The organism is Vicinamibacterales bacterium (assembly GCA_041659285.1).
GTDB lineage: Bacteria > Acidobacteriota > Vicinamibacteria > Vicinamibacterales > UBA2999 > 12-FULL-67-14b.
In genome coordinates this window covers 57,672-114,664 of sequence record JBAZYO010000014.1, presented here as the reverse complement: position 1 = coordinate 114,664, position 56,993 = coordinate 57,672, and the positions used below count along the sequence as shown (strand labels likewise).

At 66.8% G+C, this 56,993-nt stretch carries 56 protein-coding genes and 1 pseudogene (2 of these 57 cut by a window edge); 17 read left to right on the top strand and 40 right to left on the bottom strand.

Features of this window, described 5'->3' with window-relative positions:
• Positions 1-697, bottom strand: partial view of an ATPase, T2SS/T4P/T4SS family gene (locus WC815_19730; GenBank protein ID MFA5911013.1) — the start only. The gene continues 1,310 nt to the left of window position 1, outside the view; the window shows 697 of its 2,007 coding nt (coding positions 1-697); the start codon lies at positions 695-697; its stop codon lies off the left edge, out of view.
• A gap of 220 nt (positions 698-917) precedes the next feature.
• Between WC815_19730 and WC815_19725 the strand changes: the two genes are divergently transcribed.
• Complete coding sequence (locus WC815_19725; protein ID MFA5911012.1) at positions 918-2,075, top strand: diguanylate cyclase; 1,158 nt, start codon at positions 918-920, stop codon at positions 2,073-2,075.
• Position 2,076: 1 nt separating this feature from the next.
• On the opposite strand, the gene WC815_19720 is transcribed toward WC815_19725, so the two are convergent.
• From WC815_19720 to WC815_19690, 7 genes and pseudogenes are all read right to left on the bottom strand, one after another.
• Positions 2,077-2,514, bottom strand: a complete 438-nt coding sequence (locus WC815_19720; GenBank protein ID MFA5911011.1) for a DUF6526 family protein — start codon at positions 2,512-2,514, stop codon at positions 2,077-2,079.
• 93 nt (positions 2,515-2,607) lie between these two features.
• A pseudogene (locus WC815_19715) lies at positions 2,608-3,420 on the bottom strand (redoxin domain-containing protein).
• 12 nt (positions 3,421-3,432) lie between these two features.
• Positions 3,433-3,663 (bottom strand): hypothetical protein, encoded by a 231-nt coding sequence (locus tag WC815_19710; protein MFA5911010.1) that lies wholly within the window; start codon positions 3,661-3,663, stop codon positions 3,433-3,435.
• 39 nt (positions 3,664-3,702) lie between these two features.
• The gene (locus WC815_19705) at positions 3,703-4,134 is read right to left on the bottom strand and encodes a DoxX family protein (protein ID MFA5911009.1); all 432 of its coding nucleotides are present in this window, start codon (positions 4,132-4,134) and stop codon (positions 3,703-3,705) included.
• Positions 4,131-4,919 (bottom strand): DNA-binding domain-containing protein, encoded by a 789-nt coding sequence (locus WC815_19700; protein ID MFA5911008.1) that lies wholly within the window; start codon positions 4,917-4,919, stop codon positions 4,131-4,133. The genes WC815_19705 and WC815_19700 overlap by 4 nt, the downstream gene beginning before the upstream one ends.
• On the bottom strand, positions 4,903-5,778 hold the full coding sequence (locus WC815_19695; protein MFA5911007.1) for a DUF692 domain-containing protein: 876 nt from the start codon (positions 5,776-5,778) through the stop codon (positions 4,903-4,905). The genes WC815_19700 and WC815_19695 overlap by 17 nt, the downstream gene beginning before the upstream one ends.
• 24 nt (positions 5,779-5,802) lie before the next feature.
• Entirely contained in the window at positions 5,803-6,069 is a 267-nt protein-coding gene (locus tag WC815_19690; GenBank protein MFA5911006.1) for a DUF2282 domain-containing protein, read from the bottom strand.
• Between the two features lie 120 nt (positions 6,070-6,189).
• Between WC815_19690 and WC815_19685 the strand changes: the two genes are divergently transcribed.
• The 3 genes from WC815_19685 (at position 6,190) to WC815_19675 (ending at position 8,153) form a co-directional block, all read left to right on the top strand.
• Positions 6,190-6,768, top strand: coding sequence for an RNA polymerase sigma factor (locus tag WC815_19685; GenBank protein ID MFA5911005.1), 579 nt, complete (start codon positions 6,190-6,192; stop codon positions 6,766-6,768).
• A 1-nt stretch (position 6,769) separates the two neighbouring features.
• Positions 6,770-7,012, top strand: a complete 243-nt coding sequence (locus WC815_19680) for a hypothetical protein (protein ID MFA5911004.1) — start codon at positions 6,770-6,772, stop codon at positions 7,010-7,012.
• Positions 7,013-7,265: 253 nt separating this feature from the next.
• Positions 7,266-8,153: a hypothetical protein gene (locus tag WC815_19675; GenBank protein ID MFA5911003.1), complete on the top strand. Its 888-nt coding sequence runs from the start codon at positions 7,266-7,268 to the stop codon at positions 8,151-8,153.
• Here WC815_19675 and WC815_19670 read toward each other — a convergent pair.
• The 6 genes from WC815_19670 to WC815_19645 all read right to left on the bottom strand — a co-directional run bounded on the left by WC815_19670 (position 8,110) and on the right by WC815_19645 (position 15,788).
• Positions 8,110-9,117: an SUMF1/EgtB/PvdO family nonheme iron enzyme gene (locus WC815_19670; protein ID MFA5911002.1), complete on the bottom strand. Its 1,008-nt coding sequence runs from the start codon at positions 9,115-9,117 to the stop codon at positions 8,110-8,112. The genes WC815_19675 and WC815_19670 overlap by 44 nt on opposite strands.
• The gene (locus tag WC815_19665) at positions 9,114-10,865 is read right to left on the bottom strand and encodes a hypothetical protein (protein MFA5911001.1); all 1,752 of its coding nucleotides are present in this window, start codon (positions 10,863-10,865) and stop codon (positions 9,114-9,116) included. Before WC815_19665 ends, WC815_19670 begins: the two co-directional genes overlap by 4 nt.
• A gap of 117 nt (positions 10,866-10,982) precedes the next feature.
• The gene (gene acs / locus WC815_19660) at positions 10,983-12,944 is read right to left on the bottom strand and encodes an acetate--CoA ligase (GenBank protein ID MFA5911000.1); all 1,962 of its coding nucleotides are present in this window, start codon (positions 12,942-12,944) and stop codon (positions 10,983-10,985) included.
• Positions 12,945-12,959: 15 nt separating this feature from the next.
• Positions 12,960-13,847, bottom strand: a complete 888-nt coding sequence (locus tag WC815_19655; GenBank protein ID MFA5910999.1) for an AAA family ATPase — start codon at positions 13,845-13,847, stop codon at positions 12,960-12,962.
• Between the two features lie 42 nt (positions 13,848-13,889).
• Complete coding sequence (locus WC815_19650) at positions 13,890-14,438, bottom strand: DUF5518 domain-containing protein (protein ID MFA5910998.1); 549 nt, start codon at positions 14,436-14,438, stop codon at positions 13,890-13,892.
• Between the two features lie 39 nt (positions 14,439-14,477).
• On the bottom strand, positions 14,478-15,788 hold the full coding sequence (locus WC815_19645; protein ID MFA5910997.1) for an inositol-3-phosphate synthase: 1,311 nt from the start codon (positions 15,786-15,788) through the stop codon (positions 14,478-14,480).
• Positions 15,789-15,871: 83 nt separating this feature from the next.
• On the opposite strand from WC815_19645, the gene WC815_19640 reads away from it, so the two are divergent.
• Positions 15,872-16,444 (top strand): class I SAM-dependent methyltransferase, encoded by a 573-nt coding sequence (locus WC815_19640; protein MFA5910996.1) that lies wholly within the window; start codon positions 15,872-15,874, stop codon positions 16,442-16,444.
• On the opposite strand, the gene WC815_19635 is transcribed toward WC815_19640, so the two are convergent.
• Both WC815_19635 and WC815_19630 read right to left on the bottom strand, forming a co-directional pair.
• Positions 16,439-16,750, bottom strand: a complete 312-nt coding sequence (locus WC815_19635; protein MFA5910995.1) for an FHA domain-containing protein — start codon at positions 16,748-16,750, stop codon at positions 16,439-16,441. The two genes, WC815_19640 and WC815_19635, sit on opposite strands and share 6 nt — an antisense overlap.
• Before the next feature lie 8 nt (positions 16,751-16,758).
• Positions 16,759-17,697, bottom strand: coding sequence for a peptidyl-alpha-hydroxyglycine alpha-amidating lyase family protein (locus WC815_19630; GenBank protein MFA5910994.1), 939 nt, complete (start codon positions 17,695-17,697; stop codon positions 16,759-16,761).
• Positions 17,698-17,909: 212 nt separating this feature from the next.
• Here WC815_19630 and WC815_19625 point away from each other — a divergent pair, with 212 nt between their 5' ends.
• From WC815_19625 to WC815_19610, 4 genes are all read left to right on the top strand, one after another.
• Positions 17,910-19,010 (top strand): TonB family protein, encoded by a 1,101-nt coding sequence (locus tag WC815_19625; GenBank protein ID MFA5910993.1) that lies wholly within the window; start codon positions 17,910-17,912, stop codon positions 19,008-19,010.
• An 11-nt stretch (positions 19,011-19,021) separates the two neighbouring features.
• On the top strand, positions 19,022-19,873 hold the full coding sequence (locus tag WC815_19620) for a hypothetical protein (protein ID MFA5910992.1): 852 nt from the start codon (positions 19,022-19,024) through the stop codon (positions 19,871-19,873).
• A gap of 11 nt (positions 19,874-19,884) precedes the next feature.
• Entirely contained in the window at positions 19,885-20,949 is a 1,065-nt protein-coding gene (locus tag WC815_19615) for a VWA domain-containing protein (GenBank protein MFA5910991.1), read from the top strand.
• 322 nt (positions 20,950-21,271) lie between these two features.
• Positions 21,272-21,856, top strand: coding sequence for a BON domain-containing protein (locus tag WC815_19610; protein MFA5910990.1), 585 nt, complete (start codon positions 21,272-21,274; stop codon positions 21,854-21,856).
• Positions 21,857-21,910: 54 nt separating this feature from the next.
• Here the strand turns inward: WC815_19610 and WC815_19605 are convergent, their stop codons facing one another.
• A complete protein-coding gene (locus WC815_19605) occupies positions 21,911-22,630 on the bottom strand; it encodes a hypothetical protein (GenBank protein MFA5910989.1) in 720 nt (239 codons plus the stop codon).
• Positions 22,631-22,650: 20 nt separating this feature from the next.
• Between WC815_19605 and polA the strand changes: the two genes are divergently transcribed.
• On the top strand, positions 22,651-25,338 hold the full coding sequence (gene polA, locus WC815_19600) for a DNA polymerase I (protein ID MFA5910988.1): 2,688 nt from the start codon (positions 22,651-22,653) through the stop codon (positions 25,336-25,338).
• A gap of 18 nt (positions 25,339-25,356) precedes the next feature.
• Here polA and WC815_19595 read toward each other — a convergent pair whose 3' ends face one another.
• Positions 25,357-26,172 carry a hypothetical protein gene (locus WC815_19595; GenBank protein MFA5910987.1) on the bottom strand — a complete coding sequence of 272 codons (816 nt, stop codon included), beginning with the start codon at positions 26,170-26,172 and terminating at the stop codon, positions 25,357-25,359.
• A 64-nt stretch (positions 26,173-26,236) separates the two neighbouring features.
• On the opposite strand from WC815_19595, the gene WC815_19590 reads away from it, so the two are divergent.
• The 3 genes from WC815_19590 (at position 26,237) to pcnB (ending at position 29,501) form a co-directional block, all read left to right on the top strand.
• The gene (locus tag WC815_19590; GenBank protein MFA5910986.1) at positions 26,237-26,719 is read left to right on the top strand and encodes an isoprenylcysteine carboxylmethyltransferase family protein; all 483 of its coding nucleotides are present in this window, start codon (positions 26,237-26,239) and stop codon (positions 26,717-26,719) included.
• Positions 26,720-27,123: 404 nt separating this feature from the next.
• Positions 27,124-27,975, top strand: coding sequence for an OmpA family protein (locus WC815_19585; GenBank protein ID MFA5910985.1), 852 nt, complete (start codon positions 27,124-27,126; stop codon positions 27,973-27,975).
• A gap of 89 nt (positions 27,976-28,064) precedes the next feature.
• Positions 28,065-29,501, top strand: coding sequence for a polynucleotide adenylyltransferase PcnB (pcnB, locus tag WC815_19580; GenBank protein MFA5910984.1), 1,437 nt, complete (start codon positions 28,065-28,067; stop codon positions 29,499-29,501).
• On the opposite strand, the gene serC is transcribed toward pcnB, so the two are convergent.
• From serC to WC815_19555, 5 genes are all read right to left on the bottom strand, one after another.
• Positions 29,498-30,586, bottom strand: coding sequence for a 3-phosphoserine/phosphohydroxythreonine transaminase (gene serC, locus WC815_19575; protein MFA5910983.1), 1,089 nt, complete (start codon positions 30,584-30,586; stop codon positions 29,498-29,500). The genes pcnB and serC overlap by 4 nt on opposite strands.
• 9 nt (positions 30,587-30,595) lie before the next feature.
• Complete coding sequence (locus WC815_19570; protein ID MFA5910982.1) at positions 30,596-31,819, bottom strand: 3-phosphoglycerate dehydrogenase family protein; 1,224 nt, start codon at positions 31,817-31,819, stop codon at positions 30,596-30,598.
• Between the two features lie 7 nt (positions 31,820-31,826).
• The gene (locus tag WC815_19565) at positions 31,827-33,065 is read right to left on the bottom strand and encodes a DUF1015 family protein (GenBank protein ID MFA5910981.1); all 1,239 of its coding nucleotides are present in this window, start codon (positions 33,063-33,065) and stop codon (positions 31,827-31,829) included.
• A gap of 129 nt (positions 33,066-33,194) precedes the next feature.
• Entirely contained in the window at positions 33,195-34,451 is a 1,257-nt protein-coding gene (locus WC815_19560) for a M23 family metallopeptidase (GenBank protein ID MFA5910980.1), read from the bottom strand.
• A gap of 56 nt (positions 34,452-34,507) precedes the next feature.
• The gene (locus WC815_19555; GenBank protein MFA5910979.1) at positions 34,508-36,079 is read right to left on the bottom strand and encodes a PEGA domain-containing protein; all 1,572 of its coding nucleotides are present in this window, start codon (positions 36,077-36,079) and stop codon (positions 34,508-34,510) included.
• Between the two features lie 205 nt (positions 36,080-36,284).
• Between WC815_19555 and WC815_19550 the strand changes: the two genes are divergently transcribed.
• The 3 genes from WC815_19550 to WC815_19540 all read left to right on the top strand — a co-directional run bounded on the left by WC815_19550 (position 36,285) and on the right by WC815_19540 (position 39,229).
• Positions 36,285-37,499, top strand: coding sequence for a DNA recombination protein RmuC (locus WC815_19550; protein MFA5910978.1), 1,215 nt, complete (start codon positions 36,285-36,287; stop codon positions 37,497-37,499).
• Positions 37,496-38,419: a tetratricopeptide repeat protein gene (locus tag WC815_19545; protein MFA5910977.1), complete on the top strand. Its 924-nt coding sequence runs from the start codon at positions 37,496-37,498 to the stop codon at positions 38,417-38,419. The genes WC815_19550 and WC815_19545 overlap by 4 nt, the downstream gene beginning before the upstream one ends.
• Positions 38,420-38,542: 123 nt before the next feature.
• The gene (locus WC815_19540) at positions 38,543-39,229 is read left to right on the top strand and encodes a hypothetical protein (protein MFA5910976.1); all 687 of its coding nucleotides are present in this window, start codon (positions 38,543-38,545) and stop codon (positions 39,227-39,229) included.
• Here WC815_19540 and WC815_19535 read toward each other — a convergent pair.
• The 5 genes from WC815_19535 to WC815_19515 are packed head-to-tail and all read right to left on the bottom strand — an operon-like array spanning position 39,226 to position 43,399.
• Positions 39,226-40,134, bottom strand: coding sequence for a phospholipase D-like domain-containing protein (locus WC815_19535; protein MFA5910975.1), 909 nt, complete (start codon positions 40,132-40,134; stop codon positions 39,226-39,228). The genes WC815_19540 and WC815_19535 overlap by 4 nt on opposite strands.
• A 1-nt stretch (position 40,135) precedes the next feature.
• A complete protein-coding gene (locus WC815_19530) occupies positions 40,136-40,810 on the bottom strand; it encodes an MgtC/SapB family protein (protein MFA5910974.1) in 675 nt (224 codons plus the stop codon).
• A gap of 2 nt (positions 40,811-40,812) precedes the next feature.
• Positions 40,813-41,766 (bottom strand): hypothetical protein, encoded by a 954-nt coding sequence (locus WC815_19525; protein MFA5910973.1) that lies wholly within the window; start codon positions 41,764-41,766, stop codon positions 40,813-40,815.
• Positions 41,763-42,683 (bottom strand): metallophosphoesterase, encoded by a 921-nt coding sequence (locus WC815_19520; GenBank protein ID MFA5910972.1) that lies wholly within the window; start codon positions 42,681-42,683, stop codon positions 41,763-41,765. The genes WC815_19525 and WC815_19520 overlap by 4 nt, the downstream gene beginning before the upstream one ends.
• A gap of 14 nt (positions 42,684-42,697) precedes the next feature.
• On the bottom strand, positions 42,698-43,399 hold the full coding sequence (locus WC815_19515) for a hypothetical protein (protein ID MFA5910971.1): 702 nt from the start codon (positions 43,397-43,399) through the stop codon (positions 42,698-42,700).
• Between the two features lie 237 nt (positions 43,400-43,636).
• Here WC815_19515 and WC815_19510 point away from each other — a divergent pair, with 237 nt between their 5' ends.
• Positions 43,637-44,161 (top strand): dihydrofolate reductase family protein, encoded by a 525-nt coding sequence (locus tag WC815_19510; protein MFA5910970.1) that lies wholly within the window; start codon positions 43,637-43,639, stop codon positions 44,159-44,161.
• On the opposite strand, the gene WC815_19505 is transcribed toward WC815_19510, so the two are convergent.
• The 12 genes from WC815_19505 to WC815_19450 form a co-directional block, all read right to left on the bottom strand.
• Entirely contained in the window at positions 44,151-44,858 is a 708-nt protein-coding gene (locus tag WC815_19505) for a hypothetical protein (protein ID MFA5910969.1), read from the bottom strand. The two genes, WC815_19510 and WC815_19505, sit on opposite strands and share 11 nt — an antisense overlap.
• 8 nt (positions 44,859-44,866) lie before the next feature.
• Positions 44,867-47,509 carry a TonB-dependent receptor gene (locus tag WC815_19500; protein MFA5910968.1) on the bottom strand — a complete coding sequence of 881 codons (2,643 nt, stop codon included), beginning with the start codon at positions 47,507-47,509 and terminating at the stop codon, positions 44,867-44,869.
• Positions 47,510-47,580: 71 nt separating this feature from the next.
• Entirely contained in the window at positions 47,581-48,111 is a 531-nt protein-coding gene (locus tag WC815_19495) for a hypothetical protein (protein MFA5910967.1), read from the bottom strand.
• A gap of 181 nt (positions 48,112-48,292) precedes the next feature.
• Positions 48,293-49,261, bottom strand: a complete 969-nt coding sequence (locus tag WC815_19490) for an aldo/keto reductase (GenBank protein ID MFA5910966.1) — start codon at positions 49,259-49,261, stop codon at positions 48,293-48,295.
• The gene (locus tag WC815_19485; protein MFA5910965.1) at positions 49,258-50,559 is read right to left on the bottom strand and encodes an MFS transporter; all 1,302 of its coding nucleotides are present in this window, start codon (positions 50,557-50,559) and stop codon (positions 49,258-49,260) included. Before WC815_19485 ends, WC815_19490 begins: the two co-directional genes overlap by 4 nt.
• A 43-nt stretch (positions 50,560-50,602) precedes the next feature.
• Positions 50,603-50,941: a type II toxin-antitoxin system PemK/MazF family toxin gene (locus WC815_19480; GenBank protein ID MFA5910964.1), complete on the bottom strand. Its 339-nt coding sequence runs from the start codon at positions 50,939-50,941 to the stop codon at positions 50,603-50,605.
• Positions 50,928-51,182: a hypothetical protein gene (locus WC815_19475; GenBank protein MFA5910963.1), complete on the bottom strand. Its 255-nt coding sequence runs from the start codon at positions 51,180-51,182 to the stop codon at positions 50,928-50,930. Before WC815_19475 ends, WC815_19480 begins: the two co-directional genes overlap by 14 nt.
• Before the next feature lie 74 nt (positions 51,183-51,256).
• A complete protein-coding gene (locus WC815_19470) occupies positions 51,257-52,504 on the bottom strand; it encodes an ectonucleotide pyrophosphatase/phosphodiesterase (protein MFA5910962.1) in 1,248 nt (415 codons plus the stop codon).
• A gap of 44 nt (positions 52,505-52,548) precedes the next feature.
• Complete coding sequence (locus tag WC815_19465; protein MFA5910961.1) at positions 52,549-54,120, bottom strand: thioredoxin-like domain-containing protein; 1,572 nt, start codon at positions 54,118-54,120, stop codon at positions 52,549-52,551.
• A gap of 9 nt (positions 54,121-54,129) precedes the next feature.
• Positions 54,130-55,620 (bottom strand): 4-alpha-glucanotransferase, encoded by a 1,491-nt coding sequence (gene malQ / locus WC815_19460; protein MFA5910960.1) that lies wholly within the window; start codon positions 55,618-55,620, stop codon positions 54,130-54,132.
• Positions 55,617-56,792: a pyridoxal phosphate-dependent aminotransferase gene (locus WC815_19455; protein MFA5910959.1), complete on the bottom strand. Its 1,176-nt coding sequence runs from the start codon at positions 56,790-56,792 to the stop codon at positions 55,617-55,619. The genes malQ and WC815_19455 overlap by 4 nt, the downstream gene beginning before the upstream one ends.
• Positions 56,793-56,993: the 3' portion of a peptidylprolyl isomerase gene (locus WC815_19450; GenBank protein MFA5910958.1), read on the bottom strand. 1,839 nt of this gene lie beyond the right edge of the window; only the last 201 of its 2,040 coding nucleotides appear in the window; the start codon falls outside the window, past its right edge; the stop codon is at positions 56,793-56,795. It lies immediately after the preceding gene.

Here is a 56,993-nt window from a genome sequence, read left to right as displayed (position 1 = left end):
CGAGGCGGTGCCGGATCAGCACGCCTTTTTCCATCGGCTCGACGTGGACGTCGCTGGCGCCGGCCTTGATCGCGCTCTTCACGACCAGGTCGACGAGGTCGATGATCGGCGCGGCCTCGCTGCGTTCCTTCAGCCCGGCAATCGGCTCGAAGCCGTCGTCGTCGGGCCGGCGCATCAGCGACGACTCGGCGGCGGACTTGGTGTCGCGCGGGCCCTGGCGCACCAGCGGCATCTGCGCCTGCGTGGTGCTGCCGGTGGTCCGCATCAAGGCCTTGTCGGGATAGCCCGCGGCAATGGCTTCGAGAATGTCGGCGCGGGTCGCCACGACCTGCTTGATGCGATAGCCGGTCTGGAACTCCAGGTCCTGCACGAGGCTGAACAGCAGGGGGTCCGCCATGGCCACGGTCAGGAGGTTCTTGTCCAGGCGCACGGCGACGCACGAACGCTTCAGCGCCACCTCTTTCGCGATCAACGTGACGGTCGGCGTGTCGGGCGGGTTCTCGGCGAGATTGAGGTACGGGAAGCCGAGCTGATAAGCGAGGGCCTTGGCAATCTGCCGCTCGGTGGCGAGGTTCAGGCGCACGAGTACCGCGCCGAGCCTTTCGCCCGTGCGTTTGTGCTCAGAGAGCGCGGACTGCAGGTCCTCTTCGGTGATGAGGCCCGCCTGAATCAGGCACTCACCCAGTTTCTTGCGCATCTGCCCCTTGGAGCCGGCCCGGTATCGATCCGTCAGGCCAGACTCTGATCATAGGAACCGCCGGCAGGCGACGCAACCACCCCCGCCGCGCCATTTGCGGCGAGGCCGTGCAGTTCCGCGCACACGCCGACAGGCCCTGGAACATCCCCTAAGTCTTTCGGCCAAGAGAGGTTGCCGCCATAGGGGCATCTGGAGTTACCCTTTGCAACAGGCAACCCGCTTGGAAACCAACGACGACGGCACCAGCGCCAAACCGGGGATCGGCGTCGATCTCCGCCGGCACGTGGCACACCACCTCACCGACCGCCGCGACGTGATCGTCGCCGATACCGTGGCCACGTTCCCGCTGACCAGCGGGTCGCGCCGGTTGGACGCGGATTATTGCGGCCGGCTCGGCAACCTCATCGTGCGCCTGCTCTGCGAGGCGGTGACCGAAGGCCGGCTCGACGCGCGCGACTCGGGCGTCAGCGAGCTGGCGACGATCATCGACGAACGCGAGATGTCGCCCGAACAACTCTTCATGTTCGTCCACATCGCGATGGACACCGGCATTGACGAGCTGTCGCTCGACCAGCGCGTCGGCGCCAGCACCGAGCCCTGGCCGCAGGCGGCGCAGATCGTGCGGCGCGCGGCGTTCGACCTGCTCGCGGCGTGGACTACACGCACCGTCTACATGCCGCTGCGTTCGTCGATTGAGGACGCCCTGACGACGCTGCACACGCGCCCCGTGCTCGACGCCGTGCTGCCGAAGGAATGCTGCCGCGCCGAACGCTTCGAGCACTGGCTGTCGATGATGCTGATCGACGTGGACGACCTGTCGGGCATCAACCGCGCACACGGCTATGGCGTCGGCGACCGCATTCTCGAGCGGATGGGCATCCTGCTGCGCGCCTACTTCCGGCAGCACGACTGGGTCGTCCGCTATGCCGAAGACACCATTGCCGTGCTGCTGCCCGAGACGACGCCGGGCGACGCGCTGACCCTGGCCGACCGGACCCGGGTGATGGTCGAGGATCGGCTGACGTTCCGCGACTACCGCACCGACCAGCGGGCGGTGGTCACGGTCAGCGTCGCGGTGACCAGCGCGCGGGCGCTCGAAGGCGAGCCGATCGACCACGTGCGCTTCCAGGCCGAGGCCGAAGCGGCGCTCGAACGCGCCAAGGTCAGCGGCCGCAATCGCGTCGAGCAGGTGGAACTGCTGCCGCGGTTGATCTCGATCGAGGAAGCCACGGCGCGCCTCGGCACCACGCGCGAAGGCATCGAGCAGCTGGTCGCCGACGGCAAGCTCGATCCGGTGAAGGCCGGACGCCACGTGCGCCTCGAGCGCGACACCGTCGAGGCGCTGGCGCGCGCGGCGGAATCCGGCGCCAGCCGCTGAGCTAGGCGCGCAGGTAGTCGCCCTTCCAGTGCTTGATCTGCAGCTTGATGGCTTTCTGGCTGGTCAGCTTGCCGGCGAACACGTCGCGAACCAGTTCGGCAAGCTCCGCGTCACCGGCGAAGCGCAGCGCGACCAGTTGCTGCGGGGTCAGCTCGGTCATGCGCGCCACCAGATCGGCCGGGAGCAGCTCGCGCATGCGGGCATACATCTCGAATCGGATCACGCGGTCCTGGACCTTGAGCGCCATGCCGCGGGCGGTCAGGGCCAGCATCACCAGCGCGAGCGCGAGCAAGAGCGCGAATCCCGTCGATCGGTTCGGGTTGGCCCACACGTGCCGTCCCTCGTTGATCACGTGAATCAACAGCACGGGCATCACGAAGAAGTGGAACGGCGGATAGAACCGGGTGTGGTTCTTGTAGTTCTGCGCTGCTTGGGCCATGCGACTCTCCTCAGCGCGCATTCTATCCGGGTTCGCCGCGGCCAACCGTCGCGGTGACAATGGCCGCCCTGCCCCGCGCCGTTCAACCGGTTGCTAGCGCTCGCCGGGCGGCCGGCGATCCAACGGCTTCAACGCGACCGTGAAGCTGAACGGCACCCGCGCCGGGTTGAAGCACAACTTGTCATCGCACGCCTGGTAATCGAGCGAGCCGGTGATCGTCACCGATGGCAGGGCGGCCAGCTGCTTCTGCGCCGCTGGCGTGGCCAGCAGGGTCAGGTCGCGCCGCAGGCGAAACGGCTTCATGAACACTTCAACGCGCTCGTCGAGCGGCTTGAAATGATAGATCTCGGAAGCCGGGTAAACCGTGTCGTGGGTCCGCAGCCACGGCTGCGGGTCAATCGTGACCTGCACGACCCGGTAGGTGTGTTTCCCGGGCGCATACAGGTGCATGCCACGCTTCGGCGATGCGTTGACCGCGATCGACAGGCGTTCGCCCGGTGCCGCGGTGGTGTCGCTGATCGTCGCGGTCAGCGTGAGGTGCGCCGTGTCGGCCTTGACCGTGCCGCCGCCAAGACCCGCGCCGAGCGTGGTCAGGATGGTCGCGGTCGTGTAGCGCTCCTGGTAGGCGTCTTCGAAGAACCGCGACACCACCACGCCCTTGCGATCGACGATGAACGTGCCCGGATGCGGTATGCCAAACGACGTCGACTTCGGATCGACGGTTTGATTGAGCAAGCCGTACTGCTTGATGATGGCGGAGCCCGGGTCGGAGATCATCGGGAACGTGATACTGCGCGACGCCGAGAAACGCTGGTGCGTATCGGTGCTGTCGTAGCTGATCGCGATCAGGCCCAGGCCCTGCCGGGTAATGTCAGCGTAGCGGCTTTGCAGCTCCACGAGCTGCGTTTTGCAGTACGGTCACCAATCGGCGGAGCGGAAGAACACCAGCATGGCGCCCTTCGGCCCCATGGCCGCGGCCAGGCTTTGCGGCTTGCCGAACTGGTCGGTGCCGGAAAACGCCGGCACAACGGCGCCCACTTGCGGACCAATTTTCGAGGTGTCGACGGCCGGCGGTGCTTGTGCGGCAAGGCCGGCAGCAGCCAACACGATCGTGACCACGGCGATCGCGGAGCGGGTTTTCATCATCACCTAAGACGCCTCCAGACGCTGCAGGTTACACACAGGTCGTTACCAACGGTGAAAATAGCGCCGCACCCAGTGGTCAAGCGAGATGGCGCCTGGGCCTCGCGACAACAGGAACACGAGAATCGATGCCCACGTCAGGTGCTCGACCCACGCCTGGGGATACACCAAGGTCTGGATCACGGCGATCATGCCCAGGAATGGCAACGTGGCGATGCGCGTGGCGAGGCCGAGAAACAGCAGGGTCGAAAAGGTCAGCTCGTTGAAGGTCGCCATGCTGGCGGCGAGCGCGGGGTCCAGCAGGGGCACCTTGTATTCGTCGCGAAACAGCAACGCCGTCAGTTCCGGCGAGCGATACTTCAGCAGGCCCGCATTGAAGAATACGGCGCCAACGGCGACCCGCATCACGAGCTGTATCACCGCAAGCGGGATGCGCTCGAGACGCGCGACCACCGCGTCGAAAACCTTCACGATCATGATTCCGTTCCTTCCACCCTGGTCACGGCGCCGATCACCAGCGCCTGACTGAACATTGCGGCGAGCGCCACACCGGGATCGAATCGGGGATCGACCTGCCAGGCCCGTTCCGCGGCCACGCCGATCGGCCGGCCGCGCCAGATGGCGTCGCGGAAGGTCCAGTCGCCCTCGGTCAATTGGTTGAGCTGGACCTCGCCCCGCCTGCCCCGGCCCTCGATCCACACGGCCTGCTCACGCAGCGTGGTCTGCTCGGGCGCCGCGTTCCTGAGAAAGATCGCCAGCAATTCGTCGATGGGCCACGCGGCGTGCCAGTAATGCGTGCCCCCTTGCAGGACCAGCGCGGTGTCGGCAAGGTCGTCGGCATCCAGGGCCGCCAGGGTGGCGGCACCCAGGGCGGACCCATCGACCGACACCGATAGCCGGCCGAAGTGCCACTCGAGATCGGCAAATGGTTCGACATAAGTAATGCGGTCCACGACAGGTTGGGCGCCAAGGAAGGCTGGAAACGCAGCGCCGTACTCGGCAAGGCACGGCGCACTCGGCGGAACGACGCCAACAAACTTCGCCGCAGCCGCTTCAACCGGGCCGCTGCCCAGCAACCACGTGGTGGCTGGAAACCGGCCCATCAGGATCGCGACCAGGCTTGCGCGATAGTGCCTGAGGTGAATAGCCATGCGCCGCGTGGCGTCGCGCGGGCCCGCGTCGATCAGTGACGCCATCGAGCCTGCATCGCCGGCGATGATGGCGTTGCGCACACGGCGCTGCACCTCAGCAAGTGGCGGCATGACCGGCCTCACTCTGGAGCGACCGGCGCGCCACGTCGTCGGCGACCGCCGCCTCGTTCAACAGGGTGGCGAGCATCGGGATGTCGTTGTCCCACTCGATCAATGTCGGGAGCGCGCCGAAACGAGCCACGGCGTAGGCATACAGCTCCCACACCGGCGCGGCGATCGGCGAGGCATGCGTATCGACGATGACCTCGTGGCCGGGGGCGGCATCGTCGGCCTCGACCGTGAACCCGCCGAGATGCAGCTCACCGATCGCCGCGGCCGGCAACCCGTCGAGGTAGCGCCGGGCGTCGTAGCCCATGTTGTGCGCGCTCAGGTAGACGTTGCTGACGTCGCACAGCAGGCGGCATCCGGTTCGCCGGACCAATTCGTTCAGGAATTGCCCTTCGGTCATGGTCGACCCGGTGTATCCGAGGTAACAGGACGGGTTCTCGATCAGCAGTGCGCGGCCCAGGCCGTCCTGGACCTGGTCGACGTGGCGGCTGACGATGGCCAGCGTCTCGTCCGTGTAGGGCAAAGGCAACAGGTCGTTCAGGTACTCGCCCTGGTGCGTGGACCAGGCCAGGTGACCCGACACCAGGACGGGATCGATGCGATCGATGAACCCCCGCAGGCGCCGCAGGTGCGCGCGATCGACGCCGTGAGCACTGCCCACAGAGAGTCCAACCGTGTGCACCGAGATGGGATACTCCGCGGCCAGCTGCTGCAGCAGCTCGGTGGCGTGCGGATTGGCGAGAAAGTTCTCGGGATGGATCTCGAACCAGCCCGCGGACGGTCGGGTGGCCACCGCCTCTTCGATGTGCGGCAACCTCAACCCGATACCGGATCGTGTCAGGACGCGAGGACTCGAGGACATGACGATGGCCACCTGTCGATTCGCCTACTTGGCGGTTTTGCTGCCACCGACGATGCGCTCGCAGTAGCCCTCGGGCACGAAGAGCCACGCCTTGGTGTCGCCGGCGCGCTTGGACGAGCCACCGCACGAGTTGTTGCCGGTCGAGGCGCAGTCGTTGGCGCCAGCCTTGGCGATGCCGTAGCACTTCTCGGCCTTGAACGAAGGCATCTCGGCGGGTCTTTGCGCCGACAGGAAGCTGGGTGCCGCAATGGCGGCGGCGAAAGCGGCGGCGATAACGAATCGTGTCTGCATGACGTGTTGTGCTCCTTGGTGGAAGCCCGTCCGGGCACATCCCGGCGGCCCCACGTTGAAGTAAGTGCGCCGAGTGCGCCGGACATTACAGCCCTTCGTCCCGCTTGACTATGATGAGGCGTGGCCGATCTGGACGAGTCGTTGCTGGCGCGATTGCGCGCCCGGGATCCGGACGCGCTGCGGATGGTGGCCGAGGCGCATGGCCGCCGGATCTATCGCGCCGCCAGGGGCATGGGCCATTCCGCCGCCGACGCCGAAGATCTCGCGCAGGAGGTGTTCGTGGCCTTTCTCGGATCGCTGGACCGCTTCGAAGGCCGGGCCCAGATTGGCACGTGGCTCTTCGGCATCCTGCACCACAAGTCGCTCGAGCGGCGCCGCGCGGTGCGCCGCGAGGAGTTGAGCGACCCGATCGACGAGCTGTTCGAGGCGCAGTTCGATGACCGAGGGCACTGGCGGCAATCGCCATTCGCGGCCGACCACCTCGTGCACGCCGAACAGGTCGGGACCGCAATTGCCGGCTGCCTGGAAGTGCTGCCCGATCTGCAACGCGAGGTGTTTCACCTGCGCCAGGTGGAGGAGCTGCCGGCCGAGGCGGTCAGTAAGATAACCGGGCAGTCGATCACACACATTGGAGTGTTGCTGCATCGAGCGCGCGTGCGGTTGCGCGCGTGTCTTCAGGAAGAGGGCTGGGGTCGCTGACGTGATGACCTGTAAAGAGGTGTCGACACTGATCGCCAAAGGTGAGCTGGCGGAGGCATCGCTCGCGCGGCGCCTCGCGGTGCGGTTGCACTTGGCGATGTGCCGCAGGTGCCGCGCCTTCCAGCGCCAGCTCGAGGCCATCTCCCAGGCGGCGCGCTCGCGAGCGGCCCATCAAGGGCCGGGGCACGAGTTCGAGGCCAGGCTGACCCAGCGGCTGCGCGACGGCGGACCGCGCACCGACTGAGGCGGGCCCGCCGGGTTCGCCATGCGCCTGACGAATTGATGCGGAAACCGTGAGGTCAGGTGGTTGGGCCTCCCCTTGCGGCTTCCGCCCCGAAAGATTGGCCTTTGAGGGGTGCCAGGGACACGTCTTGGTCGTATGACCGAAAATCGGCCGTCCCGTGCTATAATCCTGACTCCGCTTCACTAGGGAATCCGTCTCGGCCTCCAGGAGGTTTGCACTGAACCTGTCCATCCGAAACGTCTGCATCTTCGTCATGAGCCTGGCGGTCCTGTGGTCGCAGCCGCTCGAGTCCAGCCCAGCGCCCGTCGCCATCCCCGGCATGGTCTCGCGCACGGTCGAGCTCGTGCGCCGCATCCCGGTCCGGGACACGCAGGCGCCCGTCGGCTCGGCGTTCGTCGAATCGGTGCGGCGCCTGGACCCAGTGCGGCGCGAACGCGCGGTCCTGCAGGAGATCCTCCACGGCAACGTCCCGAACTTCCTGCGGCAGCTCGTCCCCGTCACGCTGACGTACGCGCAGCGCGGGCGGATGCTCTCCGCCACCGTTTTCGTCATGCCGGACTACCTGGCCATCGGCGCCGACGACGACTTCTTGCGCATCCCGATGAACCTGGAGACGGCCACGACGATCGCGGCGCAGTTCGGCTTCGTCCTGCCGACCCGGCGCGTCGTCGATGCCATCAACGCGCAGGCCGAGCATCATCTTCAGCCGCAGCCCCTGCCGCCCGGTCCACAGATGACCTCGACCGAGTACTACCAGCGGCACAACGAGTTGATCGAGGCGCAGGCACGGACCCTCGGTGTGACGCGCGGAACGCTCGTTGCCGGTCACAAGAAGGATGTCGTCATCTCGAACCTCCTCGCGCGGACGCCAGGGCGCATCGCGATCTACGGCTGGCACCGGCCCGGCGGAGCACCGATTCAGCCGCTGAGCACGGTGCACGGCGCCTGCTACGAGGACTACAGCCACGGCATCCGGCTGATGAGCGACATGGCCTGGCAGGAGGGGACCTTCCGTCCAATTCGCGAGATTCTGCAGGATCCGGCGGCGGTGGCGGTGCTCAGCGACGAAGGGCTGATGGCCGCGACGCTGACGACGTTCACTCAAGGGTTTTGCAGCAGCGAAACCCGAGGTGATAATTAGCGTGGCTGCGCGCGTCCATCACGCGGCTGCCGTGCCAGTAGGGCGCGCGCCAGCGGCACCAGTCCTCGTGCGCGCGCACGGTGTCGAACACGAACCAGCTCCCCTTCATCTCCGTGTAGCCTAGTTCGCGGCTGCCCCGGCTCGCCATCTGCTCCGGCGCGAGCGGCAAATTCATGTGCTCGGCCGCGTTGCCGTTGAGGTCGTACACGCCGAGCGGGCTCTCGCAGGCCGGGAAGGCGCCGGCCGGGAACGTGTTCGAGCCGCACTTGTTCCACCCCTCGCCGACGCAGCCGGGGCTCTTCTGACTGGACGTACCGCAGATCCCTTTCTGGTACGCGGCGCCGTAACTCCACCGCTTCGTCGGCGCAGATGATCGGTTGTTGGCGGCGCGCATCCGGCGAATCGCCACGTCCGGCGCCACGCCGGCGGCGAGATCGAAGCGGTAGTCAGGCGGCTCGAGGCTGCCGTCGCATGCCCCCTCCCATTCGTGTGCGTCGCAGAGCCGCTTGCCCATCGCCGTGCAGATCTGGGCCGCCTCGCGCGCCTTCACCCACACGACCGGATACTCGCAGGGAATGTCCGGGAACTCGAATTGATCGATGCAGGCCTTCGCGTCCTCCGCGCGCTCGGTCGCCGGGTCGTAGAGGGGCGCCATGTACTTCGCCTGGCAGATCCGTTCGTACGCCACGCTCTCGTAACTGACGCCCTGAGCGCGCTGTGTGGCCTGACAGGCCTCGGTCGTGATCGGGTGGCGGGCCACCGCGGGATTCCCCTGGCCGATGTAACCGGACGCGGTGAAGATGCGCCGGACCTCGGCCATCTGGGCATCGGACAGTCGATGGACGTTCTGCAGGCGGCGCAGCATCGGCTCGTTCTGCTCGCGCAGGGACACGACACCGGCCATCGCGGCCGATGCCACGGCGACGAGCAAGCCGATGAGCACGCGCGCAGCCTTCACCCTCATCGGTGCCCACTTGGTCCGTCACGCCGCATGACGTAGAAGAAGTCGCGATTGTCCGGGTAGCCCACGAAGCGGACCTTCAGGCGCCCCTTGGACGCGTGCGGGGCATCCACCTCCTGCATCCCGGTCATGAGGTACTCGACGGTCACCGCGGCGCCGCCCGGCCGATACAGGGCGAGGTAGGTGTGCTCGAGCGCGTTCATGTCCAGCAGCATCGCGTGATCGCACCCGTAGGCCTGGAACACGCGCGCCATCGCGGACGGCGTCGCGGACGAGAACACGGCGTACACGAGGTACCGCTTGCCGCCCAGACGCTGGATGCCTGCACCCGACCGCATCGACCGCAGCTTGCGATCCTGCGAACCGGACCAGTTGCCTGCCCCCCATTGCGGCACGAAGCGTCCGGGAACCGGCGCCTTGAGCGCCGGGTCGAACTCGACGAGGGGCACGCCGTTCTGGCGGGCGTGCCTGATGCGCGGCAGGAGACCGGCGTCCGACTGCTGCCAGGTCTTCATCTCCACGGTCCCGTCGTCGAGCACCAGGATGGTCGAGAGCCCTGGCTGCAGGCGGCTGAAGACGATGCCATTCTCGATGAAGCCGTAGTGGCTGCTGCCATTCACGAGCGACAGCTCGCCGTAAAGGAACGCGCCGTGCGTGCGCTTGAAGCCGGCCGTGAACGTGGCCACCGTACGGCCGGTATCCTCGGGGGCGACGAGACCGGTGGAGACAAGGGGTGCCGCGTCGCTGATGCCGTCGGGCCCCGGCAGCCGCGCGTCGCGCATCTTCGCCAGCATGTGGTCGGACCAGCCGAGTGCAGGATGCACCGTGCCGCGCGCGTAGCCGAGGTCGAAGCGGGCCAGATCGAACGCAATCAAGTAGGCAAGCGACGATGACTCGACGCGGTCCAGCGGCTGCGCGGAGCGCCCTTGCCGCAGCAGCTGCGGGTCGATGAAGCGCGGCTCGATCACGCTGACGAACGTGCCCGGGACCGCCGTGGCGTACCAGCCGCCGGGCACCAGGCTACCGCCGTTGGTCGCGACCAGACTGATGCCGAGGCCGGGTGCGGTGACGAGACGATCGGCCAGCGCAGGATCGACCCGCGCAGGTGCAGGGCCGGCCTGGTTCGCACGCACGGCGGCGGCGGCGGCGGCATCCGTCGTGTCGGTCCCCATCTCGCGGTTCGCGTCCGACAGGAGCTGGTGGCCGAGCCCAATCATTGCCTCGCCTCCCCAGACACGGTCGCGGAAGAACTCGGTGGCCGCCTCGAGGCCGGTGCGGTGGCCGGCCGCTGGACTCCGGAGGTAGACACGCCCCTCGCACACCGGGCTGTAAATCAAGCGGGCCAGGCGCGCCTGCTCGAGGCTGCCTGGAACCCGGCTGCCGAAGAGATCGCACGCCACGCGCCCGGCATCGTCATCGATGAAGAGGCCGGACGGGTACTGCGGATCGAGCACCAGGCGGCGCGTATGCGGCTTCGGGTTCTCGAGGTGGTAGGCGCGCGGCGGCGAGCCGTCGTTCCAGGTGACCGTGAGCAGATACCAGCTGTTGATGCCCGGGTGCAGGTTCAGGAGGGTGGCCGAGCCTTCGCGCCCCGCACCCGAGATGATGCGGATGGTGCTGGAGCGGCGAAGCGGCTGCAGGTCGAGCACGGACAGCAGCGCGGCCTGACCCCCCGCGCTCGTTGGGGAATATCCCGCGACGTGCACAGCCGCCCCCCCCATCGCAGCAACCACGAGTAGCAGGGCGGCCATGGATGAGTGACGCCGCCTGCGTCGATTCGGCATGATCTCGTGCGCCTTCGCGGCGCACGTCCCCTTCTGCAGTAACAACCTGCAAACCGGATGCCACGGACGCACAGCGCCTGGTGACTATTCCTGCGACTCGTATTGCTCCTTGAGCCTCGCCACTACGGCCGGATCGGCCAGGGTCGTGGTGTCGCCGAGCGCCTTGCCTTCGGCGATGTCACGCAGCAGGCGGCGCATGATCTTGCCGGAGCGCGTCTTCGGCAGATCCGCCGCGAAGATGATGTCGTCGGGCCGGGCGATGGCGCCGATCTTGTGCGCCACGTGCTTCTTCAACTCGTCGGCCAGCGCCTCCGACGGGTGCGTGCCTTCCTTCACGGTGACGAAGGCCGCCATTGCCTGGCCCTTGATCTCGTGCGTGCGGCCGACGACGGCCGCCTCGGCCACCTTCGGGTGGTCCACGAGCGCCGACTCCACTTCCATGGTGCCGATGCGATGCCCCGCCACGTTGAGCACGTCGTCCACGCGGCCCAGCAGCCAGTAGTACCCTTCGTCGTCTTTTTTGGCGCCGTCGCCGGTGAAGTAGACGTCTTTCCCCCAGCGCGACCAGTACTGCGTGACGTAACGATCGTGGTCGCCGTAGATGGTCCGCAGCATCGACGGCCAGGGCTTGGTGATGGCGAGCAGGCCGCCGCCCACGTCGATGCGCTCGCCCTTGTCCTTGAGAATCTCGGCGCTGATGCCCGGAAACGCTTGCGTCGCCGAGCCCGGTTTGGTCCGGGTGATGCCCGGCAGCGGCGTGATCATGATGGCGCCGGTCTCGGTCTGCCACCAGGTATCGACGATGGGGCAACGGGAGCCGCCGATGTGGAGGTGATACCAGATCCACGCTTCGGGGTTGATCGGCTCGCCCACCGATCCCAGCAGGCGCAGCGACGACAGGTTGTGCTTCGCCGGCCAGTCGGTGCCCCACTTCATGAACGCGCGAATCGCGGTCGGGGCAGTGTAGAACACGGTCACGCCGTAGCGCTCGATGATCTGCCAGAGCCGATCCTTCTCGGGCCAGTCGGGTCCGCCTTCGTACATCACGACTGTCGCGCCGGTGGCGAGCGGACCGTAGACGACGTAGCTGTGGCCGGTGACCCAGCCGATGTCGGCCGTGCACCAATACACGTCCTCGTCCTTCAGGTCGAAGACCAGCTTGGTGGTGGCGTAGACGCCGGTGAGGTAGCCGCCGGTGGTGTGGACAATCCCTTTCGGCTTGCCGGTGGTGCCGGACGTGTAGAGGACATAGAGCATGTCCTCCGAGTCCATCGGCTCCGGCTCGCAGTCGTAGGACGCCTCCTGCATCAGGCGGTGGTACCAGTGGTCGCGGCCTTCCTTGACGTGGATTGGCAGCGGCGACCCGTGCAGGCGCTGCACGATCACCACGTGCCTGATCGACGGCGTGTCCAGGAGCGCTTCGTCGGCCATCTGCTTGAGCGGCACGATGCCGCCGCGGCGCCAGCCGCCGTCGGCGGTAACCAGCACGGTGCAGGCGGAGTCGTTGATGCGGTCGCGCAACGATTCCGCGCTGAAGCCGCCGAACACCACGGAGTGGACCGCGCCAATGCGCGTGCAGGCGAGCATGGCGATGGCCAGCTCGGGGATCAGCGGCAGGTAGAGCGCGACCCGGTCGCCCTTCTTCACGCCGAGCGACTTGAGGACGTTGGCGAACTGGCAGGTCTGGCGGTAGAGGTCGAAATAGGTCAGCGTGCGGCGATCGCCAGGCTCGCCTTCCCAGATGAACGCGGCCTTGTTGCGCCGCCACGATCGCACGTGCCGATCGAGGCAGTTGGCGCTGACGTTGATCTTGCCGTCAACGAACCACTTGGCGTCGGGCGGGTTCCAGTCGAGCACCTTGGACCACGGCTTGATCCACTCCAGTTCGTTCGCGAAGCCTTCCCAGAACGCCTCGGGATCCATCGCGGCCCGCGCATAAATCTCGGGGTCGTTCACCACCGCCTGGTCACGGAAGGCGTCAGCGGGCGGAAAGCTGCGATGTTCCTGGAGGAGGGCCTCAATCTCGGGGGAAACCGGCTCGGACATGCGCCGAGTATACGACTACCGCACCTGTGCGCCGAACCAGCGGAAGCGTTTCGGCCGGAGCCGGAGGAGCTGGAGGGACGAGGCGGCGGATTCGATCATGCCCGGCTCGATCCGGTGCGACCCCATCACCGCGCCTTCCTGCAGGGCGCGCTCGCACAGCAGGTTGACGAGGCGCGGCACCCCGCCCGACAGGCCGTAGATCACGTCCAGGGCGCGCGTGGAGAACGTGACGGCCATGCCGCCGGCAATCGCCAGGCGGTGGTGCACGTAGCGTTCGCACTCGTCGCGCTCGAGCGGCAGCAGCCGCGCCCGCGTCGCCAGCCGCTGGTCGAGGGCACGCGGCAACGGCGGGCCGCCCACCACCGACGGCTGGCCGGCGAGCACGATCTGCAGCACCTTGTCGCGATTGGATTCGAGCGCGGCCAGTGCCACGATCTGCTCGACCGTGGCGGCCGGCAGGCTGTGCGCCTCGTCGATGATCAGCACCGCGCCGTCCTGGTACGACCGCAGGCGCGCCAGGAACTGGTCGAGCATCCCTACCAACTCCGCGCGGCTGGCGCCCACCAGGCAGCCGGCCTGCACGTCCTCCCTGGCCACCGCACCCAGGTCCTGCAGCAGGAGCCGCAGCAGGTCCTCCGGCGACAACAGCGAGTTGCCCACCAGCGCCGCGCGCGTCTTGCGTTCGAGCAACTGGACGAAGGTCCGGCACAGCGTGGTCTTGCCGACGCCCAGGTCGCCCAGCAGCAACAGCAGGCTTTCGCGCCGGGCAATGCCGGCCGACAGCCCGTCGAAGGCGCGGCTGTGCGACCGGCTCCTGAAGTAGTACTTCGGGTCCGGTGTCAGGCTGAACGGCCGCTCGGCGAAGCCGAAAAACGCCTCGTAGGGCGGCTTGGACGGATCCATGGCAGAACGAGTTATCGGGCCCAGCCGGGCGCGGGAACAGGCCTAGTGACGCTCTTCGCCGGGGATGGGCGGCGCCGGGAACGAATCCGACGTGAAGCTCGGGATGTGCGGCGGCGGAGGTGGCGGCGGGGCGTTCTTGCGGAACATCAGCGCCCCGAACAGCCCGCCGATCATGCCGAACAGCGTGCTGACGCACAGCATGACGAAGAACCCGAAGATGAGGCCGAGCCCGACGGCGGGGCCCGACGACAGGCGTTCGAGGAGGGCACGCGCCTCGGGCGCCATGTCGGAGGCATTGCTCAGCGCGCGCTGCAGCATCTGGCCCTGGAACGGCGCCAGCGCGGCGCTGATCGGAATGGAGAGCACCAGCCACACGAACGTGCCGACCACGCCGGCCAGCAGCCCGACGACGGCGCCGTCGCCCACCCCGATCGGCTCGGGGTGGTTCTGCTGCATCAGGTAGGCGGCGAGCGCCCCGCCAAAGAGAATCCACGCGCAGCAGCAGTTGGCGACGTTGATGACCGGCAGTGCGGAGAGCACGCCAATCGCCAGGCCGCCTAACAGCGCCGGTTGGGTCTTTGACGGGGTCATGGTTCACGGCGCCCCTACAAGGGGCGCCCTGCGTTCGCGCTAATCGTAATCCTCAACGAGGTGCGTGACCATCTCTTCACCCTTCAGGTAACGAAGCGTGTTCTTCAGCTTCATCAGCTGAATGAAGAGGTCGTGTTCCGGGTAGAGGTCCTTGGCGTGCATCGGCGCCTTGTAGTAGAACGACAGCCATTCCTGGATGCCGCCCAGGCCGGCGCGCTTCGCCAGGTCGAGGAACAACGCCGAGTCGAGCACGATCGGCGCCGCCAGGATCGAGTCGCGGCACAGGAAGTTGATCTTGAGCTGCATCGGGTAACCGAGCCAGCCGACGATGTCGATGTTGTCCCAGCCCTCTTTGTTGTCGCCGCGCGGCGGGTAGTAGTTGATGCGGACGACGTGCGAGATGTCCTTGTAGAGGTCGGGGTAGAGGTGCGGCTGGAAGATGTAGTCGAGCGCCGACTTCTTGCTTTCTTCCTTGGTCTTGAACGACTCCGGATCGTCCAGCACCTCGCCGTCGCGGTTGCCGAGGATGTTGGTGGAGTACCAGCCCTTGACGCCGAGCAGGCGCGCCTTCAGGCCGGGCGCGATGATCGTCTTGATCAGCGTCTGCCCGGTCTTCATGTCGTTGCCGCAGATCGGCGCGCCGGTCTTCGCGGCCAGTTCCAGCATGGCGGGAATGTCGGCGGTGAGATTGGGCGCGGCGTTGGCGAACGGAATGCCTTCCTTGAGCGCGGCGTAGGCGTAGACCATGCTCGACGGGATCGTGTCGTCGCTCAGCTCGAGGCCCTTCTCGAACGAGGCCAGCGACTGGTGCACCGGGCCTTCCTTCATGAACACTTCGGTGCTGCCGCACCACACCATCACCAGGCGGGCGCAGTTGTGCTTCTCTTTGAAGCCCCGGATGTCGGCAATCAGCTGATCGGCGAGGTCCTTCTTGTTCTTGCCCTTCTTGACGTTGGGGCCCGACAGGCGCTTGACGTAGCGCTGATCGAACACCGCCGACATCGGCTTGATCGCCTCGAGCTCGGGGCGGATCGAATCCAGCAACTGGCGGTCGAGCACGCCGGCCGTGCAGGCCGCGGCGTAGCAGTCTTCTTCGAAGATGTCCCAGCCGCCGAACACGATGTCGTTGAGGTCGGCCAGCGGCACGAATTCGTTGATCTTGGGGGAGCGGCGATCGGCGCGCTTGCCGAGGCGGATCGTGCCCATTTGGGTGAGGGAGCCAATGGGCTTTGCGAGGCCCTTGCGGATGGCGATGACGCCGGCGATCGTGGTGGTGCTGACCGCGCCGAGCCCAACGAGCAGGATGCCCAGTTTGCCCTGGGCTGGAGCGATTTCTAGGGGTTGTTTCACCTTGGAAATATATCACGCCCCCTTTCGTCGGACTTTCGCCATAAAAGCGAATATCCGTGCGCAGTCACCTATCATGGAGTCACATGATCGGCATTTTTCTCCGCCTGCTCAAGGGCGGCCGGACGCGCGCGATGGATCCGCTGCAGGTGTCGATGACCGGCGTGCGCATGGGGGAACGATTCCTCCAGGTCGGCTGCAGCGATCGCGCGCTGCTCTCGGGGCTGGCCGCCAGGGTCGGCCTGAGCGGCGCCGCCGCCGTCGCCACGTTCGACGAGGCCTCCGCCCGGCGCGCGAGCGGGGTCGGCGCGAAGGTCGGGGCGCTGATTGAGGTGCGCCCCGTCGAGGGACGCGCCCTGCCCTTCGACAGCGACCACTTCGACATGATTGTCATCGACGACACCAGCGGCAGCTTTGCCGCCATCGACGAACCGGCGCGCCTCGATTACCTGCGCGACGCCTGCCGCATTGTTCGCCAGGGCGGCCGCATCGAAGTGGTGGAAGGACTGGGCGGCGGCGGGATGCTGCACGGCGCCGTGAGGCGGCCGCAGGGCTACGACCTGTTGCGCGACCTGACCGCGGCCGGCTTCAAGCCGTCGCGGCTGCTCGCCGAAAAAGACGGCTTCCGCTTTCTCGAAGGCCTCCGCCCCAACTCATAGGTGCGTCGTCGTCGGCGGGTCTTCGTTCAGCTCGATGATGAACCAGCTCTTGACGTGACCGAACTCGATTTCGTCGCCGTCGGCCAGCACGGTTGGCCCGGCGATCGGCTGGTTCTGCACCGACGTGCCGTTCTTGCTGTTGAGATCCTCGATCTGCGCCTGCGCGTCCTCGATCGTGATGCGGGCGTGCGCCCGCGACACGCTCGAATCGTTGATGCACACCGTGGATTCGGGGTCGCGGCCGATCGAGTTGGCTCCGTTCGCCAGCCCGTAACGACGATGGCCAATGCGGAGGCTCATGATCATGGCGTCGGCTATTTCACCCGGGCCAGCTTCCGGACGATGTGGCCGCCCGGCTGGCCGGTGAGCGTGGTGCCCGGAACAGTTTCACCCACGTAGATATTGCCCTCCGCATCCACCGCCACGCCCTCCGCGACCGCGTCATCCACCTTGTACTTGACCGAGCCGTCTTTGGCGCTGCCGATGAACACGCCCTTCTTGACGTTGTAGTCCACTACATAAAGGGTGTCGTCGGGGGTGATGTAGATACCGCTCGGCGTGCCGAACTGGGTCCACTGATCGATGAAGGCGCCGTCCTGATCGAAGATCTGGATGCGGTTGTTCGAGCGGTCGCCGACCAGCACGCGGCCGCGCGAGTCGATCACGAGCGTGTGCGGCAGGTTGAACTCGCCGGGCCCGCTGCCCTTCTTGCCCCAGGCCTTGATGAAGGTGCCGTCCTTGGAAAACTTCACGATGCGCGAGTTGAAGTGGCCGTCGGCGACGAAGATGTCGCCGTTCTCGGCCACCGCGACGTCACACGGCCCGCCGAACGTGTCGGGACCTTCACCCCGCACGGCCTTTGTGCCCAACGTCATCAGCAACGTGCCGTCGCGGCTGTACTTGAACACCTGCTGGCCGAGGCCGTTGCGGGCCTGTCCGTCGGTGATCCAGAGATAGCCGAATCGATCGACGCGGATGCCGTGGGGCCACGCGAACAGCTTCTCGCCCCACGTCTTCAAGATCGTGCCGTCGCGATCCAGTTCGACAATGGGCGTCTCGGCCCGATGGAAGGCGAAGATCCTGCCGCCGGCGTCGATGGCCATGCCGGGCACTTCGCCCCACGTGGCGCCGCCAGGCAGCGTGCCCCAGCCGGGGATCAGACGATAGGGCGGAGCCGCCGGCTCCTGCATCAGGAGCGACGCGGGGGAGAGCAGCCACATCGTGGCGAGCACGGCCAGGGTCGGTCGGCGCATTTCGCGGATGTTAGCGCAGGACGGAGCGGCTTGGGGCTTGAGGCTTGAGGCTTGGCTGCCTACAAGAGTAGACACCCGTCCCCAAAGCACCACAGATGGCTGGGACCGGTTCCGCAAAGATTTCGTGAAAACGGGCCGAAAAGACCGATCATGTGGCTAGCGTCTCCGGCGGCCGCAACGGCAAGGCTTTTGCCATTACACCAGTCGCAGCCATGCTTGGAATCCTTCCTGCCGACGTCTACACGGCCCGCGACATCGCGGAGGCGGCCGGGGTGTCTGAAGCCCGGGTGCGGGCACTCGTCGCCCGCGGTGAAATCCGTTCGGTGGCCGCGCAGCTCCCGATTGGCGGACAGGCAGAGCTGGCCGAGTTCGTCGCGCAGGACGAGGCTGTCCGCGCCGTCCGCGCGCTGAAGGCCGGCACCACCGTCAGCGTGGCCGGCGAGTTGGGCCTGGGCCGCGAACTGTTCGCGCAAGGCACGCGCGCGCACCGCTCGACCACCGTTCCGCTGATCGTCTCGACGAGTCTGCACGGGATCGCGGTCGCGGCCATCCTCTTCGTGGCGAGCCTCGGCTTTGCCGTCGCCGACGAGCGCACGGAACCGTTGAAGGCTCCGGAGCCAATCCGGATGGTGTTCCTCGTCTCACCCGGTCCCGGCGGCGGTGGCGGTGGCGGCGGGTTGTTGATGAAGAAGCCGGCGCCGAAGGCGGCACGCAAGGGCATCGAGCGGATCAGCAGTCCGCTGCCGGCGCGCAAGTTGCCGCCGCCCATGCGGCCCACACCGAAACCGCCTGAGCCGCCGCCGCCGCCGCTTGAAGCCAAGCAGCTGCCGCCGGTAATGGCGCCCATTGCGACCAAGGCCGCGGATGTGGAGACGCGCGAAGGCGTGCTCGCGAACGTGCCCGAGACGCCGCCGAGCCAGGGGCCCGGCGCGGGTGGTGGCGCCGGCACGGGCCGCGGCACGGGCCTTGGCCAAGGCGAGGGGAGCGGCATCGGCGATGGATCCGGTGGCGGCACCGGCGGCGGCCCCTTCCGCCCCGGCAGCGGCGTCGAGCCGCCGCGCCTGCTGCGCGAAGTGAAAGCCGACTACTCAGACGAGGCGCGGCGCGCGAACATCGAAGGCGAAGTCGAACTCGAGATCGTCGTACGGCGCGACGGCACAGTGGGTGATGTGAAGGTGCTGCGCGGGCTGCGCGGCGGCTTGAACGAGCGCGCGGTGCAGGCGGTCCGCCAGTGGCGCTTCGCGCCGGGGCGCATGAAGGGCGTGCCGGTTGATGTCGTCGTGCAAGTCGGAGTCGAGTTCCGGTTGCGATAGGCAGGCTTGCTATGGAAACAGTCCTATTGGGCATCACGATCATATCGCTGGTCGTCGCGCTCGCGATGAGCGTGACGGCGTGGCGGCTTGCGCGCGACGAGAAGCAGCGGTCCGCGGCACGCGTGGCCGCGTTGTCTATCGCTGCCTCGGCTGATGGCAGCCCCATCGGCTTCCAGGCGCGCCCGGCGGCCGTTGAACGGACCGTTGAACGACCGGCGCCGAAAGCGCCGTGGGCGCCGGCACCGCTGACCATGGAGACGCCGGCGAGATCCGCGCCCGTCGCAGTGCCCCCGGTTCCGGAAATGCCGCTCAATGTCGCGTCGGCGCCGCGAGTGCTGTCGCACTCCTCCGGCTTCCTTGGCGCGGCCACCGAGCAACCGCAGGCCGGCGGCGGACGCCAGCGTTCGCTCGCCGTGGCGGCCGCGATGTTGTTGGTGGGCCTGCTTGGCGGCCTGGCGTGGATGATGTCGGGACCGCGCGGAACCAGCGCGGCGGCAGTGGGCCCCAACAGCCCGCTCGAACTGGTGTCGCTCCGTCACGATCGGCAGAATCAGAAGCTGGCGGTGTCGGGCCTGGTCCGCAACCCGGCCACCGGCCAGCCGGTCGAGCACCTGTTGGCGGTGGTGTTCCTGTTCGATCGGCAGGGCGCGTTCGTGACCAGCGCGAAGGCCAATGTCGACTTCCTGAAGATCGGCGCCGGCGACGAGTCGCCGTTCGTGGTGACGCTGGATGCGCCGGCCACGGTGACGCGCTATCGCGTAAGCTTCCGGACAGATGAGGGCGTCGTCCCGCACATCGATCGGCGCGGCGCCACGCCGCTGGCCGCCGAAGGCGAGCAGCCCGTCAGCGTGTTGTTGAAGTGAGGGCTAGCGCTATGAAGAACCAGTCCGGACCACGCGCGTGGATGCTGGCCACCGGCCTGCTGGCGCTGGTGAGCGTGAGCGTGCTGGCCCAGCAACCTGACGGCTTCCGGTTCAAGAGCGGCGTCGAGTTGATCAACGTGACGGCCACCGTCACCGACCGGTCCGGCCGCTTCGCCGCCCGCCTGACCAAGGACGACTTCATCATCTACGAAGACAACAAGCCGGTCGAGGTCACGCACTTCAGTGCCGACCGCACGCCGGTGAGCCTCGGCATTGTCGTTGACAGCAGCGGCAGCATGGTCGGCGAGAAGTGGTCGGCGGCGGTGAGCTCGATCGATCGCTTCTTCCGGATGATGAACGACGAGCTCGACGAGTTTTTCCTGTATCGCTTCAGCGCCAACGCCGATCTCGTGCTCGACTGGACCAACGACCGCGATCGGCTGGCGACGATGCTGGGCCGCATCCATCCCAATGGCGGCACGGCGATGTACGATGCCGCGGTTGAGGCCGTGCCGATGGCGCAGAGCGGCCAGAACCGCAAGAAGGCGGTGGTCATCATCTCCGACGGCAACGACACCAGCAGCCGCACCGACATCGCCGACGTGAAACGCGTGATCCGTGAGACCGAAGTGCTGGTCTACGCCGTCGGCATCGACGGCCAGGGCCAGCCGACCTTCCAGCGCCAGACCCCGCCCATTCAGCAGCCGCGGCTGCCGATTCCGTTCCCGTTTCCCGGTGGCGGCAGGCGCATGCCCATGCCGCAGCCGCAGTATCCGCCTCCGGGCGGCGGCGGGCGCGGCGGCACCTACTCGGTTGGCGGCGGCGCCGATGATCGCGTGAACGTGATGGCGCTGCGCGAGATGACCGACGACAGCGGCGGCCGCACCGAAATCGTGCGCGACGCGCGCGATCTGGATCCCGCCGTGGCCAGCATCGCTGATGAGCTGAGCCAGCAGTACTACCTGGGCTATCCCAGCCCGGGACTCAAGGACGGCCGGTGGCATACCATTCGCGTGGAGGTCCGAGACCCTGCGCTCAAAGTGCGAGCGCGAAAGGGATACGTCGCCACGCCATAGATTCGGGAGCTTCGCCGCTCCCCGCATGTCGTGATCTCGTGATGTGTCGATGTGATGATCGATCGGTTGATCTACTGATCGGATGATCGTGTGACCGATCTGAGGATCGGTTGATGTAGACCACCGCAAATCAACACATCAACACATCAACACATCAACACATCAACACATCAACACATCAATCACCAGATCATCCGCTCACAAGATCCACCAGCTCGATCACAAAATCAACACATCAAGACGTCACAAGATTCCCTGGAAGTGGACACCCCGTGATGGCACAGGTTTCGCAGTGTCAGAAGTTGTGTGGGGAGGTTCCACTATGAAGTCACTGATCGCATCCGCATTCGTCTCACTGATCGCATCCGCATTCGTCTCACTGTTCGTTCTCGCCGGCGCGCCTGCTTTCGCGCAGGAAGCTCCGCGCGAGGATCTGCAGGTGTTCAACGACATCGCCGAGCAGGTCAATCGCTACACCCAGCTCACCATCTTCGACAGCATTTCCGCGTCGGTGAACGACGGCAAGGTGGTGCTCACCGGGTGGGTGACCATGCCGTACAAGCGCGACGATCTCGAACGGCGCGTGCGCAAGGTCGACGGCATCACGGCCCTCGACAACAAGATCGGCGTGCTGCCGGTCTCGCAGTTTGACGATGACCTGCGGTTCCGGATTGCGCGGGCCATCTACAGCCACTCGTCGTTCTGGAACTACGCCGCCATGGCCAACCCGCCCATCCGCGTGGTGGTCAACCGCGGTCACGTCACGCTGGAAGGCGTCGTCAACAGCAACGTCGAGCGCATGCTGGCGCGGTCGCTGGCGTCCGGCTTCGGGGCGTTCGAGGTGAAGAACGAGCTGAAGACCGACGCGGAGGTGCGGGCGGCGATGGAGCCGAGAAAGACGAATTGACCAACAAAGAAGATCAGGAGATTAGGAGTTAGAAGATAGATTTCTTCTGAACTCCTAAACTCCTGTCTTTCTGGTTTTCACGAACCAGATGGCCGCCGCGAACGTGACCGCGACGGCGGCCATCATCACCCCGAACAGGGCGAGGGTGCGGAACAGGATTGACTCGGGTTGCATCCGCACCGTGAGCTCGAGCGGTGTTCCCTTCTGACGCTCCGCGAGCGGCTGTTCCCACACGATGATGTTGCCGCGTTCAATCGTGCGCGAGGGTGAGTTGTGGAACTCCACCTTGCTGGGCAGGTGCACGCGGACGGCGACCAGCTCGTTGCCCTCCCACCCGACATTGCCGACGTCCTTGCCGGCCGCGGCCTGGACCGTCTGGCCGTACTCGAACAGGCCGTCTTTGTCCTGAAAGCGATACTGCGACCACGCAAACGGCGCCGCCTCGCTCAGCTTGCGGATGTCGGCGACGTTGATGCGCAAGTGGACGTAGCGCCGCCCGTCGCGCCGCGACGTGTTGACGTTGGCCACTTGCGTGACCGGTGAGCTGTAGATGTCACGAACGACCTGGCGGTCCAGGCGCGCGGCGGGGTCCACCGGCAAGGCGGCGCCCCGCAGGGCGACCAGGGCGGGTACCGAGGCGTTGACGTAGACACTGGCCGAGCCGTCAAGCGCGAGAAAGATTTCCTCCTCATACTCGTACTTCCGCGAGATCACGCTGCCGCACGCAGTTGACAGCAGCACCGACACGAGCACGAGCCCGAAAGCAATACGCACTATCGAATAATATACGGACGGTGCCTCAACCCACGCTGTTCCTGATCGACGGCAGCAACCAGATGTATCGCGCCTACCACGCGATCCGCGGGTTGACCGGGCCCGACGGCAAGTCCACCAACGCGGTCTACGGCTTCATCGCGATGCTCCGCAAGCTGATTGCGGACCACCAGCCGGAATACATCGCCGCGTCGTTCGACGTGCGCGGCCAGACCTTTCGCTCGAAGATGTCGGCCGACTACAAGGCCAACCGCGCCGCCATGCCCGACGACCTGGTCGAACAGGTGCCGTGGGTGTTCGAGGCCTGCGAGGCGCTGGGCGTGCCGATCTTCACCTCCGAAGGCTTCGAGGCAGACGATGTGATCGGCACGCTGGCGAGCAAGGCCGCCGGTCACGGCTTGCAGGCGGCCATCGTCACCGGCGACAAGGACTTTTTCCAGCTGGTCAACGACGGCGTCATCCGTGTCTACAACCCCAAGGACGAGGGCACGTGGTACGACGCCGACGGCGTGCGGCAGAAGTTCGGCGTGCCGCCCACGCAGGTGGTGGACGTGCTGGCGCTGATGGGTGACTCCAGCGACAACGTCAAGGGCGTCCCCGGCATTGGCGACAAGGGCGCGCGCGAGCTGATCACCCAGTACGGTTCGCTCGACGCGCTGCTGCAGAACGCCGGCGAGATCAAGCAGAAGAAGTATCGCGAAGGCCTGCTGGCCAACGCCGATCTGGCGCGCCAGAGCCGCGAGCTGGTCACCATTCACACCACCGTGGACGTGCCGTTCGACGCCGAAGCGTTCCGCTACCGCGGCCCCTCCCGCGAGCGCTGCTACGCGCTGTTTTCGAAGCTGGGCTTCCGCACGCTGGTCCCCGAGTTCGCGCCCACCGCGGCCTCGGTGGTCAAGGACTACGCCATCGTCGGGTCGAGTGACGAGCTGAAGGCGCTGGTCGAACAGCTGCGGGCGGCCGGCCGCTTCGCCCTGAAGGTGATCACCGACGGCACGGCGCCGGTGCGCGCCACCCTGGTCGGCATTGCGGTCTCGACCGGGCCGGCGATGGCCCGCTACATTCCGCTCGGCCACGAAGGCTTCGGCGGCGGGTTCTCGCTCGCCAAGTCCGAGGCGCTGGCCCTGCTCGCGCCGCTGCTCACCGACCCGGCCGTCGAGAAGATCGGCCACGACATCAAGGCCGACCTGATCGTGCTGGGCCGTCACGGCGTGGACATCAGGAACCCCAAGGCCTTCGACACGATGCTGGCCAGCTACCTGGTGGACTCGAATCGATCGAGCCAGGCCCTCGAGCCGATTGCGCTCGAGCAGCTCGGTTACAAGGCAATCACCGAAGACGAGGTTCGCGGCAAGGGCGCCAAGGCGTTGCCGTTCGCGCAGGTCCCCGTGGACAGCGTGCTGGACTACGCCGGCGAGCGCGCCGACCTGGTGTGGCAGCTGGCCGAGCACTTCCGGCCCATGCTCGATCGCGACGGGCTGATGCCGGTGTACCTCGACCTCGAGCTGCCGCTGGTGCCGATCCTTGCCGAGATCGAGCGGGTCGGCGTGCGCGTGGACGTCCGCGCGCTGGCGTCGCAGTCGTCGCTGGTCGATCACGAGATGAACGACCTCAGCCGGCGGATTTTCGAGCTGGCCGGCGGCGAATTCAACATCAACTCACCGAAGCAACTCGCCGAGATCCTGTTCGAGAAGCTCCAGTTGCCGGTCCTCAAGCGCACCGGGACGACGCGGACGCCGTCCACGGCGGTGGAGGTGCTCGAGGAGCTGGCGGCACAGCACGACATCTGCCAGTTGATTCTCGACTGGCGCGGGCTGGCGAAACTAAAGGGCACCTACATCGACGCGCTGCCCACGCTGGTCAACCCGGAGACCGGCCGCGTGCACACCCAGATCAGCCAGGCGGTGGCGGCCACCGGCCGGTTGAGCAGCAGCGATCCGAACCTGCAGAACATCCCGATCCGCACCGAGATCGGCCGCCAGATCCGCAAGGCCTTCGTCGCCGAACCGGGCTACCTGTTGATCTCCGCCGACTACTCACAGATCGAGTTGCGGGTGCTGGCGCACCTGTCGGGCGACGAGACCTTGATCGCCGCGTTCGAACGGGGCGACGACATTCACGACCAGACCGCCGCCAGGGTGTTCGGACCCGACAGCACGCTCGACCCGCACGAGCTCCGCCGGCGCGCGAAGATCGTCAACTACGCCCTGCTCTACGGCAAGACCGCGTTCACGCTGGCGAAAGACATCGGCGTGACGCAGCAGGCCGCCCAGCAGTTCATCGACGCCTACTTCGCGGGCTTTCCGCGGGTGCGGGAGTTCATCGACAAGACCCTCGAAGACGCGCGCGTCAGCGGCTTCGTCCAGACCATCTTCGGCCGTCGTCGTCCGGTGCCGGAGCTGACCAGCCGCAACGGTCAAATCCGCGCTGCGTCGGAGCGCGTGGCGGTGAACATGCCAATCCAGGGTACCGCCGCCGACATCCTCAAACGCGCGATGATCGACGTGCACGCGGCACTGGCGTCAAGCCACCCGCGCGCGCGGATGATCCTCACCGTCCACGACGAGTTGCTGTTCGAGGCGCCGAAAGACGAGGCGGATGCCGTCGCCGCGATCGTCAAGGCGAAGATGGCGGCCGCCGTGCCGCTGCGCGTGCCGCTCGATGTCGATGTTGGGATCGGCGAGAACTGGATGGAAGCGAAACCGTAGTACGGAGGGGTCAGACCCCTACTTCCACCGCTCCTTGACCACCGTCCACTCGGTGCGCAGGTCGGATTCGGCCTGCGCGCGCTTGTCGGGTGACAGGAGCCGCACGCGGTCCGGAATGATCCCTTCCAATACGAGCTTGTCGAGGTCGGCGCGCAAGTTGGCGGAGCGGCTGGTCGCCAGCCGCGCGCGGACCCAGCCGGCGATGGCGGCGTCCCAGGCGGCGGCGGGATCTCCCGCACCCCTGGTGGCCACCGCCACCCAATAGCCGGCAGCCGCCGAACCCGGGTTCCTCGCCAGCTCGCGCGCCATGCGGTCGCGCATGCGGCCGAACGTGGCCGCGCGCTCGTCGCGGCCAATGCCGTCGGCGTGGCGCTCCACCGCGCTGCCCCACCAGTCCAGCATCGCTTCGCCCGAGGCCGGGCCGTGCGCGATGGCGCCGTCGAGGCCGCTCTCGAACAACTGGGCCGCGGCGCCGTAGTCGTCGTCGAAGAACAGCGCCTCGCCCAGCGCCAGCAGGAAGTCGATGTTGTCGCGGGCGTCGAGGCTGGTCGCGCGAACGGTGCCCAGCGCCAGGCGGGCCGCCGAGAGATCTGCCGGGTCGGCGCGCTCGCGGTAGCGCTCGAGGTGCGCGCGGGCGAGGACGACGGTGGCGGCGTCCATGGTGGCGGGCGTCTTCTGGGCGGCGATGGCCGCTTCGATGGCGGCGTCGAACTGCCGCTGATTGTAGAGAGAGCGCGCACGGGCGAGGTCCGCCCGCGTAGCCGACACAGATGTCGTCGCGAGGAGGACGATCAGCGCCACAGACGCAGACTTGATCAGGGCCACAGATGACACAGATAGCACAGATGATAGGCTGCGACACACACCTTCGGTTATTTCTCTCTTCAAGGAGATCCCTTTGGCTCAAACCAACTCCGTCGAACAGGGGGCCCGCGTCCGGTTTCCACCGCCACTCGTCTTTCTCGGCGGCATTCTCCTGGGCTTGGCTCTTGAATACGCGGTGGTCGCGGCACCGGTTCCGGCCGGCCGGGCGGTCAGCGTCGCCGGTGGCCTTCTTGTTCTCATGGCCGGCCTGATATTCCTGATTGCAGCGCGCATCTGCTTCACGCGCACGGGTCAGAGTCCGATCCCGTGGAAGCCCTCTCCCTCCCTCATCTTGAAGGGACCCTACCGCTTCACACGGAACCCGATGTACGTCGGGATGACTCTCGTGGAATTCGGCCTCGGCCTGGCGCTGAACAATCTCTGGATATCGTTGTTCGCGGTTCCCGCTCTCTTGACAGTGCATCTCATCGCCGTGCTGCCGGAGGAGAGATACCTCTCCGACAAGTTCGGGGACAGCTACACGGCGTATCTCGCCCAGGTGAGGCGATATCTCTGAATGGCGCCGACCGACACAGCCGCATCAGATTGACGCAGATTACTGAACTAAACACAGCCGCAGATTTGACGCAGATTTCACAGACTCACGGGCCGGTCTGTCAATGGTTGCTGGAAAGTACCGGCTTACTGGCGCGTAATCCGTTTCGATGCCGTCGCCGCGGCCCGCATCCACTTCCGGGGGCACAGACATCGTTGGGCTGGAATTTGATGGAGATCTAACGACCACTCGAGTCGACTACGCGGAAGACACGCCGTGACTTTCCGCCGAACCGTGATCAAGATCTGCATAAATCTGATCGGCTGTTTCCATCTGGCAAATCTGCGGCTGTCCAATCTGCGTAAATCGGCGGCTGTCCCCTCGGACAAATCTGCGGCCTATACTGGAGGTAACGGAGGCTTCATATGATGCGCACTCCTTCGGCCGGCTTCATTGCTGCGGCCGCCTTCCTTCTCGCCTCGGCATCCCTGTTGTCCGGCGCTCCGCAAGCCAAAGAATCAGACGCCGCCGGCTGCAAGGACCATCCGCTCTTCACCCGCATGCAGAACACGCACATCGTCTCGTGCAAGGTCGCGGAATTCGAACAGTTCGTGTTCAAGACCGGCAAGGCCACCACCACGCCTGTTGAGGGCCGGAAAGTCGATGTGAGGTACCGGATCAATACCGGCAACACGGCTCCGAGCCCGCTGGCCATCATCCGCAATCATCAACAGGCCATCGCCGCAATCGGCGGCACGGTTCGCTATGAGGACCAGCGCTACACCGTCTTGAGCGTCACCAAGGACAACAAGGAGGTCTGGGCGCAGGTGGACACGGCCTGGGGCGGCGGCTACGTGTTGACCATCGTCGAGAAACAGGCGATGACCCAGGAAGTGGTGGCCAGCGCCGAGCTCTTCAAGTCCGGCCTGCAGGCCACCGGTCACGTGGAGGTCCCGGGCATCTATTTCGACACCGGCAAGTCGGTGTTGAAGCCCGAATCAGACGCCGCCGTCGGCGAGATTGCCAAGCTGCTGAAGGCCGACCCGGCCTTGAAGGTCTACGTCGTGGGACACACCGACAACGTCGCCGCGCTCGACTTGAACGCGAAGCTGTCACAGGCCCGCGCCGAGGCGGTGGTGCAGGCCCTGGCCGGCACGCACGGAATTGCCGCCGCCCGAATGATCGGCCGTGGCGTCGGACCATTGGCGCCGGTGGCCAGCAACGACTCGGAGGAGGGGCGGGCCAAAAATCGCCGCGTGGAGCTCGTGAAACAGTGAGAAAGGTGTCGGGATTCTGGGCGGTGCCGTCCGCCGTCGCGCTTGGCGCTATGGCGGACGGGTCCCGGGCGCATACAATCTAAGGCTGGATGACTGAACCGGTGATTGTCCCGCGGGCGGAGCACCCGATCTCGCGGCGGGACATCGATGCCGATGCGCTTAAAGTGCTGTACCGCCTGCACGAATCGGGCTATGCCGCCTACCTCGTGGGCGGCAGCGTCCGCGACCTCCTGCTGAGCCGACGGCCCAAGGACTTCGACATCGGCACCTCGGCGCACCCGTACCAGGTCAAAAAGCTCTTCAGGAACTGCTGGATCATCGGCCGCCGCTTCCGGCTGGCCCATGTCCGGTTCGGCCTGAAGGCCATCGAAGTGGCCACGTTCCGCAAGAACATCCCGGCCGGCAGCGAAGGCGAGCCGAGCGAGGCGCCGCCGCCCTCCGCGGGAGATGCCGCCGACCTCCTGATCAAGCACGACAACACCTTCGGCACGCCGGAAGAGGACGCCTTCCGCCGCGACTTCACCATCAACGCCCTGTTCTACGACGTCGGCACCTTCTCGATCATCGACTACGTCGGCGGCCTGCAGGACCTGAAGGACGGGCTGATTCGCAGCATCGGCGATCCCAACGATCGCTTCCAGGAAGACCCGGTCCGCATGCTGCGCGCCATCGTGATGGCGTCGCGCCTGGGCTTCCGCATGGACGAGCCGGTCGTGAAGGCGATTGCGACGCACCGTCATCTCATGGCCACGGCATCACCGGCCCGCCTGATCGAGGAGTACTACAAGATCCTGCGCTCGGGCGCCGCGGAACAGACCTTCCGCGCGCTCGCCGAGCATCGCCTGCTCGAGCCGGTGACGCCGGAAATCCAGCGCGGCGCGAAGAACGTGGCGCTGTGGGAAGGCCTGGCGGCCCTCGACGCGTATCGGCGCAATTTCGAATCGGCGCCGGCGACCCTGCGCAACCCGATCCTGCTCGGCACCCTGCTGCTCCCGCTGGGCCTGATGCCGCGCAAGGCGCACAGCCGCTTCGACGACGACCTGGAGTCGGATGATGAGTCCGGCGACACCGGGGACCAGGCCGCGGACGAGGCCGAGCCGGGCAACACCAGCGGGCTGCCGTCACCCGCGCGCAAGTCTCGATTCAAGCGCCCGCCCAAGGAACCGATCCTCAAGATCGGATCGCTGCCGATTGCGCGAGGGGATACCGAGCGGCTGCGCCAGATCCTGTCGCTGCAAGGCCGCATCGCCGACCTCGAGATGTCGCCGCGCGCCAAGCGCGCGCTGATGCATCGCGGACCGTTCGAGGATGCTCTGACGTGGTTCGAGATTCACGGGCAGGCGCCCGCGGTGCTGGAGCACTGGAAGGGGTTCATCGAGGCCCTCGGCCCCGAGGCCTTGCGGCCGCCGACGCCCGAAGAGAGCGTCGCGGCGGGCGCCGACAGCCGCCCGCCAGGCGCCGGCCGGCGACGCCGTGGCAGGCGCCGCCGTGGCCGTCACACTTTCAATAAACCGCCGGAATCCTAGCCGTTCTTCTTCTCGAACTCCTGCATGAAGGAGACGAGCGCGTCGATGCCCTCGTCTGGGAAGGCGTTGTAGATCGAGGCGCGCATGCCGCCGACCGAGCGGTGGCCCTTCAGCCCGTCCAGGCCCGCGGCCGTGGATTCTTTCACGAACGACTTTTCCAGGTCCTCGCTCGGCAGCCGGAAGGTGATGTTCATGCGCGACCGGCTCGCCTTGTCGGCGGTGCCGCGGTAGAAGCCGGAGCGATCGATCTCGGCGTAGAGCTTGTCGGCCTTGCGCGCGTTGTGGGCGGCGAGCGCGTCGAGCCCGCCCTGCGCCAGCCCCCACTTCATGACCAGGCCCATCAGGTAGATGCCGAAGCACGGCGGCGTGTTGTACATCGAGCCGTTCTCGGCGTGCACGGCGTAGTTCAGCATGGTGTGAAGCGACTTGGACGATCGCGCCAGCAGGTCTTCGCGAATGATCACCAGGGTCACGCCTGAGGGGCCGAGGTTCTTCTGCGCGCCCGCGTAGATCAGGCCGTACTTGGACACGTCGATCGGCCGGCTGAACATGTCGGACGAGGTGTCGGCCACGAGCGGCGTCTCACCCACCGCCGGCTCCGCCACCCACTCCGTGCCACACAACGTGTTGTTGGTCGTCATGTGGACGTAGGCCGCGCCGGGAGTCAGCTTGATCTCGTCCTGCCGCGGGATGCGCGAGAAGTTCTCGCTCTCCGTCGTCGCGGCGATGTTCACGGTGCCCACGCGCTGGGCCTCCTTCACCGCCTTTTGCGCCCAGCCGCCGGTCACGAGGTAATCGGCGGTGCCGCCGGGCGCGAGCAGGTTGAGCGGGACCATCGAGAACTGCAGGGAGGCGCCGCCCTGGAGGAACAGGACCTTGTAGTTGGCGGGCACCTTGCCGAGCTCGCGCACGTCGGCTTCGGTCTTCGCCAAAATGGCTTCGAAGGTCTTCGAACGATGGCTGATCTCCAGCACCGACATGCCCACGCCCGGGAGCGCGACGAGGTTGGCCTGGGCTTCTTCGAGGACGGGAACCGGCAGCACGGCCGGGCCCGCGGAGAAGTTAAAAATGCGATGGCTATTCATATGAATCCATTATCCAAGTTTGACGAGTTGTAGGTCGAGAATATCGACATTACTGGACCGCATGGCATCGAGCGCGCGCGGAGATGGCGCGCCGTCGAGGTTGATGCGGGCCACGGCGGCCTGGGCGCCGTCGAAGATGATGTTTTCGGTTTCCTGCACGTTGAGGTGCGCCACCCGCAGGTACTCGAAGACGTGGGCGAGCACGCCCGGCTTGTCGCGGTGCCGCACCACCAGCATGTGGGTGGCCGGCGTCAGCTTCGCGATGTTCACCACGTTGGGCACCTTGCCGGTGTCCTTGTAGGTGGTGATGATGCGCACGGTCTCCGCGGCAATGGCTTCCTGCGCCTGGTCGGTCGAGGCGCCGATGTGATGGGTGCCGTAGACATTCGGCTGCGCGACCAGCGTGTCGGCGAACGGCGCCGTCGCCTCGGCCGGCTCGTTGGCAAACACGTCGAGGGCCACGCGCAGGCCCTTGTCCTTCACCGCGGCTTCGAGGGCCGCGTAATCCACCACTTCACCGCGGGCGGTGTTGATGAAGCAGGCGCCCTTCCGGGCGTGCGCGAGCAGTGCCGCGTTCACGAAGCCGCGCGTCTCTTTGGTGAGCGCCAGGTGCACGCTCAGGATGTCGGCCTTCGACACCAACTCTTCGGCGGTTGACACCACCTGGATGCCGAACGCCTGCTCCGCCGCCTCGCGCGCCGCGCCGTCGTCGCTGAAGCGGCGGCTCCACACCATCACCGGCATGCCGAACGCGCGGGCGCGAGCGGCCACTTCCTGGCCGATGTGGCCGAAGCCGATCAGGCCGAGCGTCTGGCCGAGCAGGCCGCGCGCTTTCGAGAACTCCTTCTTGTTCCACTTCCCCGCCCGCAATTCCGCGACGTTGTCGGGAATGCGGCGGTCCAGCGACAGGATCAGCCCCATGGTCAGCTCGGCCACCGCCACCGAGTTCTTGCCCGGGCAGTTCGACACGTAGATGCCGCGCTTCGAGGCGCCGGCCACGTCGATGGTGTTGACGCCGGCGCCGGCCCGGACGATCAGCGAGAGGGAGCCGGCATCCAGCATCGGCTCGGTCACCTTCGTCGAGCGCACCACCAGCACCGGGGCGCCGGTGTCACGGATGGCGGCCACCAGGCTGTCGCCATTGGCGTCGGGCTGGAAGATGACGTCGCAGCCGGCCGCCTTCAAGGCGTCGCGGCCTGACGTTTCGAACTTGTCCGCGATCAGCACCTTCATGGCGGGCTCACAGCAGATGCGACAACAGGCCGTCGCGAAGCTTGGGTTCGAACCAGGTGGACTTGGGCGGCATGATGCCGCCGGCGTCGGAGACGCGCATCAGATCCGCCACCGACACCGGGAACATCGAGAAAGCGGCGGCAAACGAGCCGCTGCTCACCAGCTGCTCGAGCGCCGAGGTGCCGCGGATGCCGCCGACAAAATCAATCCGCTTGTCGGTGCGGACATCGTCGATGCCAAGCACGGGCTCGAGAATCGCAGTCTCGAGGGTGTCCACATCGAGTGAATGCGGGCCCGACGGCAAGGTGATGGTGTGCCAGGCGTTGCCCAGGTACATCGCCACGTCGCCCTTTCGGGCCGGCGTGGCGGGCCCGCCGTCTCTCACGGCGAGCCTTCGCTTCAACGAGGAGAGAAACTCGGTGGCCGTGAGGCCGTGCAGGTCGCGGACCACGCGGTTGTAGGGCAGCACCTGCATCTGGTTGTCGGGGAAGGCCACGGCTAGCAGGCGATCGTGCTCAGCCGCAGATGACGGCGACACCAGGGCCGCAGATGACGCAGATAACGCAGACTTTTCTCTCAAGGCCATTCTTGTCCGCGCCGCGCTGGCGGCGCGGTGGTGACCATCGGCGATGTAGAGGCTGTCGAGGGCTGCGAAGGCATCGACGATCTGCTGGTCCACGGCGTGCGGCACGCGCCAGATCTGATGGCGCACGCCGTCGGGCGCGACAATGTCGAACAGCGGGTCGTCCAGGACCGCGCGCGACACGGCGGCATCCACGTCCTTCGAGGCGCGATAGGTCAGGAACACCGGCCCGGTCTGCGCGCCAACGGCGAGCATGTGCCGCGTGCGGTCGTCTTCCTTGTCGGGGCGCGTCTTCTCGTGCTTCTTGATGAGGCCGCGATCGTATTCGTCTACCGAGAAGCAGGCGGCGATGCCCCGCTGCACGTGGGCGCCCATGTGGAGGCAGTAGACGTAGAAGCAGGCGGTGTCTTCCACGACCAGCGGCGCCGCGCCCTTCAGCCGGGCGAAGTTCTTCGCCGCCAGGTCATAGACCGCGTCGGCGTGCGGATCGGTTCCGGGCGGGAGCTCGATTTCGGGGCGCGACACGCGAAGAAAACTGAGCGGGTTTCCCTCGGCCAGGGCCCGCGCTTCCTCGGCGTTGACCACGTCGTAGGGCACCGACGCCACGGCGGCCGCCGACTTCGGCGCCGGGCGCAGGGCGGCGAAGGGATAAATGGCAGACATGCGTCTTGAATTATACGTTTCGCTCGTCCACGGACGTTAGCCACAGAGGACACCGAGTCAACTCATCTTGGCAAACGAAACACGAGCAGACTCAAGCATTTCAAAGAAAATGCTCTGTGTCCTCTGTGGCTAATTATTGTTGGCGGCGCGGGCGGCGGTAGGCGCGACGAGCAGTGACAGGAAGCGGTCGCGCTCCGATGCGAACACGTCGATCAGCGTGGCCGGCACGGGATCGCCGGGCGGCATGTTGCGGTGTTCGAGGATCGGGTTCACGTAACGGCCGTTCTTCTTCAGCCCGTAGTGCAGGTGCGGGCCGGTGGCGAGACCGGTCTTGCCGACCTGGCCGACGAGCTCGCCCTGGCCGATGCGCGCACCCTGCCGCACGGAGATTGCCGACAAGTGCAGGTACTCGGTCTCGTAACCGTTCGGGTGCCGCACGCGCACGGTGCGGCCGCCGCCGCCGGTCCATCCCGCGAGAGTGACCACGCCGGGCGCCACCGCGACGACCGGGGCGCCGGTGGCGGCGTGGTAATCGACGCCGTTGTGCGCGCGCGCGTAGCCGAGGATGGGGTGCTGGCGCGAGGTCGAGAATCGCGAGGTGACGCGCGGCTCGAACTTGAGCGGCGACTTGAGGAAGAAACGCTTCAGCGATCGGCCCTGGTCGTCGTAATACGCCGGCGCGCCGCCCTCGGGCGTGAAGCGGATGGCGCGCATCTCACGGCCGTCGTTGACGAACTCCGCGGCGAGGATCGGGCCGTAGCCGGCCAGCTTGCCCTCGCGCGAGTGCCGTTCCACCAGCAGCCGGAAATGATCGCCGGGCTGCAGGTCCGAATTGAAGTCGATCTCGCCGGAGAACACGTCGGCCAGGCCGAGGGCCAGGTCGATGCGCTCGCCGGCCTTGTCGAGCGCGGCCGACAGCGAGTTGGTCTCGCGATCGATGGCGCCTTCGACCATCACCACCGCGGTGTCTTTCGGAATGCGCTCGATGGCGGTGTGGAACCGGGGCGTGCCGTCGAGCGACCCGCGCGTGGCGGTGAGGCGGCGGTCGCCGTCAATCTCGTACTCGAAGCGGCGGACGCGGCCGTCGAGCATCCGGTCGATCACATACGGCTGGCCGGCGCGGATGCGCCGGAGGTCGAACGCGTTGCCAATGGTCGCCACCAGCACGGCTTTCTCCGGCCCCTCGATCATGTGGTGATCGAGCACGGCGCCGATCGTCGTGCGGGTGGGGATGTAGCCGCTCAGGTAGTCGGCGTCGCGCTCGAGCGACACGTCTGAGGCGAGACGCGACAGGCTCACCGGATCGGCGGCGTTCACCAGCCAGAACGCCGATGACGCGGCGCCCACGAGCAGACCGATAGCCGGGACCAGGAAGCGTTTGCGCATCAAGAGGACGGCCGATCCTAACAAAACTCGGGGTGCAATGGGATGCAAAATCCGCGTTAGCGGCGTGGCAAGGGCACGACGAGCTGCGCAGTTATGCCCGCGTCGATGCGAACCGGCTGGGTGACCTTGCGGCCGCCGCCTTCGAGCACCACCTGGTGTTCGCCCGGCGCCAGGTCGCGAATGGTCACCGGCGTCGTCCCGCGATTCTGGCCGTCGATGGTGACGCGCGCGCCCGGCGGCTCGCTGCGGATGTCGAGGCCGCCGGTCGTCGGCACGTTCTGCAGCTCGATGTACTGCGCCGTCTGCACGCCGGCCGTGATGGTCAGCGGAATCACGCGCGGCTCGGACCTGCCAATCCGGACTTCAAGCACGTGCGCCCCCGACGGCAGCGTCACCGTGAGCGGGGTCACGCCGCGGTCTTCGCCGTCGATGGTGACCCGCGCCGCGACCGGCCGCGACTGCACGGACAACTCGCCCTCGCCAGCGCGCGCCGCCCCCGGTTCGCGATTCCACGACCACACCACGACCGCGGACAGGATCACGACCAGCGCGACCAGGGCGAGCGTCAGGGGATTTCTTGCGGGCACCTGGGTCGCGAACGGTGCCTGAGGTGCGTACGGTGTGTCCGGCTCGCCGTCGGACAGGTCGGCGAGGTCCCGCGGCAGCTCGCCAGATTCTTCGCGAGCGGAGGCGGATGCCACGTCGTCTGGTGACGGTGCGGACGGTGCCGGCTGCGCCATCGAACCGCGCGATTGATCGATGGCGGCGCCGACCGTGGTGACCCACTCGTCGAGCGTCTTGGACGAGGTGACGTAGGCGCGGTCGCTGGCCAGCACCGACTCGAACGACACTTGCGCTTCGTGCGGCGACTGGAACGCCGTGTTGATGTCCACCTGCAGGGAGCGCACGAGCCAGGCCGACAGCGCCTTCGACAGGGGCGTCGCTTCACCGTTGCGGTGCTCGGCCGCCGACTCGAGCAGCGACGGCAGCTGGTTCGGATACTCGTCCTCGCCGAGCACGCGCCCCAGGAGCAGTTCCAGCGCCACGACGCCAATCGCGTGGGCATCGGCGCGGGGATTGGCGCGCGGCAGGCCGGCCGACGGCGCCATGGTGACGCGGAAGTCGCGCCATAGCCGATCGCGACCGAGGTTCAGCTTCTCGAGCGCGGGCCCAAAGGCATGTTCGGCAATCACCAGCCGCGCCTGCGGCGTCACGATCAGCCGTTCCGGCGACAGCGCGCCGATGGCGGCATCGCGATTGTGACGGCCGAATAGCGAAACCGCCGGCAACAACTGCCGCAACAGGCCGATCACGACCGTGATGTCGAGCGACAGCCCGGCGGCCGCCGAGGCCCTCAGCATTTCCGACAGCCGCCAGCCCGCGGTGTCGTCCGACACCAGCACCAGCCGATCCGCCGAGGGGCGGTCGAGCCGGCGCAGCTGGACGTAGGACGCGTGCCGGACGGTGGCAAACCGCGCCACGCGGTCAGCCAGCGCCGCCACGAAACCGGGGTGTTCGACAAGGACCGGCGACAGCTCGAGGAATTCGACCTCGTCTTCGCTTTCCGGATCGATTCCGCGGGTGCGGCGGCCGAAGCCGTCAACCGCGGTGACCGTCGGTTCGCTCACAGATGGGAGCACTCGAATCATTGGTGCAACGGCCCTTCCAGACACATCTGGGAGGGCATCGTTATGCTAACCCGAAGCAGACGAGAGGGTTACAGGAAAGACGCGCCCTGCCGTGCCGAGCCCGCCTGGTCAATTCTGGCATCCGGGTTACACTCCTAACCGGAACGCGGCAGACGCGAAGGCACCACGAAGGACCCAAGGTAATTTGGACATCGCACTCACAGTCGTCGCCGCCCTGGTGTTCGGCTTTACCGCCGGATGGCTGCTGGCATCCCGCAGCCGCGCCAGCCAGCAGGACCAACTGCGCGAATCGTTCGAAGCCCTCGCCGCGGCCACGCTCAAGTCGAGCACGGATGAATTCCTGAAGCTCGCCGACCAGAAGATCGGCAACGTCTCGAAAGAGGCCGCGCTGGATCTGGGCCGCCGCCAGCAGGAACTGGGGTCGCTGGTCGGCCCCATCAAAGACACGCTCATCCAGGTTGACGCCAAGCTGAAGGAAGTCGAGAAGTCGCGCGTGGACGACAGCGCCAGCATGCGGACCATGCTGAGCCTCGTCGGCCAGACGCAGCAGCAGTTGCAGCAGGAAACGCAGAACCTGGTGCGCGCGTTGCGGTCACCCGGGGTCCGCGGCCGCTGGGGCGAAGTACAGCTGCGCAAGGTCGTGGAGCTGGCCGGGATGATGGAGCACTGCGATTTCGACGAGCAGCCCACCGTCTTCACGGAATCCGGTCGCCTGCGCCCCGACCTGATCATCAACCTGCCCGGCGGCCGGTCGATCGTCGTCGATGCCAAGGCGCCGCTCGAGGCGTTTCTCGATGCCCAGGGCGCCTCAGACGACGGGGTGCGGAGCGGGAAGCTGGCGGACCACGTGCGCCAGGTGAAGGACCACGTCACCAAGCTGGGCGCCAAGGCCTACTGGGATCAGTTCCCGGCCTCGCCGGAGATGGTCGTGTTGTTCCTGCCGGCCGAAGCGATCTACATGGCCGCACTCGAGCAGGACGCGCTGCTGATCGACTACGGCGTGACCCGCAACGTCATCATCGCCAGCCCGTTGACGCTGATTGCGCTGTTACGGGCGGCCGCGTTCGGCTGGAAGCAGGAGCGGCTGACGATCAACGCCGAAGAGATCAGCCGGCTGGGCAAGGCGCTGCACGAAAGCATCGCGACCATGGCGGACCACTTCGAAGATCTGCGCAAGAGAATGGACGGGACGTTCTCGACGTTCAACAGGGTGGTTGGCTCGTTCGAGAACAACGTGCTCGTCAAGGCGCGCCGGTTCCGCGAGCTCGGCGCCGGGAGCGCGAAGGAAATCCCGCTGATCGATCCGCTCGAAACCGTGGCGCGCAAGCTGGACGCGCCCACCCAGCAGGGTTTGCTCGATTCGGAAGAGACCGAAGCTACGTCAGGAGAGCGTTCATGAAGCGATTCGCTTTCGTCGCCATGGCCGCGGCCATGGCGTCAGCCACGATGACCGTTGGCGCCCAAACCGGCAAGCCCGAGGCGATGTCGCTGGCCGGCCAGCCACTGATGGTGCCGGCCGCGATCCCGAACCGGCAGAAGCTCGACGCCGACCTGGCGCAGGCCGAGAAGACGCTGGCGGCCAACCCCAAGGACGCGGAAGCCATCATCTGGACAGGCCGCCGCCTCGGTTATCTGTGGCGCTACCACGACGCCATCGCGATGTTCACCAAGGGCATCGAACTCCACCCGAACAACGCGAAGTTCTATCGCCATCGCGGCCATCGCTACATCACCATCCGCCAGTTCGCGAAGGCCCAGGCCGACTTCGAGAAAGCGGCGCAGTTGATCAAGGGCCAGCCCGACGAGATGGAGCCGGACGGCGCGCCCAACCCGGCCGGCCAGCCGCGCAGCACGCTGCAGTTCAACATCTGGTACCACCTCGGCCTCGCGTACTACCTGCAGGGCAACTACGCGAAGGCGTACGACGCCTACGTCGAATGCATGAAGGTGTCGAACAACGACGACTCGGTGACGGCGACCAGCGACTGGATGTGGATGACGTTGATGCGGATGAACCGCAAGGCCGACGCCACCAGGGTGCTCGAGCGCATCACGCCGAAGATGGACATCCTCGAGAATGCCTCGTACCACCGCCGCCTGCTGATGTACAAGGGCCTCGACAAGCCGGAGGCGCTGCTCGACACCGCGAAGGCCGACGACACCACCATCGCGACCCAGGGGTACGGCGTGGGCAACTACTACTTCGTCACCGGCAACATGGCAAAGGCGCGCGAAGTGTTCCAGAAGGTCACTTCGGGCGGTGGCTGGAATGCGTTCGGCTACATCGCCGCCGAAGCCGATCTGTACCGGATGAAATAGACGAAAACCGTCAGCCGTCGACGCTTTCGTCGGCGGCTGGAAACCGCCAGGCCGCGGGGCCCTCTGGTATTGCCGCATTCCCGCCAGGTTCGGCCGGGAACGACGATTGCAGTCCTCATCCGCATGCCCCTCCTCGAGCGGATCGGTGTGGCGTGCCCGGTTCCCGGTGAGCGGGCCGCGTTCCAGGAATGGCTGCACTCCGCCGGCTACGAGCCGGTGCCGATGCTCGACCTCGACTCGCTGGCGCGGGAGCTGTCGACGCGGCCCATCGAAGCGCTGATCGCGGATGTGTCGTTGATCCCGGCGGCCGATCTGCCGCGGGTGATCCGCATCCTCGGCGCCAACCGGCCGCTGATCGTCGTCGGCGAACCGGCACGAGCGCTGGAGCAGGTGCCAAGGGACGTGACCTGGGTTGACCGTCCGGTCACGCGCGACATCTTCCAGCTGTCGATCGCGTTGGCGCTGGCCGAAGGGCGTCCGGCCCGGCGCTCACCCCGCAAGCCCGTGCCGCGGTTGCTCGCGCAGGTGGACGGCGTGTCGGCGAAGGTCATGGATGTGAGCACGGAAGGCGTGCGCCTCGAGGTGACGGGCGCCACGCCGTCGGCGCTGCCGCCCTACTTCACGTTGCGGGTTCCGGCGTTCGGCATCGCCACGAAGGTCAAGCGGGTGTGGGTGGCGGCACCGGGCCAGAGCGCCTTGTGGTGCGGCGGCATCATCGAGCGCGGACAGGCAACCAGGATCGAGGCGGCCTGGGGGCGCTTCATCGAAACGGCGCCCACGACCGGCGAAATCGCGATCCGCCCGTCCTAAGCCGCGTTCCCGGCCTTCGCGCGTTTGGCCTTCGCGCCGTTGGATTTCTCGCCTTCAGCCTTGGCACCGTTCTCGGACTCGGCCCAGTCGCTCTCGAACACCTGCAGCAGCTTTCGCGCCGCCACCGGATTGGTGACGATCAGTCCGACCTCGCGGCGGTTCTCGAGTTCGTCCTTGCGCAGGCTCTGGCTGCCCACAAACGCGCGCGTGCCGTCGCGGACGATGGCGCGCACGTGCAGCCGCATGTTCAACAGGGGACGCGCGTCGATGCCGCTATCTTTACCCTTCACCGAGCCCAACACCCGCACTTTCACGCCCTTGTCGATTCGCTCCCGGAGCAGCTTGAGTATCGACGGATCGGCCACCTTGGCGTCGTAGATCGCCAGCTCCTTCCTCGCCCCCTTGATGAAGGCGGTCAGCATGTCCCGCGCCGTCTCTGGGCTGACCACGAGATTCGACTTCGCCGGCGTGTAGGGCTGTCGCGAGAGGTCGGCCTCGAACAACTTCGACGCCTCCTGCACCGCCTTGGCATCGCGGGTGGAGATGGCGAAGCTCCGGCTCTTGTCCATGTCGAGCCTGGTGAAGTTGAACCCGAGCAAGTGCAGCGTCGAGTCGGCGATCATGTACTTGGCGTGATAGCGCAGGAAATCGTCGGCGCTGCGCGACACCTGCACGCCGCCCGCGAGCAGGCGTTGCTCCAGCTTCCGCAGGCGGCCTTCGCCACCACGGTTGGTGTTGGCAATGAGGGCCCGCACGGTCACGCCACGTTGCACGGCGCCGGCCAACGCCTTCTCCACCTCGTCGCGATCGAAGCGGAAGATGAAGACGTCAATCGTCTTGGTTGCGGTCCTGATCGCCCGGATGATCGGCACGACACCGGCGTCCGGTTGGATGATCAGCTTCACGTTACTTCGGCACCTTGGCCTTGGACTTCTCTTCCCACTCGATGGCGCCCTTTCCGGACGGCTCGAGCTCCATCAGCGCCTTCGACACCCGGTCGGTGCTCAGAGCGCGGGGCGCCGTGGCCATGTACGACACGGTGTCTTCCGCGGCGGTGCGCATTTCGAATTTTACCTTGAAGCGGCGCAGCACGGCTTCGATCTTCGGCTTCAGCTCCGGCGTCTTCGCGCCGAACTTGACGCTCAGTTCGAAGATGCGCGTTTGCGGCTCGAATCCTTCGATCACCCAGAGGCACGCGGCGATGAAGACGGTGCCGATAATGGCCAGGCCATAGAGGCCGACGCCCGACGCGAGCCCGACCGACAGCGCGCACAGCATGACGACGGCGTCCTTGGGATCGTCGATCTTGGAGCGGTAGCGAATCAGGTTGGCGGCGCCGACAATGCCGAAGGCGCGGGCGAGGCTCGCGCCCACCACCAACATGATCAGCGAACCAACCACCGCGAGAATGATCTGCGTCTGCACCACGGCCGGCTGGCGTTCAGGGGTGCCGCTGCGCCTGGGGCGCAGCGCCAGCGCGGTACCGAGGAGAGCGGCCAGCGGCAGGCGGATGAGCGACGCGAGAACCTCTTCCTGGAAGTTGTCCATCACGCCCGGGAGGTCGACGATCAAGGGGTCCATGGCTAGCTCGTTCCCTGCCCGCTGAGTGCGAGCCCTTCCTGAATTTTTGCCTTCATCTTCCGGATGTAACGCGAGCTGGTGTCTGCCGACATCGCCGCGGCCGAGAAGACGTCATTCCATTGCTGGTCGGTAATGCGATTAAAGAGTCCCAGGATCCACAGCACGTCGGCCGGCGCGAGGTCTTCGAGCAGTTCCCTGTGGCGCGCGTGGTAGTCGAACTGCACGCGTCCGTCCTGCACGCCGAGCACGAAGCGCTGGCTTTCGAAATCCTCGAGGCGGTTGCGGGTGCCGATCGGCCACGCGGTCTTTCCGAACGACGCGCCGAGATCCTGGACGACGAACCACCGCTCGGTGCCGGCCGGCATGGGCACCATGAGGAATTTGTTGTTGCTCGACTTCAGATCCCAGTTGTTGATCAGCAGGTTCGCCAGGACCAGGCCCCTCAGTTCCCGCGTGCCCTTGAACGGGTTCTCGTTCCATGACCAGTCGCCAAGAGCGGCGTGGTCGGACTCGAGCCGGAACCGCCCCGGGAGCGGACGTGGCACCGGGCCGTTCGTCAGCCTCCACTCGGGCAGGTAGTAGACCACGGGTTGATGATAGCCAACGGCCCAGAGCAGCCGGCTGGCAATCACTTCGGGCTGGCCTTCGTCGCCGGTCTTCACGTCCCACGGGCGGCCCTCGGGGTCGACCACGTCGTACCCCGCGCTGTAGCCAACCGCGTCGATCGCCTTGAACGCGTACTCCACGTCAGCCGACGGGGCCAGCGCCTGGCCGCCACGGCCCCAGCGCAGGTCGCGCGCCGCGATGTCGCCCGGGTCCTGCCACAGCTCCGACAGGTTCGCCTGGCCGGCGAGGTTCGGCGCCGTCGTGCCGGCCGGCGTGGTGATCGCCGCCACCACCACGGCCGCCAGGATCACACCGCCGGCAAGCCGCAACGATGTGGAAGGGGACGTCATGACTTGGTGTCGGGCGTGGCCTGCCGCGCAATCTCGCCGGAATCGACGACCTTCCCACGGCGCGAGATGGTCTGGAATCGCATGACGTCGCCGTCGATCTCGACCAGCATGTAACTCTGCTCGGTATCGAAGCCCTTGGCCGTCAGCGGGCCCATCCTGATGTCGCCTTCGCGCAGCTTGGCCGCGCCGCCGGACGTGAAGTAGGCAATGCCCCGCTGCGGCTTGATGCGCTCGTAGAAGTGCTCGTGCCCGGCAAAGACCACGTTGACGCCGTACTTGATGAGCATCGGCTCGACGATCACGCGCAGGTCAACTTCGGAGCCGTGCGCCCCCCCGGACGAGTAGAGCGGGTGGTGGAAGTAAGCGACCTTCCACCTGGCGTCCGAGGCCGACAGCTCCTTGTCCAGCCAGGCCTGCTGGTCCTTGTCCATGTAGTTGCTGTCGAGCACGAAGAAGCGGACGTCGCTCTTCTGGTAACTGTAGAAGCGCTGGCCGTCCATGCCGAAAGGCTTGTAGTAGCGCTGGTTCGGGTCGTCGTGGTTGCCAAGTGACGCATAGAACGGGATGTTCGCGTCGAGCATCGGCTTGTACGGCTTCTCGAACTTCTGGGAGAAATCCTGCGGGCGCTCGGAACCGTAGATGTTATCGCCCAGCATGATGGCGAACTGGTACGGGAACACCTGGTGCGACTTCCACGCCTGCGCCGCCACGTCGTACTGCGCGCGATCACCGGTGCCGGTGTCGCCGAGCACGAGGAACTTCACCGAGTCTTTGCCGACGGGCGGGCGTGTTTCCGTGACCGCCGACATGGCGGTGGCGGGGGCCGGTGCCTGTTCGGCCATGCCGGCCGCCAGGACAGTGGCCGCCGCCAGCACCAGGAGCGCCGGCACGAATCGCTTGAGCGGGTGTCTCTTCATCGCGCGTCCATCAATCAACTGGGAATTGTCGGGACGACATCCCTCAGGATGTCAACAATCAGGTTGGCCTTCACATCCCGCAGGATCAGGCTGCGGCCGACCAGGCGGTATTCGAGTTCGGGCGGCAGGTCGGGCAGCTTCCTGAGCAGCACCGCCGGAAACGTCGCCAACGGCAACGCCGTCGGGTAAACGGTGTTGACGTCCACCTTCATGTTCTTGGGCAGTTCGTTGATGATGGCCTTGCGGTCCACCGCGGATCGCGTGGCGAAGTCGTCCTGGACGATCTTGATGAAGTAGGGCTGATACTCGGGCGCGAAGATCTCGCCGATTTGCGCTCCGGCACGAAGTGTTTGAATGGCCTTCGCGAGCGCCATCTCACGGTCGGAAATCTGCCTCGGATCGTCGGTGTTCTTGAGGTTCGGCACCTTCGACTCGCCCTCGTTGTGGATCCTCAGGTAGTTCTTGATGCGGTTCTGGAACTCGAGCGTGGCCGCGCCCTGGGCGTTCGGGGCGGTCCCGCCGTCCGGGGCGGCCGAGATGGCGGCCTCCGGCGACAAGCTGGCCGTCGGCTTGTCAGACGGCACCCGTGGCTTCTGCGCTTCCAATGCCGTGGTCGAAGCACTCGCCATGGCGGACGGCTCCGCGTCCGCGCGCGCGCACCCGGGAACGAGGGCCGCGAAGAACAGCCCGAACGACGCGCACTTCAAGATGGTCATGATAGCTCCCTTCCACTACAAGGGCTGTGCCAGAGACCCGACTACCATTTGAGCCACAGCCGCCTCAGCAACCCCTCAGTAGTGGCGATGCGGCGCCGCCGCGACCATGGTCTGGGTGGCGAGGTGCCTAATCTGGTGCGCCGGCTACTCATCGGGGACGGGTTCGGATTCCGTGTAGAAGACCGAAGATCGTCGTAGTATGCATCGCCGCGCCGGGCGCGGGTCTGGAGGAGCGCGATGAGGAAGGTCATCTACGGCGGTGCGTGCAGCCTGGACGGGTTCTTCGCCGGCAAGGACGGCGCCATCGACTGGCTGCACTTCAGCAAGGACGTGCAGGAGATCATGAAACAGTCGTGGGCCTCGACCGACACCGTCCTGATGGGCCGCAAGACCTGGCAGGGCGCCGCCGGCAGCGGCGGTGGCGGATCCATGAAGGGCCTCAAGAGCTACGTGTTCTCGCGCACGCTGACGAGCGTGCCGGGCAAGGGCGTGGAGTTGGTGACGAGCGACGCCGGCGACTTCGTGCGAAAGCTCAAGGCCCAGCCCGGCAAGGACATCATTGTGATGAGCGGCGGCAACTTTGCCACCTCCCTCCTCCAGGCGGGCGTGATCGACGAGGTGGGGCTGAACGTGCACCCGATCCTGCTCGGATCAGGCGTGCCGGCGTTTCTCGATTCGGGAGCGAGGGTGCCGCTCGAGCTGACGGAATGCCGTCAGCTCGAGGGCGGATGCGTGTTGGTCACCTACCGGGTCAGGCACTAACGGCGACGGCCCGCACCTGCGGTGAGGGGCGAACGCTCATCCGGTATCCCATCCAGGTCAGGATGAGGCCGGCGAGTTCGGTGACGTAGAGCACCTCGGTGTAGCCCATGCGCGTGGCGCTGCCGCCGATGCCCGGCAGAATGGCGCCGGTGGCGATCAGCACATTCGCAATCACCCGGTGGCGGGTCGCCGGGTCGGCGCTGTAGCGAAGCGCCGACAGGATGGCGCCGCCGATCAGGAAGACCACGGCGTACATGTTGACGAAGGGGCTGAACGCCCGCACCCATTGCCAGCCGAACACGCGCCCGGTCAGACGATGCGCCTCGACCTGCGAGTAGTCGATGGGCGACAGGATCACGGCCACCGAGGCGATGACGACAAAGCCGATCAGGATCGCCGTGAGCACGTGCGCGGTGCGCCGGCGCAACAACAGGTAGACGGTGCCCTGGGCCAGGGGGGCGCCACCCAGCAGCGCCCCCGAGATGTACCACGCCCGAAAGGTCGGCTCGTTCCAGCCGATCAGCGTGGTGGTGGCTTCGGTGAACGTGCCGACGCCGTAGGTCGCGACCCCGATCGCCCACCACAGCAGGTGCAGGCGGTCCGGGTTCGCGAGATAGCGCCGGAAGATCTCGAGCGCGAACGGCACCGCGAGAATCGTGGTGACGATCGGTACGTAGTGCACAAGCGACGCCGACATGCCGTTCATTAGAAGGCCCCCACGTTCAGTCCGATGGTGAAACTGCGGCCGCGCGCAGGCGCAAACTGGAACTGCTCGCGGTAGTAGGTATCGCCGAGGTTTTCCACCGCCAACACCAGGCCGACGCGGTCGCGGCCGCGGGTGATGTTGACGCCGAACGCGGCGCGCTGGACCGTGAAGCCCTTGAGGGCCAGCAGGTCCTGCGCGATCAGAAACGGCGAGTCGAGCAGCGTCTCGGCCACCCGCTTCACCTCGGCCTGGCTGCGGACCCCGTACTCGGCCCACCACCGCCCGCTGGACTGGGTGAACCGCGCGTTGACAATCACCTTCGACGGCGTGATGTTGTCGAAGGGCGTGCCGGCGAGCGAGCTGTTGTCGAGCGGGTTGACGCCGTCGGTGATGGTGCCGCGCGTCAGCGCCGCGGCGCCGGTCAGCGTCAGCACGCCGGGCCGGAACACGAACGGCGCGGCCGCGTTCAGCTCGACGCCGGTGATGCGCACGTCGCCGTAGTTGGTGGACTGCGCCAGGGCGCCGGCCGAGTTGGTCGCCACCACGAGGTCCTGGGCAATGAAGTTCTGGTACTGGTTCAGGAAGTAGTAGGCCCCGCCCGACACCTTACCGGCGCGGAACTTCACACCGGCGTCGAAGTTGTTGCCGGTCTCCGGCTTGATCTTCACGTTCGGCACGATGGCGCCGGCGGTCGCCGGTCCCGCAAACAGCAGCTCTTCGAGGTTGGGATGGCGATAGCTGCGACCGAAGCGGACGAACGGGTTGATGGCGCCATCGGGGTTCGAGACAATGCCGATGTCGCCGGTCATCGCCTTGCGCGAGTAAGTGGCGCCGGCCGCGTCAGGCAGCGTCGACAGGTCGATGGCCGGCTTGGCATTGCCGATCACGCTCATGACGTCGTAGCCAGGCGTGGCTTCGGTGTTCACGGTGTAGAAGTCGCCGCGAAGCCCGGCCACCACCGACAGGGCGGGGCGCACGCGCCATTCATCCTGCGCGAACACCGCGATGTCGCGCAGACTGGCATCGGGCACGCGGACGGGGTGCGCGATCGACGCCGGGCCCAACGCCATCGGCGACGGCAGCGGCGCCGCCGCCGGCCCCCTCGCGCCCAGCGCCACCTGGCCAACCAGCGACATGGTCGTCGCCGTGGTGCGCAAGTCGCTGCTGCTGTCGCGATAGAACGTCGCGCCGGTGGTCAGCAGGTGGTTCGCGGCCGGCACGAACACCGCGTGCAGGTCCACGCCGGGCGTCCACACGCGCTGCTCGGTGTCGGACATGATGTCGAGGCGCATGACGTTGATCGGGAAGAAGGTGACCGCCGTCGGCGCCGGGAACTGCACCGGCAGCGTGGTGCGCAACAGCCGCTCCGTGCGCTGGTAGTAGGCGGTCAGCGACAGGTTGGCGAGCCACGGCGTGACGGCCTGCGCTTCGTAGCGCGCCGACACCTTGTCGAAGTTGCTGTGCGGCAGCGCGGTGTCATTGAAGAAGTAGGGCTGCTCGAAGTCGGGGAAACCGACGTTCTCCATGCGGCGGTTCTGGTAACGCACGCGCAGCGAGCGGCGGTCGCCGAGCTTGACCAGCGACGAGGCGTTGATGAACCTGCCCTCGGCCTGCGAGTTCAGGATCTCGCTGCCGGTGCGGACGAACGGCGCGTTGAACGGGTCCGGGAAGGCCTTGAAGGCAAACCCGAAGTTGGTGTCGATGGTGTCAACCTGCTTCAGCGTGCCGGCGGCGAACAGCGGCCGCGTGTCTTCGACGTCGAATTGCCCCGACTGGTAGTTGTCGTACTTCTCCGCGCCGGCCTGCAGGCGGAAGCTGACGCGCGGCGAGGTGGCGCCCACCGTCACGGTGCCGCGCATGCCGTTTTCGTTCGAGCTGTAGAGGCCGTTGAAGCCGTAGAGCAGCTGCGTGGTCGGCGACAACGCCGGCTCGTTGGTGATGATGTTGATGGTGCCGGCCAGCGCGTCGGAGCCGTACATCAGCGTGCCGGCGCCATTGATGATCTCGACGCGGTTGATCGAGTCGGGCGAAATCAGCCCGACCTCGGCGCCGGTGCGGTTGGTAGCCTGGCGCGCGGTGTTCATGCGCTCGCCGTCAACCAGCACGAGCATGCGCGTCGAATCAAGACCGCGCAGGCGCGGCCGCACGCCAAAGGGCCCGCTGCCCTCGGGGGTGACGTTAACGACCGACGCCAGCGCGTCGCCGGTTGACGTGGCGTTCATCTGCTCGACGGCCGCGTCCGACAGGGTTTCGACGTGCAACGGGATCTGCCGGACCTCGCGTGCGGACCGGCTCGCGGTCACGCTGACCTCGGTGCTCATCACGCCCAGTTCGAGGGACATCGGCACATCCAACGCGGCCTCGACCTGCTCGACCACCACGGTTCGCGCGGTTTCCGAGAAGCCGGGGTGCGACACGATCACCAGGTAGGTGCCCGTCAGCGGCGCCTCGAACCGGTAGCGCCCTTGCGCATCCGTCTCAATCGTCACTTCCTGGCCGGTGGCCACTGTGCGAAGCACGACCCGCGCGGCCGGAACGGCGGCGCCGGTGGTGTCGAAGACGGTGCCGCTGATGGTCGCGGCGAAACTGGGGACGGCGGCAAACAACGCCGCTACAAACAACAAGACACGGGCGGTACGCATGGCAACTCTCCGTACGAGCAAGCTCGCTGACAGAAATCCAGAAAACGTCTGAAGTCAGAAACCGGGCGGAGCTATGCGCGGGGAGGGGGTCGAGAGGAGTACTGCGGGGAGTAGCCGTCGCCGAACCTGCCGCCGCGGGACGAGACCGTGACGAAGCTGGCGTAGAGACGGGCGTGACGATCGCGGCGCGCCAGCAGGCCCGCGAGCATCCACAGCGTGATGGCGAGCGCCGACGTCGTCACCAGTTGCAGGACCGACGCCGCTACCGTTTCGGGTAACGCAAGTGAGTTGATGGAATCGCTGAAATCGGCCGCGACCGCCGGACCATGCAGCAACGCGGCCAGCACCCACACGGCAATGCCCTGGCGGCTCCAGACCGAGGCGCCACCACGGCGGATGGCCATCAGTGCCGAGACCAGTCCAACGGCCAGCAGCCAGCGGAAGACCAGCCACGGATCGTCGAGCCGGCCCGCTGCCGCTTGCGTGGCAAACAGCCAGCCGTGGAACGTCACCAGCACCGCGCCCGCCAACACGGACGTCGTCCGGACCGTCGAGCGGTATCGCTCGAGGGGCGGCGGCCACGTGATTGGACGGGAAGGCATCACGGCATCATACCCGACGTCCGGAATCCGGCAAATTCCCACAGCCCGGCAATAGCAAGAACGCGGCCACGTGTCGCCACCCGGCGAATACGGCGAATATTGGGAATATCCCGCAATGGGTCGCCCGCGAGCACTGAAAAGTCCGCACGTCGCCCCGGGGCGAGGGTGGTCAGCCATTCGTCTATGGCCGGAAATCCGGCTTGCGGTCCCAGCGGAACGCGCGGAGGGCGGCCACCTGCTCCGCCGGCATCGGCTTGCCGCTCACCGACAGGTTGGCTTCGACGTTTCGCATCGCGCGCATGCCGGGGATCACCGTGGTGACCGCCTTGTGGGCGAGGATGAAGCGCAGGGCCACGCTGGGGAGCGGCTCGCCCCATCCGGCCGCCAGCGCCTTCAGCGGCTCGACGCGCACGAGCGTCTCCGCCAGCTTGAGCGGCTGGAAGTAGATGTTCCGGAAGTCGCCGTCAGGCCACCGCGCGTCATGGGTCAGCGTGCCGGTGAGACTGCCCTCGTCGAACGGCACCCGCGCGATCACGCCGATACCCTCGCGCGCGCAGACGTCGAACAGCAGATCCTCCGGCGCCTGGTCGAAGATGTTGTAGACCACTTGAACGGCATCGACCAGCGTGGTGTCGAGGGCGTGCAGCACGTTGTCCGGCTCCCAGCGATTCACGCTGATGCCGAACGCGCGGATCTTCCCCGCTCGCTTCAGATCCTCCACCGCCCTCTTCCACCCATCGTCTTCCGCCCAGCTGTCGTCCCAGACGTGAAGCTGTTGCAGGTCGATGGCGTCCGTGCCGAGGTTCTGCAGGCTGCGATCGGTGTAGTCGATGATGTGCTCGTAGGGGAACACCTGCGACACCGGCGTGGTCCCCTTGCCCGGCCAGACGCGATCCTTGGGCGGGACCTTGGTCGCGGTCAGCAGGCGCTGGCCGGCGTGCCGGCGCACCAGGTCTCCGAGCAGGCGTTCGCTGCGCCCCTCGCCGTACGCCCAGGCGGTGTCGAAGAAGTTGCAGCCGAGCGCCACCGCGCGATCCAGGGCCGCTGCCGACTCGGCGTCATCGGACCCGGTCCATCCGCCCATGCCCCACATGCCGTAGCCGACTTCAGAGAGGTCCCAGCCGAGGCGGGGCAGGCGACGCGTGTTCATTTTGATCCTGCGAGAACGTTACCACCGTAGCGATTCACCCACATGCTGCCAAGCAGCGCGAGAAGAGCGCTGCCGGCCATCAGGATGGCGGGCGACGCATTCTGGCCGGTTTCGCGAATGAGCGCGGTGGCCACCAGCGGCGCCGTGCCGGAGAAGATCGTGAAGCTGACGTTGAACACCAGCGCCACGCCGGTGAAGCGGATGCGCGTCGGAAACAGATCCGTCAGCAGCACGGCGAACGAGCCGTTCGTGAGTCCCGCGGCGAGGCCCGCCAGCACGAGCAGCACCGTGAGGTTGACCGAGCGCGACTCGAGCGCCAGGTAGAACGGATACGAGAACAGCAGCAGGAGCACCACGCCGGCCCGCAGCAGGCGGCGCGGCGGGACGCGATCGCCGATCCAGCCGGTGACGAGGATGCCGATCGCGGAGGCGATCACGGCCACGGTCTGCGAGAACACGGCCTGGCGCGGGTCGTAGTGGAGCACGCCGGACAGGTACGCCGGCAGGTGCGAGAAGAACAGGCCGTTGAAGCAGGCGGTGCCCGCCAGCACGGCGCAGCCCACGAGCACGTGCGACCGGTGCGTGCGCAGCAACTCGCGGAACGGCTGGCGCGCCGCCAGGCTGCGCATCCGCTCGAACTCGGGCGACTCTTCGAGCGACCGCCGCAGCACGAAGCTGAGCACGCCGCCGAGGCCGCCAATCACGAAGGCGATACGCCAGCCGTAGACCGGCACCAGCGCCGGATCCAGCCAGGTGCGAACGGACAGGCTCACCGCGGTGGCGGCGGCCACGCCCATGGTCACGCACGCGAACACCACGCCGCACACCAGCGGAGCGATCCGCGGCGCCGTCTCGACGACGTAGGTCAAGGCGCCGGGCAGCTCGCCGCCCAGGCAGAACCCCTGCAGCAGGCGCAGCGTCACCATCAGGGCGCTCGCGGCCACGCCCCACTGCGCATAGGACGGCACGAGACCCATGCCGAGGGTGGCGGCCGACATCACGAACACCGACCACAGGAACACCTGGCGGCGGCCGTGGCGATCCCCGTAGTGGCTGAGGACGATGCCGCCAATCGGCCGCGCGAGGTAGCCGGCCGCGAACGCGGCGAACGACGCCATCAGCGAGACGATCGGCGAGGCGTTGGGAAACACCGCGGCGGCGATGTCCCTGGCGAACACGCCGAAGATGACGAAGTCGTAGAACTCGAGCGTGCCGCCCAGGCTGGCCAGCAGCACGATCCGCCAGCCGGCGGCGGTGATGGAATCCGATGCTGGACGGTTCGGAAGGGCGGGAGACACTGCTGACGGCATCAGGTTCTCGAACGTGTGACTGGTAACGAGGTCAAAGGGCGAGGGCGGTGCGCAACTGCTCGTCGACGGCACCAAGATCGGCCGGTGGAAGTTGCCCGAGCTTCTTGATGATCATTTCCTGCTTGATCGTGCGGATGATTCCCGTGACCGTCGATGGCAATGGAAGGCCGGCGTCCTGCCATTGTCCAATCGCATGGTCGCCAGGCAGCAGCCGGTCGACATTGCTCGTGATGGCGGCGAGGACGGCCTCGCGGCGACTCCTGTGGTAGCGGGCGGAACTCACCAACAGCGCTGGCCTCTGTTTGACGCCCTTCTCATCGGCAAACACAAACTTCACGAGGACGACATCGCCGCGCTTATAAGTCGTCATAGACCTGGTCGGTGGCGTTCCGCCACAGATCGCCCAGGACGGGGTCCGCGCGTTCGGTCAGGGCTTCGGCTTCCGACGTGTCGTCGCCTCCCAGGTCATCGCGCAGACGCTCCTGGAGCGCGCTGACGACGTAGTCGCGGATTGTCTGATCGCGCTTTGCGGCGGCCAGGCGGACTCTTCTGCGGGTTGAGGTCGACACGTCGATGCTGAGCCGGGCACGGCGGTCACCGGTGGGGTTCATGACGGCACATTACCACATAGCCACATTTACGTAAATGTGCCTTGATGGTCGGCTCCCGGGTGCCTTGGTCGAGGTCATCGCAACATGTCCCTGGTGACGGCGGCATCGCCGTCGTTCTTCGCCGGCTCAACGCCCATCACCGCGCACATCAGGTCGTAGACGTGAATGTTCTCGAACGGCTTGACGATCAACCCGCGCCGCAGCCGCGGGCCGGAGGCGATGAACAGCCCCTGCATCGACCTGGCCCGCGCGTCGTAGCCGTGCGTGCCGCCCGGCGAGTGGCGGTCGGGCTGATCCCAGCGATCCGTTTCCGACCTCGATGTGATGTACCAGCCTTCATCGGCAATGCCAATGATCGGCGACAGGCGCGGGTGGTCGGCGAGGCCGTAGATCGCCGGAATCTCACCACGGCGATAGACCTGCAGGGCGGGATGCTTGTCCTTCAGCGCGGTATACAGCTTCTCGACATCGCCATCCTTCGGCGCCAGCCCGAGCACCGGCGCCCAATCCACCACGTCCACGGTGGCGGGATCGACGTAGTCGTCCAGCACGATCATGCGGTCGCGGCTGAGGGCGGCCATCCCGTGATCGCTGACCACGACGTAGTTCACGCGATCGGTCAGGCCCGCCGCGGCCACGCCGGCGACCAGGTCGCCAATCGAACGATCAACGCTCATCGCGGCCTCCCGCACCTGATCCGAATCCGGGCCCCACGTGTGGCCGGCGTTGTCGACGTCGCTGAAATACAGCGTCAGGAACGACGGGCGCTTGCCGGCGGGCAGCTTCAACCACTCGATCAGCTGCTTGACGCGATCCGCGTTCGGCAGCTCGTTGTCGAAATCGCGCCAGAAGGTGGCGTGATGCCCGCCGATGGCCGCTTCCGAGCCGGGCCAGAACATGGGGGCCGCCACCTTGCCCTGCCGCTCGACGGTGTTCCAGATCGGCTCGCCCCCCCACCAGCGCGGATCCGCCAGCACGTCGCGGTTCGACATCGAGAAGTCGCCCGGAATGTCCGGCGCGCGCATGTTGTTGGAGACGATGCCATGGTGCGCCAGCGTGAGGCCGGTGACGATCGTGTAGTGGTTGGGAAACGTCTTCGACGGGAATTGCGGGATCAGCCCCGCGGCGCGGACGCCTTGCGCCGCGAGCCGTGACAGCGTCGGCGGCGCGAAGCGTTCCAGGTAGTCCCATCGCCAGCCGTCGATCGAGATCAGGATGACGATGGCACGGTCGGCGGGGAGCGGCGGCGCCGGACGGCACGCCGCGAGCAGAAGAAGCAGTCCGGCCACTGCCGGGCGCATCAGCTTGTTCCGAAGAAACACGCGAAGAGTGTAATGCGTGAAGTGGACAAACCAAAGGTTTGCCACTAAGGCCGTAGGTAACTCCAGGTCGGCGGAGGCGTCAGGCCGTCGATCGCCAGCGTGCTCACTTGCTTGGTCTTCAAGTCGATCGCGCGGATGACGTGGTTGTTCGTGTCGGCGATGTAAAGCGTGTCGCCACACACCGACAGGCCGCCCGGCTCGAAGAACCGCGCCTGCAATGCCGGGCCGTCCACGTGGCCCGCGGTGCCGGTTCCAGCAAACGTCGTCACCGTGCGCGACGCCGGGTCCAGCATCTTGATCTTGTGGTTGTAGGTGTCGGCCACGAACACGCGGCCGGCGTGGGCGGCGACGCCAAGTGGATGCTGGAACCGCGCCGCATCGCCCTGCCCGTCCTTGTCCCCGAACTCGAACAGGTCGCCGCCGGCGAGGGTGGTCACCGTGTTGGACGGCGGCAACTCGACGGCGCGCACGATGTTGGCCTCCGCGTCGGCGACGTAGAGCGTGTTGCCATCCAGCGCGAGGCCTGACGGCTGCGCGAACGTCGCCACGTTCACCGGACCATCCTTCCGCGCCTCTTCGCCGGTGCCGGCGTAGGGGTACACCCGATCGTGCAGCAGATCGATCACCCAGATCTGATGCGGTCCGGCCATGGCGATGATCAGGATGCCCGGCTTGAGCGCGAGGTCCCACGGCGAGTTGAGGTCGACGCGCATGGCCTCGCCGCCCTCCCCGCTCCACGCGCCTTGCTTGCCAGTGCCCGCCACCGTGTGAACCGCGCGCGCCTGGAAGTCCACGACGCGGACTTGGTGGTTCTCCGTGTCGGCGACGTAGAGATCGTGGTCGGGGCCGAGGGCGAGGCCTTGCGGGCGATAGAAACGGGCCTGCGTGAAGATGCCGTCGTTGTCGCCCTGCAGCCCGGAGCCGACAGTTTCGATGAGACGGGCAGTGGTCCGGCTGAAGCCGGACGCCACATCAATGGCTGCCACGACGATGCGGTTGTGGTTCGAGTCGGCGATGAAGAGGCGGCCTGATGCTTCGTCGGCCAGCACCTTGCCGGGATACAGCAACGGTCGATCGGCATGACGCGCGTGTTCGAGATCGAGCGCCAGCGGCGCGCGATCGATCTCGCCTCTTTCATCGAACACGCGCACGACAGTTCGAATGGCGCTGATGAACCCCTCGAGGTTGCCCTCGCCCATCGCGGTGCCGACGATGTTGCCGGCGGGGTCGATGATGACGCGCGTCGGCCACGCCTGCACGCCGTAACGCCGCCAGATGTGATGCTCGGCGTCGTTCGCCACGGGATGCTCGATCTCGTAGCGCACGAGGATGCGCTTCAGGTTGTCGGTGTCTTTCTCGTTGCTGAACTTCGGCGAGTGGACGCCAATCACCACGAGCTCGTCGGGAAACCGCTGCTCCAGCGTCTTCAGGTCCCGGAGGATGTGCATGCAGTTGACGCAGCCGTAGGTCCAGAAGTCGAGGATGACAACCTTGCCCCGGAGCTGCGCCATCGAGACGGGAGAGGCGACATTCAGCCAGGCCACGGCGCCGTCCAGCGATGGGGCGGGTATTGGACCTTCCGGGGCCCCGGCGGTCTGGTCTTCAGCTTCGCTCATGCCGGCTCGTTATCGACCGGCGGCGCGGGTCCACGCCCTGAGGCGATCGGCCTGCTCGATGGTGTCTTCCCGGTCGAGCCAGGTATCCACCGGCCACGGCAGGCGCCACGTCCAGTTGATCGCGTCCACGACCGCGGGCGTGTTGATGCGATCCGTCCACCCGAACACGTCCTGCAGCGGAATCAGCGTGAGGCACGAGCCGGCGGCCAGCAGCGACTGCAGGACCGCGGAACGCTGCGCGTCGGTCTGCCCATCGTCGGTGGCAGCCAGCGGCTCGATGTCGTGCGTGCCGGTGGTGGCCACGGACAATTCAGGAAAATCCCTGGGATCGATCAGCGGCGTCTCCGGCCGGTCCCAGTGCCGTTCCCAGCGCAGGACCTTGAGGCCGGGCAGGTCGAGACGCGCCATCGATTCGCGCACGAAGGGCGGGATCACGCCCAGGTCTTCGGCGATCAACTCGGGCGCCGGCGTCCCGGCGCCGAGGATGCCGATCAGCCGTTCGCCCAACCGGGTCTGCGCCGGCTCGTCGCCCGGCTCGAAGAAGGCGGGCAGGCGCTGGTCGATCGGCCGGACGTACATGCGGTACAGGCCGACGAGGTGGTCGATGCGGAAGCCGTCGTAGAGCGCCGCGTAGCGTCTGGCGCGCGCGCGCATCCACGCAAAGTCGGTGGCGGCCATCACGTCCCAGCGCCACGGCGGCAGGCCCCAGTCCTGGCCGTTCTCGGCGAAGGCATCCGGCGGCACGCCGATGGTGGCGTCGAAGCGGAATTCCGGCTGCCGCGCCCACACGTCGGGGCTGTCGGCGGAATTCATGAACGGCAGATCGCCGAAAATACGGGTCGGCCACGCCAGCCGCTTGGCTTCCGCCCACTGGTCGGCGGCCAGCCATTGCAGGTACATCCGGTAGCGAATCTCGGCGTGGAGGGCGCGTCGCGCCGCTGCGACCGTGGCCGGCTCGGCGCGGGCCAGCGGCTCCGGCCACAAGTGCCACGGCAGCTCCTCGTGCAGCGCATGCAGCGCCCGGAACAGCGCGTACTCGTCGAGCCACCAGGCTTCTTCGGCGGCGAAGGCGTCGAACTTGCCGGCCCGCGGCGTGCCCCTCGACACCTCGAGCCGCAGGAACCGCTCGAAGCATTTGCGCAGCCATCGCTCCTTGAGCGTGCGGACCTCGGCGTACTCGATCCGCGGCGACTGCCGCAACGACCGCAGCGTCGCCATGTCGTCGTCGGTCAGCGCCAGCTCACCGCCCTGCCCGGCGAAATCGACGACCTGCGGCAGCGAGATGTAGATGGGATCGAGCGCCATCGCCGACATCGCCGAGTACGGCGATCGCTCGATTGGCGGCATCTCGTTGATCGGCAGAATCTGGAGGACGGACTGCCCCGCCTCGGCGGCCCACCGCGCGAACATCGCCAGGTCGGTGAACTCGCCTATCCCCCAGCTCTGGGAGGAGGCCAGGGAGAACAGCGGCACGCTGATGCCGCTCTGCCGGCGCATCATGCGGCGGGACCTGCGGACGCGCGCCGCAGGACGCGGGCGATCGCGGGCGCGAATACGGACGGCTCCGGCAACAAGCTCACCACGATATACGCCTCTCGCGCGAAGTCGAAGAAATATCCCGGATGCACCAGCACGTCGTCCACATCGAGCAGTTCGAGGACGAGGGCATCTTCGGATCGGACGGCGGGCACTTGCACGACCGCCGACCAGCCGCCTTCAACCGGCAGCACGTTCACCGACGGCATGGCGGCGGCCTGGGTGCGCAGCGTGGCGAGATTGTGCCGGACCCGCGCGAGAATCTGCGCGCGCACGAGCGCGCCCTGCTCGATGAGAGCGGGCGCGGCCACCTGCACGGGCGTGGACACCGACAGGTAGGTGTCGGCCACGATCTCGTACGCCGCCAGGGCCTCATCGACTTTCGCGGCCGGGCCGCCCACGCCGATCCAGCCCAGCTTCACCTGCGGCAGGCCCGCGGATTTTGACAGGCCGCCGAGGCTGAAGGTCAGCACGTCGCTGGCGGCCATCACGGGCGTCGCCGACGGCGCCGGATCGAGCGCGTAGTCGGCGAACACTTCGTCGCCGATGATCGGCCAGCCGTGAACGGCGCTCAGTTCCGACAGGGCGGCCAAATCGTCGCGGTGCAGGAACGATCCGGTGGGGTTGTTGGGCGACACGATCAGCAGCGCTTTCACCCGGGGGCCGATGGCGCGCCGCACCGAGTCGATGTCGATGCGCCAGGTGCCGTGATACTCGAGATCGTAGGTCAGCGCTGTAACAGACTCGAGACGAGCGAGGTGCTCGAACAGCGGGTAGCTGGGCCGCGGCACCAGCACGGCGTCGCCCGCGTCACAGAACAGCTTGAACAGCAGCGCGTAGGCCTCGCTGGTACTGGAGGTGACGGCGACGCGATCCGCCGAAATGACGATGCCCTTGCGGCGGAAGTCGCCGGCGACCGCGGCGCGAGCGGGCCACAGGCCGAGCGGCTGCGGATCGTAGGCGAGCCCCTGCGGATCGGCGAGCGGCGCGAGCAGGCCGGCCGGGTAGTTCAGGCCCACCCGCGTCGGGTTCGATTCGGTCAGGTCGGCAACGGCCACGCCGCGGCGGCGCTTGGCGTTGACCGCGCGAGTGAGGGCGTTGGGTTCGAGGTTGGCAGGGAGGCGCGAAGACGTCATTCAGCGGCTGACCAGCTCCACGCGTTGAATGACATCGCCTTCGAGGATGCCGTCCACCACGTCCATGCCCGCGATCACGCCGCCAAACACGGTGTAGATGTGATCGAGTCGCGGGGAATCGATCATGTTGACGAAGATCTGCGCGTCGCCGGTGTCGCGGCCGCGCGTGGAGACGCCCACCGTGCCGCGCAGGTGGAGCCC

Excerpts from the sequence above, each read along its gene's own strand:
- WC815_19720 (MFA5911011.1), bottom strand. The coding sequence starts at position 2,514 with ATGGCCCAAGCAGCGCAGAACTACAAGAACCACACCCGGTTCTATCCG.
- WC815_19705 (MFA5911009.1), bottom strand. The coding sequence starts at position 4,134 with ATGATCGTGAAGGTTTTCGACGCGGTGGTCGCGCGTCTCGAGCGCATC.
- WC815_19700 (MFA5911008.1), bottom strand. The coding sequence starts at position 4,919 with ATGCCGCCACTTGCTGAGGTGCAGCGCCGTGTGCGCAACGCCATCATC.
- WC815_19695 (MFA5911007.1), bottom strand. The coding sequence starts at position 5,778 with ATGTCCTCGAGTCCTCGCGTCCTGACACGATCCGGTATCGGGTTGAGG.
- WC815_19690 (MFA5911006.1), bottom strand. The coding sequence starts at position 6,069 with ATGCAGACACGATTCGTTATCGCCGCCGCTTTCGCCGCCGCCATTGCG.
- WC815_19675 (MFA5911003.1), top strand. The coding sequence starts at position 7,266 with ATGAGCCTGGCGGTCCTGTGGTCGCAGCCGCTCGAGTCCAGCCCAGCG.
- WC815_19670 (MFA5911002.1), bottom strand. The coding sequence starts at position 9,117 with ATGAGGGTGAAGGCTGCGCGCGTGCTCATCGGCTTGCTCGTCGCCGTG.
- WC815_19665 (MFA5911001.1), bottom strand. The coding sequence starts at position 10,865 with ATGGCCGCCCTGCTACTCGTGGTTGCTGCGATGGGGGGGGCGGCTGTG.
- acs (MFA5911000.1), bottom strand. The coding sequence starts at position 12,944 with ATGTCCGAGCCGGTTTCCCCCGAGATTGAGGCCCTCCTCCAGGAACAT.
- WC815_19655 (MFA5910999.1), bottom strand. The coding sequence starts at position 13,847 with ATGGATCCGTCCAAGCCGCCCTACGAGGCGTTTTTCGGCTTCGCCGAG.
- WC815_19650 (MFA5910998.1), bottom strand. The coding sequence starts at position 14,438 with ATGACCCCGTCAAAGACCCAACCGGCGCTGTTAGGCGGCCTGGCGATT.
- WC815_19640 (MFA5910996.1), top strand. The coding sequence starts at position 15,872 with ATGATCGGCATTTTTCTCCGCCTGCTCAAGGGCGGCCGGACGCGCGCG.
- WC815_19635 (MFA5910995.1), bottom strand. The coding sequence starts at position 16,750 with ATGATCATGAGCCTCCGCATTGGCCATCGTCGTTACGGGCTGGCGAAC.
- WC815_19630 (MFA5910994.1), bottom strand. The coding sequence starts at position 17,697 with ATGCGCCGACCGACCCTGGCCGTGCTCGCCACGATGTGGCTGCTCTCC.
- WC815_19625 (MFA5910993.1), top strand. The coding sequence starts at position 17,910 with ATGCTTGGAATCCTTCCTGCCGACGTCTACACGGCCCGCGACATCGCG.
- WC815_19620 (MFA5910992.1), top strand. The coding sequence starts at position 19,022 with ATGGAAACAGTCCTATTGGGCATCACGATCATATCGCTGGTCGTCGCG.
- WC815_19615 (MFA5910991.1), top strand. The coding sequence starts at position 19,885 with ATGAAGAACCAGTCCGGACCACGCGCGTGGATGCTGGCCACCGGCCTG.
- WC815_19610 (MFA5910990.1), top strand. The coding sequence starts at position 21,272 with ATGAAGTCACTGATCGCATCCGCATTCGTCTCACTGATCGCATCCGCA.
- WC815_19585 (MFA5910985.1), top strand. The coding sequence starts at position 27,124 with ATGATGCGCACTCCTTCGGCCGGCTTCATTGCTGCGGCCGCCTTCCTT.
- pcnB (MFA5910984.1), top strand. The coding sequence starts at position 28,065 with ATGACTGAACCGGTGATTGTCCCGCGGGCGGAGCACCCGATCTCGCGG.
- serC (MFA5910983.1), bottom strand. The coding sequence starts at position 30,586 with ATGAATAGCCATCGCATTTTTAACTTCTCCGCGGGCCCGGCCGTGCTG.
- WC815_19570 (MFA5910982.1), bottom strand. The coding sequence starts at position 31,819 with ATGAAGGTGCTGATCGCGGACAAGTTCGAAACGTCAGGCCGCGACGCC.
- WC815_19565 (MFA5910981.1), bottom strand. The coding sequence starts at position 33,065 with ATGTCTGCCATTTATCCCTTCGCCGCCCTGCGCCCGGCGCCGAAGTCG.
- WC815_19560 (MFA5910980.1), bottom strand. The coding sequence starts at position 34,451 with ATGCGCAAACGCTTCCTGGTCCCGGCTATCGGTCTGCTCGTGGGCGCC.
- WC815_19545 (MFA5910977.1), top strand. The coding sequence starts at position 37,496 with ATGAAGCGATTCGCTTTCGTCGCCATGGCCGCGGCCATGGCGTCAGCC.
- WC815_19540 (MFA5910976.1), top strand. The coding sequence starts at position 38,543 with ATGCCCCTCCTCGAGCGGATCGGTGTGGCGTGCCCGGTTCCCGGTGAG.
- WC815_19530 (MFA5910974.1), bottom strand. The coding sequence starts at position 40,810 with ATGGACCCCTTGATCGTCGACCTCCCGGGCGTGATGGACAACTTCCAG.
- WC815_19525 (MFA5910973.1), bottom strand. The coding sequence starts at position 41,766 with ATGACGTCCCCTTCCACATCGTTGCGGCTTGCCGGCGGTGTGATCCTG.
- WC815_19520 (MFA5910972.1), bottom strand. The coding sequence starts at position 42,683 with ATGAAGAGACACCCGCTCAAGCGATTCGTGCCGGCGCTCCTGGTGCTG.
- WC815_19515 (MFA5910971.1), bottom strand. The coding sequence starts at position 43,399 with ATGACCATCTTGAAGTGCGCGTCGTTCGGGCTGTTCTTCGCGGCCCTC.
- WC815_19510 (MFA5910970.1), top strand. The coding sequence starts at position 43,637 with ATGAGGAAGGTCATCTACGGCGGTGCGTGCAGCCTGGACGGGTTCTTC.
- WC815_19505 (MFA5910969.1), bottom strand. The coding sequence starts at position 44,858 with ATGTCGGCGTCGCTTGTGCACTACGTACCGATCGTCACCACGATTCTC.
- WC815_19500 (MFA5910968.1), bottom strand. The coding sequence starts at position 47,509 with ATGCGTACCGCCCGTGTCTTGTTGTTTGTAGCGGCGTTGTTTGCCGCC.
- WC815_19495 (MFA5910967.1), bottom strand. The coding sequence starts at position 48,111 with ATGCCTTCCCGTCCAATCACGTGGCCGCCGCCCCTCGAGCGATACCGC.
- WC815_19490 (MFA5910966.1), bottom strand. The coding sequence starts at position 49,261 with ATGAACACGCGTCGCCTGCCCCGCCTCGGCTGGGACCTCTCTGAAGTC.
- WC815_19480 (MFA5910964.1), bottom strand. The coding sequence starts at position 50,941 with ATGACGACTTATAAGCGCGGCGATGTCGTCCTCGTGAAGTTTGTGTTT.
- WC815_19475 (MFA5910963.1), bottom strand. The coding sequence starts at position 51,182 with ATGAACCCCACCGGTGACCGCCGTGCCCGGCTCAGCATCGACGTGTCG.
- WC815_19465 (MFA5910961.1), bottom strand. The coding sequence starts at position 54,120 with ATGAGCGAAGCTGAAGACCAGACCGCCGGGGCCCCGGAAGGTCCAATA.
- malQ (MFA5910960.1), bottom strand. The coding sequence starts at position 55,620 with ATGATGCGCCGGCAGAGCGGCATCAGCGTGCCGCTGTTCTCCCTGGCC.
- WC815_19455 (MFA5910959.1), bottom strand. The coding sequence starts at position 56,792 with ATGACGTCTTCGCGCCTCCCTGCCAACCTCGAACCCAACGCCCTCACT.